Genomic DNA, 56027 nt, shown 5'->3' on the forward strand with positions numbered 1-56027 from the left:
TGCGGGACACCGTCCGCTTCGAGCTTCACGGCCTCCTTGAAGGCGGTGAGGTCGCAGCGGAGTTCTTCGAGGCCGTACATCCAGAACGGCTGGCGCTGCTTGATCATGAACGGGTCGAAGGGCAGGTCGCCGTGGCTGTGGGTGCGGTCGTGCACCATGTCCCACAGGACGAACGCCTCCTCGCAGCGCTTCTGGTCGTGGACCATCGCGGCGATGTCCTCGGGCAGGTCGAGGCCGAGGACGGAGACGGCGGACTCGGTGACCCGGCGGAAGCGGGCGGCCTCGCGGTCGCAGAAGATCCCGCCCCAGGAGAATCGTTCCGGCGCCTCGCGGACGGCGATGGTCTCCGGGAAGAGGACAGCCGAGTTGGTGTCGTAGCCGGGGGTGAAGTCCTCGAAGGTGATGCCGCAGAACAGCGGGTTGTCGTACCGGGTGCGCTCCAGCTCGGCCAGCCAGTCGGGCCAGACCATGCGCAGGACGACGGCCTCCAGGTTGCGGTCCGGGTTGCCGTTCTGCGTGTACATCGGGAAGACGACGAGGTGCTGGAGGCCGTCACGGCGGTCGGCGGCCGGCTGGAAGGCGAGCAGCGAGTCCAGGAAGTCGGGGACCGGGAAGCCACCCTCGGACCAGGCGGTGAGGTCCGCGACGAGGGCGCGGTGGTAGGCGGCGTCGTGCGGCAGCAGCGGGCACAGCTCCTCGATCGCCGCGACCACCTCGCCGACGGCCCGCTCCGCCTCGGCGTGCGTCGGGGCGCCCTCGGCGTCGAAGTCGATCGAGCCGTTGGCGGCCTGCCAGGGGCGGATGCGCTCCACTGCGGCTTTCAGAACCGGCCACGCGGCCTGTTCGATCACCCGGACTCCGGAAGGAAGCCCCTCTCCCGCCGTCGCCCGCACAAGAATTTCCGTCATGTCCCATCCTCCACGGGAGAACCTCGCGTAAGGACACCGTAGGCATATGACGTTTCCGCTAGCAAGAAGGACCTCGGGAAATTATCCTGCCCACCCTCATGGTCACCGCATTTTTTCCTGCCGTACATGCCAAGCGCGCGGAGTTCGGCACAACGCCTTGATCGCCCCGGCATTCTTCCGGGGATCCCGGGGAAGGCGCGGGCAGGCCGTCGCAGGCCCTAGGCTGCGGAGCGCACTGGCGTCGACGGAGAGCGAGAGTGGCCTTGGAGTTTGTGACCATCGGGCATCGCGGGGTGATGGGAGTCGAGCCCGAGAACACGTTGCGGTCGTTCGCGGCGGCGCAGGAGGCGGGGCTGGACGCGATCGAGCTCGACCTGCACCTGACGTCGGACGGCACGCTGGTGGTGATGCACGACGCCGACGTGGACCGCACGACGGACGGCTGCGGGCCGGTCGCCGAGCACACGCTGGAGGAGCTGCGGACGCTGGACGCGGGGCGCGGGGAGCGGGTCCCGACGTTCGAGGAGGTCCTGGACGCGGTGTCGGTGCCGTTGCAGGCCGAGATCAAGGACACTCACGCCGCGCAGGCGCTCGCCGAGGTCATGCTGAAGCGCGACCTCGTCGAGCGCGTCGAGGTGTCCTCGTTCCACGAGCACGCGCTCGCCGAGATCAGCCGGCTCGTGCCGGGCGTGCGGACCGCGCTGATCGGCGGCCGCTACGGCGTCGACATCGCGGACCGCGCCGTCGACGTGGGAGCGCGCACACTGTGTCTCAACATCCGGCGTCTGACGCTGGAGACGGTCGAGCACGCCCGCAAGCACGACCTGCGCGTGATCGGCTGGGTGGTGAACACACAGGACCAGCTGCGCCTCGCGCGGGCCTTCGAGCTGACCGGGGTGACGACCGACTACCCGGAGATCAAACGCAGTTGAGGGACCGGCTGATCAGTTCGTTCAGGGTATTGATCAGCCGAGTTCCTTGACCAGCAGCTCGAATTCGAGGCCGGCCCGGCGCGGGATGCCGAAGCGCTCGTCCCCGTACGGGAACGGCGTCGTCCGGCCGGTACGGCGGTAGCCGCGGCGCTCGTACCAGGCGATCAGGTCGTCGCGCAGCGAGATCACGGTCATGTGCATCTCGGCGACGCCCCACGTCTCGCGGGCCTGCCGTTCGGCCTCCGCGATGATCCGCTTGCCCAGCCCCTCGCCCTGCAACGCCGGGCTGACGGCGAACATCCCGAAGTAGGCGTGGTCGCCGCGGTGTTCGAGCTGGCAGCAGGCGACGACGACACCGGCCCGCTCGACGGCGAGCAGCCGGCCGTCCGGTTTCGCGATGACCTCCCGTACGCCCTCGGGGTCCGTGCGCTGACCGTCCAGGAGGTCCGCCTCGGTGGTCCAGCCCACGCGGCTCGTGTCGCCCCGGTAGGCCGATTCGATCAGCGTCACCAGGGCCTCGACATCGGCGTCGGTGGCGTCGCGGTAGGTCAGCGCGGTCTCGGCGGTCTCCATGTGCGGTTCTTCCGTCCTCGGGGTGCGGTGGGGCACGGCCGGGCTCGTGGGCCTGGCGTGATCCATGAGGCCCGGACTTCGCAGAGCCTAACTCTCCCGTAGGCTCCGGCTGCATGGTGCATGTACTGAGCAGTCGCGTCCTCCTCCACCCCGCCGACCCCGACCGCGCCCGCCGGTTCTACGGCGAACAGCTCGGCCTCGGCGTCTACCGCGAGTTCGGCACCGGTCCCGAGCGGGGCACGGTGTACTTCCTCGGCGGCGGGTTCCTGGAGATCGCCGGGCGCACGGACGCGCCCCGGGACCCGGAGACCCGGCTGTGGCTCCAGGTTCCCGACCTGTCGGCGGCCCATGACGAGCTGGTCGCGCAAGGGGTGCCGATCGTGCGGGAGCCCGTGAAGGAGCCCTGGGGGCTCGTCGAGATGTGGATCGCCGATCCCGACGGGACGCCGATCGTGCTGGTGGAGGTCCCGGCCGACCATCCGATCCGCTACCGGCCCGGTATCTGAGCCCTCCCGGATGGCCGGGGCGCGGGCACGGGCTTAGCGTGCTGGAAGGGGTCCTTCGACGGTGAGGGCTCACGTCTCGGGTACGCGCGCGCCGGGGCGTACGTCTGCGGGGCTTACGTCTCGGGGCTTACGGAGGATCGTCATGAAGCTCGACGCGACCGTGCCCGGCGGGCCCTGCTGGACGGAGCTGGGCACCGGTGACCTGGAGGCGGCGAAACGGTTCTACGGCGGCCTGTTCGGCTGGCGGACCGAGACGGACCCCCGGCCCGAGGCGGGCGGCTACACGATGGCGTACCTCGGCGAGGACGCGGCGGCCGCGCTGACGCCGCTGTACCGGACGGGGCAGCCGGTCGCCTGGACCGTCTCGTTCGCCGTGTCGGACGCGGACGTCAGCGCGCGCCTCGCCGGCGAGGCGGGCGGGACGGTGCTGCTCGGGCCCATGGACGTGTTCGACGCGGGCCGCTTCGCCGTGGCCGCCGATCCGGGCGGCGCCGTCTTCCAGCTCTGGCAGGGCCGCGGCTTCCCCGGCGCCGGGGTCTTCAACTCCCCCGGCGCGCTCGGCTGGGCCGAACTCCTGACCCGCGACGCCGCGCGCGCCGAGTCCTTCTACACGGCCGTCTTCGGCTGGACCGTCCGCCCCTCCGCCCGCTACCCCCGACTCGGCGTCGGCGGCGAGGACTTCGGCGGCATGCTCACCATGGACGACCGCTTCCCGCCCGAGGTGCCCCCGCACTGGCTGCCGTACTTCGCGACCGACGACGTCGACAACGCCGCCTCCACCGCCGGGAGTTCGGGCGGTACGACGCTGATGGCGCCGATGACGATGCCCGACGGACCCCGGATCGCCGTGCTCCGGGACCCGCAGGGCGCGGTGTTCGGCGTCTACCGGGCCTGACGGTCCGTCACGCCAGGGGCGTCACCGTCACGTTGTCCAACACCGGGGCGAACGCGGACCGTTGCCCGTACGCGTTGTACGACGTCCCGTCGAAGTCGGGGAGTTCGTCGGCGGTGAAGGTGAGGGTGTTGACGCCCTGACGGAGTGTCACCGGGAGGGACAGGTCGTCGAAGTTGTTGAAGTGGAAGGTGGTCGGGAACAACACGCGCCAGGGCTCGCCCCCGTTGACCGACAGGTCGGCGTGCCGGCACAGCGGGTCGGGGTTGTAGTGGGTCGAGGGCGCCTGCTCGCCGTTGGAGTACCGCAGGGTGAGGGCGTGCCGTCCGGCCCGCTCGGCGGTGACCGTGAGGGTGAGCGCGTTCCCTGCTCCCCCGCCGACCCCGTCGACGGCCTTGCCCCCAGTGGCGTACGGGTAGACGCCGGTGACCTGGGCGGTGCCGGTGAGGACGCCCTCCTCGGCCGGGTACGTCGCCGTCGGCAGCAGCCCGCGCGAGGGTCCCAGCAGCAGGCGGTCCACGACGAGCCGGTCCGAGGTCGCCGTGACGGTGACGCGGCTGATGCCGCCGGCCAGGAACAGCGGCACGGCGCCGTCGCGCAGCTCCCCCACGTCCTCCCCGTCCACCGCGAGCCGGCCCTCGCCCGCGCCGATCCGCTCGACGGTCGCGCTGACCTCGCCCGCGTCCCGCGCGTGCACCCAGAAGGTGACGGCGGCGCCCCGGCCGAGGACGACGACTCCGGGGCCCGAGGCGCCGGGGCGTGTGAAGTCGGTGCGGGCACCCTCGCCGAGGGAAGCGAACTCGGCGTCGTACACGGCGACTTCACCGGCGTCCGTGCCGCGCGGGATCAGGTCGAGGCGGTCGATCACCGCGTCGCCCCTGGTGGTCCCGAGGTCGGGGTCGTGGGCGGCGAGGGTGAGGGTGTGGCGGCCGGCGGTGAGGGTGACGCGGGTGTCGGTGTGCCCCCACACGGCCCACTGGTATCCCACGGGCAGGAGCACTTCCCGGGGTTGACCGCCGTCCACCCTCAAGAACGCGTTGGTGGGCCCGAGTTCACGTACGAGGTCGGCCTTGTTGTACGCGTTGGCGTAGATCCGTACGTCGTACTCGCCATCCTGCGGGGCCTCGACGTCGAAGCTCAGCACCAGGTCGGAGCCGGTGCGCAGGCCGCCCACGTGATAGCCCCCGGAGGTGGCGAACTTCCCCACGTCAAACGGGGATCCCTCGGGCCCGTTCCTCGTCCAGCTCTCACCGGTGTGCGCCGCGTCCTCGGCCTCGTACGACCTCCGCCGGCCGGCCGACGCGGACGACAGGGCGGCCCCGTTGCCGCCGGGCGAGAGGGTGAGCCGGTAGGCGGACATCGCGTCGAGACGGGCCAACGGGAGGCTCACCCGGTCGTCCGTGACGGGGAGTTCGGCCTCCTCGATGAGCAACGGGCGTTCGCTCGCGCCGAGTTGGCCCGTCCAGGGGATCTCCTCCAGGCGGGCGTGGACGACGGTGCCGAAGACGGCGGGGTCGACGTGCGCGACGGCGACCTCGGCGGCGCCGTCCGCACCGCCGAACAGGACACGGGCCTGGCGGCGTTCGCGGTCGAGGACGGCGACGCCCTGGAGCGTGTACTGGATGTCGGGGTGGGGCGCGGTGACCTGGACGGTGTCGCCGGTCAGGGTGCCGTAGGCGTGCAGCAGCCACCACTGGCCGTTGGCCCGGTTCGCGCCCACCGCCGAGTCGTTGAGGTTGCCCGCGATGTTCCAGTACGCCATGTCGGCGTCGACCTTGGACTCCTCGATCGCCGCGATCCACTGGATCATCTGGCCGGGCACCGAGAGGTGGTAGTTGTGCGCGTACTCGTTGATGTTGACCGGGAGCGGGCCGATGCCCAACTCCCGTTCGAGGGCCCGGTACTTGGCGACGGCGCCGCGCACCTCGCCGGGCGAGGACAGCTCGTGCCAGGTAATCACGTCGGGCAGGACGTCCGCGTCCCGCGCGAACTCCAGGAAGCCCCGCACCTCGTCGTACAGGAGGCAGGTGTTGGGACCGGCGACGCGGGCGTCCGGGTCCAACTCCTTGATCAGCGCGTGGACTTCGCGCCAGGCGGCGAAGAAGGCCGCCGGGTCGGTACGCCAGGAGACGCCGTCGTGACTGAACTCGCCGTCGCCGAACATGTTGCCCTCGGGCTCGTTGAACGGCACATAGACGAGGTGGGAACGCAACGCGCCCATACCGAGGGCGAGTTCGACCTGGCGGCGGACGCGGGCCTTGAGGTCGGCGAGGCGTTCGGGGCCGGTCGCGCCGGGCCACTCGTAGGGGAAGCCGCGGTAGGTGTCCGGGATGTAGACGTAGATCTCCCTGCCGCCCGCCTCGACGAACGACGGCAGGATCTCCAGGGCGTCGGCGCCGGGGTGCTGGACGCCGTCCTGGGCCTTCGTCGACACCGTGCGCAGCCTGATGCCCTCGATGAGGCTGCGGCTGGGCACGCCGTCGCCGTACACGCCGTACAGCGTGCCGCTGGCGCCGCCGTGGAACGGGCCGGTGCCGGCGCCGAGGTCGACGAGGAGGGTGTCGGGGGCGGGTCCGTCGGGGGCGGGTTCGGGTGACACGGGGTGCCTCCAGGGCGGGGCGGTGCGGTGGACTGTCATGCATCACACCTCGGTGCGGCGAACCGTTTCGGCAAGCCGTCCGGAGTGTCGAACATCGGTCGGTTCCTCGAATCGGCCTGGTCGAACGTAAGGAGGGGCGACGGCTCGCGTCAACGGGTGGACGCACGGTTCGCTCCGGCGCGTTCTCGATCCCCTTCACGCCCCCTCGTGCACTTCTGCGCTCGCGTGCGCGCCGCCCGGCGTGGGCATCGCTCCCTTCGTACGGCTCCGTACGGCCCGCACGGCTCGTATGACTCGTACGGCTCGGGACCGGCATACACGGCACGGGGAGGTGCACGTGCACGGACCGGCTTCACTCGGCTGGCTGCTGGTGGCGTTGTGCGCGGCGACGGGGGCCTACTGCCTGCTGCGGATGCGCAGCGCGGACGAGGGGCAGCGGCGGGCCGCGGGCGGTGAGGCGGTGATGGGGTTCGGGATGGCCGCGATGGCGGTGCCGGCGGGGGTGTTCACGCCGCCGGGGTGGGCGTGGCCGGTGTATCTGACGGTGTTCGGGGCGGCGGCGGTGCACGCGCTGTGGGCGGCCCGGGGCAGCGCGCACCATCTGCATCACCTCGTGGGGGCGCTGGCGATGGTCTACATGGCCGCCGTGATGGCGCTCTCACCGTCGCACGTGCATGCGCACGGCAGTTCGGGCGTGCCGCTGCTCACGGGGGTGCTGTTGCTGTACTTCGCGGCGTACGTGCTGGCGTCGGGGGCGCGGCTCGTGCCGGTGACGTCGGGCGGGGCGAGCGGCGGAGGAAGCGGTACCGGGGGCGGGGGCAGCAGCGGTTCCGGTGACGGCGGCAGTGCCGGTCGTCCGGGGTGGGCCGACCGGCCGGAGCTGGCGCGGGCGTGCCGGTTGTCGATGGGCATCGGGATGCTGGCGATGCTGATCACGATGTGAGGCGCGCTCCTCGCGGCCGGCCCGGAACGTCCGGCCCCTCGCGCCCGACCCGAGACACCCGGCACCTCGTGCCCGACTCGAAGCGCCCGACCCCTCGTACTCGGCCCGGAACGCCCGGCGCCTCGTACCCGGCCCGGTGGAGCGCCCAGCGCCTCTTGCCCGACCCCCCTCGCCTCAATCGTGATCTACGCCACTTTGCCGTGCACGACCGCCCACGCCCCCGCGCCCCGCCTCATAGGCTGCTGCCCATGACGGTCCCCGCGGTCCTCCTCCTGCTCGGCTTCCTGACCGCCGTCGCGGCCCCTCGGCTGCTGGCCCGCGCGGACTGGCCGGAGCGAGAACCGGTGGTCGCGCTGTGGGTGTGGCAGTGCGTGGTCGCGGCGGTCCTGCTGTGCTGCGCGCTGTCGATGACACTGAGCGCGGCGGCGGCCTGGCAGGCGGTGCGCGGGCACGTGTTCGCCCCGGCGCCGCGCGCGGTGGTGGAGGCGTACGCCCTGACGACGGCCGGTCCCTGGGCCGCGGCGACGGCGGTGTCGCTGGCGTGCGCGGGGCTGTGGAGCGGGGCGATGCTGGTGCGGGAGATCGTCCGCGCGCGGCGCCGGCGCCGGGCCCGGCGTGCGGAACTGCGGCTGCGGGTACCGCTGTTGCCGGGTGAGCGGCCGGGCGGGGAGCGGCTGGTGGTGCTGGAGGGCGAGCGGGCCGACGCCTGGTTCATGCCCGGCGCGACACCCCAACTCGTCGTCACCACCGCCGCGTTGCGTCGCCTGAAGGGCCGTCAGCTGGAAGCCGTGCGCGCGCACGAGCAGGGGCACGCGCAGGCGCGGCACGACTGGCTGCTGCACGCCTCGGGCGCGCTCGCGAACGGGTTTCCGCAGGTCCCGGTGTTCGCGGCGTTCCGCGACGAGATGCACCGGCTGGTCGAACTGGCCGCCGACGACATGGCGTCCCGCCGCTTCGGCCGGCTCACCACGGCCCTCGCGCTGGTCGAACTCAACGAGGACAGAGGGGTGTTCGGCCCCAGAGGCGACGCCGACGGGCACCTCCCCCAGCGCGTCGACCGCCTCCTCACTCCCCCGAACCGCCTGCGCCCCTCCCACCGCCTGCGCCTGACGGCCGTCGCGACGCTGGTCCCCGTGGTGCCGGTACTCGTCACGCTGGTACCGGCGTTGCGCACACTGGGCTGACGAGCGCTGGGCTGACGAGCGCTGGGCTGACGAGCGCGCGTCCCCGTTCGCCTCCCCCGCCCCTCATCGGCGAGGATCGACCCATGCACCCCCCACCCCTCGCTTCCCCGCCCCGCCCCCCGGCCCACCCCGTCGTCACCCGCGCGGCGCTCGCCCTGGGCGTGTCCTTCGCCGTGCTGCTCACCCTGGTGTGGGCGGAGTGGCCGCCGGTCCTGGACGCCGACGGTGAGGTGTCACGCACCACACACCGCTGGGCCGTCGACTCCCCCGCCCTCTCGCAGGCGGCCCGGATCCTCACGGACTGGGTGTGGGACCCGCTGACGATGCGCCTGCTGCTGGGCGCGGTGGCCGTCGGGCTGGTGATCCGCCGGCAGGCGTGGGGCACGGTGGTGTGGCTGGGGGTGACGTCGACCGTCGGGACGCTGGTCCAGCAGGGCCTGAAGAGCGCGGTGGGCCGGGAGCGCCCGGTGTGGCCCGACCCCCTCGACTCGGCGCACTACGCGGCCTTCCCCTCGGGCCACGCCCTCACCGCGACGGTCGCGTTCGGTCTTCTGCTCTGGCTCCTGCACGTGCACGGCTGCTCCCGCGTCGTGTGGCGCACGGCGGTCACGGTCTCCGTCGTCTCCGTGACCGGCGTCGGCCTGACCCGGATCTGGCTGGGCGTCCACTGGCCCACGGACGTCCTCGGCGGCTGGCTGCTCGGCGCGCTGGTCGTCGTCGCGGCGATCGAGGCCCACCGCCGGCTGCTGCCCGACGGCGGACTGCGGCGCTGACCCTCACAAGCGAAACAGGCTAACGCGCGGATTCGGCGGCGCCGGTCGAGCCACCGCCGCCCTCAACTCACGCCCAGCTCAGGCGCCCTGCGCCGGACACACCCCCGGGTAGAGTCCAGCGCATGAGCGCCGTGCTGTTCGACTTCTCCGGAACCCTCTTCCGCATCGAATCCACCGACTCCTGGCTCCGCGCCGTCCTCAAGGACGCCGGACTCGCCCTGCCAGAGCCCGAGTTGACCGCGTACGCGCGCGCCCTGGAGGACGTGGGCGCGCTGCCGGGCGGCGCCGGGAACGTACGCGTGCCCGAGGAGCTGGCGGAGGTGTGGCGGGTGCGGGACGAGACCGCCGAGGCGCACCGCGCCGCGTACACCGGCCTGTCCCGGCTGGTCCCGCTGCCCGATCCCGCGCTGCACGACGCCCTGTACGAGCGGCACATGGCGCCGGACGCCTGGGCGCCGTACCCGGACGCGGTCGAGGTGCTGACCGCGCTACGCGAGCGGGACGTCCGGGTGGGGGTGGTGAGCAACATCGGGTGGGATCTGCGTCCGGTGTTCCGCGCGCACGGGCTGGACCGGCTGGTCGACGCGTACATCCTGTCGTTCGAACACGGCGTCCAGAAGCCCGAGTCGAAGCTGTTCGCGATCGCCTGCGGGGCGCTCGGGGTGGAGCCGCGCGAGGCGCTGATGGTCGGGGACGACCGGCGCGCGGACGGCGGCGCGGCGGCGCTGGGCTGCCGGGTGCACTTCGTCGACCACCTGCCGGTGTCCGAACGCCCGGACGGGCTGCGGCCGTTGCTCAACTTCGTGGGCTGAGACCCGCGCCCCCGGCGGCGAACACAGCCGGGCGGTACCGATTCAGGCGATCCCCCGCATCGCCCGAACCAGGACCGCCCGGCCGGTCGTACCGCGTCGACTATAGTTGGCTGCCGACCAGTCAACGCAGGAGTTACAGGATGTCCCCGCGCAGCGCATCGGTCAATGAGGAATTGCGGCGGCGTTCGCGTGAGCGGCTGCTGCGGGCGGCGCTGGAACTGGTCGGGGAGCGCGGGTACGAGGCGACGACGCTCGGGGACATCGCGGACCGGGCCGGGTCTGCGCGCGGGCTGGTGTCGTACTACTTCCCGGGCAAGCGTCAGCTCGTGCAGTCGGCCGTGCACCGGCTCATGCACCGGACGTTGCAGGAGGCGCTGGAGTACGAGCCGCGCGCCGAGGAGGGCCCGGAGCGGATGGCGCGGGCCATCGACGCGGTGCTCTGGCTGGCCCGGGACCGTACCGTGCTGATGCGCCAGCACATGGCCGGGCTGCTGGACGTGGACGGGTTCGTGCAGTGTCCCGAGCAGCGGCGGCTGGCGGAGCTGCTGCGGGACACGGTCGTCCGGCACGGTTCGCACGACGTCGACGCCGACTACCCGATGCTGCGGGCGCAGCTCATGGGCGCCGTCTACGGGATGGTCCTGCCGAACGTGCCGCTGTCCCTGGAGACGCTGCGGGCCGAGCTGTTCACCCGCTACGGGCTCGACTGGGGGCTGGGGTTCCCGCCGGACGCCGAGGCGCCCGGCGGGCTGCGTGACCTGGACCTGTCACGCTTCTTCGAGACGGCTCACCAAGAGACGGATCACCAGGGTCCGGCTCACCAGCCGAAATAGTCCGGCTGCGTCTGGACGTTCAGCTCGCTCAGCCGCACCCACTTCGCCGGATCCGTGCGCCGGTCGTCGATCTTCAGGACGTCGAAGCCGTTGCTGATGTCGTTCGAGTAGATGTAGCCGTTGTAGTAGTACGCCGACCACGAGCCACCGCTGGTGAGGTCGGTCGCGCTGTCCGGGCCGCGCTCGAAGAACGCGATCTCCCGGGGCCGGCTGGAGTCGGTGAACTCCCAGACGGAGACGCCACCCTGGTACCACGCCTGGACCATGAGGTCGCGGCCCTTGACCGGGATCAGCGAGCCGTTGTGGGCGACGCAGTTCTCGGTGCTCGCCTGATGGCGGGGGATCTTGAAGTAGCTGCGGAAGACGAGCTTGCGGTGGTCGCCCTTGCCGACGATGTCGTAGATGCCGTCGGCGCCGCGGTTCGGTCCGATCTCCGCGTTGCAGGTGGCCGCGCCGCCGCCGCCCAACTCGTCCGTGAAGACGACCTTGTCGGCCTTCTGGTTGAACGTCGCCGAGTGCCAGAACGCGAAGTTCACGTTGTCCTGGACCTGGTCGATGATCTTCGGGTGCTCCGGGTCCTTGATGGACATCAGGATGCCGTCGCCCATGCACGCGCCGGCCGCGAGGTCCAGCTCGGGCAGGACGGTGATGTCGTGGCAGCCGGTGGTCTTGGAGACGCCCGGGTTGGTCGGGCCGCCCGGGTTGCCGCCGCCGTCGGGGCCCTCACCGGGGAACAGCACCGGGAAGCCGACGACGGCCGCCTTCTCGGGCGCGTGGCGCGGCACCTTGATGATCGAGATGCCGTCGTGCGGGGGCTGGCAGTCGGGGTAGTTGGCGTTCGGGGAGTACGAGGAGACGTACAGGTAGACGTTCCTGCGCTCCGGCACCAGCGTGTGCGTGTGCGAGCCGCAGGCGGTCTCCACGGCGGCCACGTACTTCGGGTTGCGCTTGTCGCTGATGTCGAAGATCTTCATGCCCTCCCAGGACGACTTCTCGCTCGCCGGCTGGGTGGTGCTGTTGCAACTGCTGTCGCTGCGCGAGGAGTCGGTGGACAGGAACAGCAGGTTCCCGTCGACGGTGACGTCGTTCTGCGAGCCGGGGCAGAGCACCTGGACGACGGTCTTCGGGGCCCTCGGGTTGCTGATGTCGTAGATGCGGAAGCCGTCGTAGTTGCCGGCGAACGCGTACCTGCCCTGGAACGCCAGGTCGGAGTTCTTGTCGCGCAGGACGTCCTTGGGGACGTTCGCCAGGTGCTTGATGTTGGCCGAGTGCACGACCTCGCCCACGCCGGGTATCTCCCCGGCGGCGATGGCCTCGGCGACGTCGGCCCGGTCGCTCCGCGAGAGTTGGCGTTCCACGGCGGGCGTGTCCCCGGGGTCGGGGATGGCCAGCGCCGGGGTCGCGGTGAGCAGCGCGGCGAGCAGTCCCGTCACGCCGGCCACGACTCCGAGACGTCTGCGCCGCGTTCGGGGGTCCTTCAACAGGGTCACTGTGTCCTCCCTCGTCGCCGTTCCTCGCGGAACGGGTCACGGTCTCCCGAAGTATCGTCTTAGTCATGGTCATATCAACAGACGGCAACAAGCTCGTCACATAACTTTTCGATCGACAGGGCACAGATCCGTGCTAGGACGGTCACAGCAGTGCCGAACTCATACGCAACAGGAGGTCGTTGTGCGCTCTCGCCGCACCTGGGTGGTCACCGCCGCGCTGTTCGCGCTCGCCCTGACCGGCTGCGACTCGGGGGCGGACGACGCCTCGAAGGGCGCGTCGAAGAGTGCGGGCAGCGGCGGGCCGACGGTAGTGGTGCCGGGGAAGCCGGGCGAGGAGAACCGCACGATGTCCGCCGAGGAGGCGGCCGGGCACCGGGCGCAGGACGACTCGCCGAACTCGGCGGACGTCGAGTACGCGCAGATGATGATCGTCCACCACGAGCAGGCGCTGAAGATGACCGAACTCGTCCCGCAGCGCGCGCAGTCGACGGCCGTGAAGGGGCTCGCCGACCGGATATCGGCCGCGCAGGCACCCGAGATCGAGGTCATGCGGGACTGGCTGAAGGTGAACAAGAAGCCCGTGGAGGCGCGGGGTCACGCGGCGCACGGCGCGATGCCGGGGATGGCGACGGACGCCCAACTCGCCGAACTGCGCGGGGCGAAGGGCAAGGCGTTCGACACACTCTTCCTCACCCTGATGATCACCCACCACGAGGGGGCGATCACCATGGCGACGGACGTCAAGTCGCAGGGGAACAACATCCAGGTCGAGGAGATGGCGGACGACGTGGTCGCCCAGCAGACCAGCGAGATCTCCAGGATGCGCGCGATGCTGCGGTGAACGCCGTCAACAGCCGTGCACAGCACGCGACTTGACGACCCCTCAATCCCCTTGCTCAGCCCCGGGAGTGACGCGCCGTCAGCAAACCGGCGTCCCTCGCCTGCGCGATGAGCATCAGCGACCGGCGCCTGCTGTGCCCGGTCGCCGCCATCACCGCGAGGACCGGGTCGCCGCCCGCCTCCTGCGCGGCCCGGTACTCCTGGGCGACGAGCCGGGCCCCCTCGGTCCCGCCCGGCCACGACGGACGGGATCGGCGCGAGCCCTCCTCGCCCTGACGCCCGCCGCACACCTCGAACAGCGGCCCCTCGATCCAGTCGGCGAGCACCGTGAGGTCGATCAGGGACAGCGGGGGTTCGGCCTTGACGTCCTCGATGCAGACGCCACCGGCCCCGACGACCGCCAGGACCTCGACGCGGGCGCGGTCGGGGAAGGCCAGGCGGACGGTGTACCAGGCGGTCGCGGCGCCGCTCTCCCGCACTTCCCACGCGGGCCGCACCGCGACCTCGGCGTCCTCGGCGCGACGATCGGAAAGATTAAGAAACGATGTTTCTAGCACACACGCAACGTAACCGCATCATCACATTCCATACGAACTGACACGCACACCGGTACCGCCCCGCACCCTGACAGCGCAGCCCGCCCGGTGTCATCCTGGAACCCCTCCGAGTGAGGAGTCCGCCGTGCCGCGTGTCGCCGTCGTCGGGTCAGGACCGAGCGGGGTCTACACCGCCCAGTGCCTGGTGGAACGCGATCCGGACGTGCTCGTGGACGTCCTGGACCGGCTGCCGTGCCCCTACGGACTCGTCCGCTACGGCGTCGCCCCGGACCACGAGAAGATCAAGTCCCTCCAGAACAACCTGCGGACGGTCCTGGAGCACGACCGGGTCCGCTTCCTCGGCGGCGTCGAGGTCGGCCCGTCCTGTGTGACGGTCGTACGACTGCGCCAGTTGTACGACGCCGTCGTGTACTGCGTCGGCGCGGCCGGTGACCGCAGGCTCGGGATCGACGGCGAGCGGCTGCCGGGCAGCTGGTCGGCGACGGAGTTCGTGTCCTGGTACAGCGCACACCCCGACGCCGGCGCGGACGGCTTCCTGACCGGCGTCCGCTCGGCCGTCGTGATCGGCGTCGGCAACGTCGCGGTGGACGTGGCGCGGATCCTGGCCCGCGCCGAGGCCGAGCTGAGCCCCACCGACATCCCGCAGGCGGCGCTGCTCGCGCTGGCGGCGAGCGGGGTGCGCGAGGTGCACATGGTGGGCCGGCGGGGTCCCTCGCAGGCCCGGTTCACGACGAAGGAGCTGCGCGAGCTGGGCGGTCTGCCGGGCGTCGATGTCACCACGGACGCACGGGAGTTGGCGCTCGATCCGGGGTACGCCGACCCGTCGGGGCTCCCTGCGGCGCAGCGGCGCAACGTGGAGGTGCTGCGGGGCTGGGCGCGTCCAGAGACCGACAGCGCGGGCCGCCGTATCCACGTGCGTTTCTTCCTCCGGCCCGTCGCGCTGCTGCCCGGCGAGCGGGGGCGGGTGGGTGCCGTCCGGTTCGAGCGAACCGTGCCCGACGGCGTCGGCGGCGTCGTGGGGACGGGTGAATTCGAGGAGATCCGGGCGGAGTTGGTGCTGCGGTCGGTCGGTTATCGCGGGGTGCCGCTGGAGGGGCTGCCGTTCGACGCGGCGCTCGGCACGGTGCCGCACACGGCCGGGCGGGTGCTGCGGAACGGTGTGGTGGCGCCCGGCGAGTACGTGGCCGGGTGGATCAAGCGCGGGCCGACGGGCGTCATCGGGACGAACCGGCCGTGCGCGAAGGAGACGGCGGCCTCACTGCTGGCTGACCTGACCGACCGTCAACTCACGGATCCTCTGCCACTGTTGCGGTCGTCCGGGGTGGAGCCGGTCGGCTGGGAGGGGTGGCGGGCGATCGAGCGGGCCGAGGCGGTGTGGGGCGCGTCGCTCGGGCGGGGTGTGGTGAAGCTGCCGGACTGGGCGGCGCTGCGGGCGGCGGTCGGTCCGGGCGCCTGAGGAGCAAGGCGGCGACCGTCCGGCGGGATCGAGAGGGATACAGAGCGGCAACACCCCGGAAATCAACAATCTGTTCAACCGTTTTACGGTCACGTGCTGTCGTTTCCCGTCCCCTTCCGCTCAGGAGCGCACATGACCGTCCATCCCGTCGACGAGGTGCCGCCGATACGCCACCTCGCCGCCTTCGGCCTCCAGCACGTGCTCGCGATGTACGCGGGCGCGGTGGCCGTCCCGCTGATCGTGGGCGGGGCGATGAAGCTGTCGGCGGCCGACCTGGCGTACCTGATCACGGCGGATCTGCTGGTGTGCGGGATCGCCACGCTGATCCAGTGCGTGGGGTTCTGGCGGTTCGGGGTGCGGCTGCCGATCATGCAGGGCTGCACGTTCGCGGCGGTGTCGCCGATGGTGCTGATCGGCACGACGGGCGGTGGACTCCCCGCGATCTACGGGTCGGTGATCGTGGCGGGGCTCGCGATCGTGCTGCTGGCACCGGTGTTCGGGAAGCTGCTGCGGTTCTTCCCGCCGCTGGTGACCGGGACGGTGATCCTGGTGATCGGTCTGTCGCTGCTGCCGGTCGCCGGCAACTGGGCTGCGGGCGGGGTCGGTTCGGCGGACTTCGGGGCGCCGAAGAACGTCGGGCTCGCCGCGTTCGTCCTCGCCGTCGTCCTGGCCGTGCAGCGGTTCGGGCCGCCGTTCCTGTCGCGGGTCGCGGTGCTCGCGGGGATTCTCGTGGGGCTCGCGGTGGCGATCCCTCTCGGGTTCACGGACTTCGGCGGGGTCGGGGACGCGGACTGGGTGGGGGTCAGCACGCCGTTCCACTTCGGGGCGCCGGTGTTCGAGGCGTCGGCGATCATCTCGATGCTGGTCGTCGCGCTGGTGACGATGACCGAGACGACGGGTGACCTGATCGCGGTCGGCGAGCTCACCGGCCGCGAGGTGAAGGAGGGCCCGCTCGCGGACGGGCTGCGCGCGGACGGGCTGTCGACCGTGCTGGGCGGGGTGTTCAACACGTTCCCGTACACGGCGTACGCGCAGAACGTGGGGCTCGTCGGGATGACGCGGGTGAAGAGCCGGTGGGTCGTCGCGGCGGCGGGCGGCATCCTCGTCGTCCTCGGGCTGCTGCCGAAGCTCGGCGCGGTGGTCGCGGCCGTGCCGGCGCCCGTGCTGGGCGGGGCGGGGCTCGCGATGTTCGGGACGGTCGCGGCGAGCGGCCTGCGCACGCTCGCCGGGGTCGACTTCCGGGACAACCACAATCTGACGGTCGTCGCCGTGTCGGTCGCGGTCGGGCTGCTGCCGGTCGGGGTGCCGACCGTGTACGAGAAGTTCCCCGACTGGTTCCAGACGGTGATGAACAGCGGGATCAGCGCGGGCTGCCTCACCGCGATCGTCCTCAATCTGCTCTTCAACCACCTTCCGGCCGGGGCGGGTTCACCGGTGGCCGCGCGAACGGACGGCTGACGCGCCGTGGTCGGGGTGCCGTCCGGCACCCCGACCACTTGATGACCCGTCAGTTCTACGCGCAGGCCGTGCCGTTGAGGGAGAAGGCGCTCGGCGCGGCCGCGTTGCCGGTGTGGCTCGCCTGGTAGCCGACGGTCACGGACGCGCCGGGTGCGAGGGCCGCGTTGTAGGCCGCGTTCGTGGCCGTCACCGCGCCGGACGCGGGCGCGTAGGTGGCGCCCCAGCCGTTGGTGATGGTCTGGCCGGCGGGGAGGGTGAAGGTGAGGCGCCAGCCGCTGAGCGCGGCGGTGCCGGTGTTGGTGAGGGTGACGGAGTTGGTCAGGCCGGTGTTCCAGGCGCTGACGCTGGACGTCACCTTGCAGGGGCCCGTGGGGTTGGGGTTGCCGGGGCCGGGGTCGGGGGTGAGGCCGAAGAAGGTGAGGACGCGGGCGCCCATGCCGCTCGCGTACACGTTGTGCCCGGTCTGGATGCTGATCGCCTCGACGGGGGCCTGGTCACCCGTGCCGCCGTAGCGCGTGCGCGTCCAGCCGTTGGGTGAGTCGGTGGCGGACGGCGTCTGCGTCAGGCCGTGGACGTCGGTCCACTGCTTGATCTCCTCGCCGAAGTTGGGGTAGCGCAGGACGTCGTCCTGGGTGCCGTGCCAGACCTGCATGCGCGGCCGGGGGCCGGTGTAGCCGGGGTAGGCGCCCCGGACGAGGTCGCCCCACGCCTGCGGGGTGCGGATGATCGTGCCGTTCGCGCAGTCGCTGTTCCACTCGGAGCCGTTCGTGGTGGCGAAGCAGGCGAAGGGCACGCCCGCGAAGGCGGCGCCGGCGGCGAAGACGTCGGGGTAGTCGCCGAGCAGGACGTTCGTCATCATCGCGCCGGACGACATGCCGGTGACGAAGATCTTGCCGGTGTCCGCCGCGTAGTTGGTGACGGCCCAGTCGACCATCGACTTGATGCCGACCGGGTCGCTGCCGCCGCCGCGCTTGAGGGCCTGCGGGGAGGCGACGTCCCAGCACTTGCTGGCGCGGGTCACCGACGGGTACACGACGACGAAGCCGTACCGGTCGGCGAGGGACTTGTACTCGCTGCCGTTGTACATGTCGGTCGCGGAGCCGCCACACCAGTGGACGGCGACGAGGACGGCCGGGCGGGCACTGACGTTGGCCGGCGCGTACGCCCACATGCGCAGGTTGCTGGGGTTGGCGCCGAAGCCGGTGACCTCGGTGAAGGTCGCGGGCGGCACGGGGGCGGCGGAGGCCGGCGGCGGGGCGAGGAACAGCGCCGCGAGCAGCACGGCGAGCGCGGTGAGCGCCGAACGCAGCGCCGTGCGCGGGGGGTTGGGGGTGGACACGGGTCGGTCCCTTCTGTCACGGCTCACGGCTCGGGGACGCGTGCGGGGAGCCTGGGGGCACCCGGTCCGCATGGTGACATGGGCACGGCATCCCATGGAAGCGCTCCCACACCTCTTTCCGGAGTTTCACAGGTGGCTGGATCCGTTCTGCGCGAACCGTTGACCAGAAAGCGCTTACCCCCTACGTTCCGTTCAGCGATGTGATCGAGCCGCTCCCCAGTTGCCCATAAAGGTCGCCTCGCGCATGCACCAGCGTTCAACATCACGTTTTCTGTTCACGGATATGTGCTACATGTCCTCGTGAAGGGACGCCCCCACATGCGTACACATCCCCTCGCCCGCAGAGCCGCGCCGGCCTCGCCGGTCGGGTTCGGCGCCGGGACGACCGGTGGCGGCGGCGCCTCGGCGGTGACCGTCTCGACCTTGGCCGCGTTCACGTCGGCGGTGACGGACGCCGGTTCGAAGGTCGTGCGGGTCAACGGCCTGATCACGCTGGACGGTCAGGTCGACGTCGGGTCCAACACGACGGTCCTGGGCGTCGGTTCGTCGTCCGGGTTCAAGGGTGGCGGGCTGCGGCTGAAGAACGTCACGAACGTCGTGATCCGCAACCTCGACATCAGCAAGCCGCCGGCGCCCGCCGACGGCGTCGAGGTGCAGCGCTCGACGAAGGTGTGGATCGACCACAACTCCTTCTCCGCCGACCGCAGTCACGACCAGGACCACTTCAAGGGGTCGCTCGTCGGGCACAGCGACAAGAACTCCGCCGAGGACACCGGGCACTTGAGGGTGACGTACCACCACAACCTGTTCAGCGACGTGTACTCGCGCATCCCCAGCCTGCGGTTCGGGACCGGGCACTTCTACGACAACCACGTGACCGGCGCGGAGACCGCCGTGCACTCGCGGATGGGCGCGCAGATGCTCGTCGAGAACAACGTCTTCCGGAACACGAAGGTCGCGGTGACGACGAGTCGGAGCAGTGACGTCGACGGGTTCGCGAACCTGCGCGGGAGCGATCTCGGGGGAGCCGCCACCGAGATCTCGCGGACCGGGTCGTTCACGTCGCCGCCGTACGGGTACACGGCCGAGCCGGCGTCGACGGTCGTCGCGTCGGTGGCGGCGGGGGCGGGGGCCGGGAAGCTCTGAGTTTCCCTCAGCCCCGGCATCTCTCCAACAGGCGTTTCTCCAGCGGGTGTTCCTCCCGCAGGTGTTTCACTCCCCAACTGAAAGAAGGCGTACGGGACATGACTTCTTTAGCGCGCGCGGCCGGCGGTGGGCTCGCCGCACTCTCGCTCTCGATTGGCATGATCATGACTAGCGGGGCGGCGTCTCCCGCGCAGGCGGCGACCTGGCCGTCCGCCAACGGGAGCCAGGGCGTCTCCTCGACCATCCCGGTCTCCGGCACCAAGGACTACGGGATGAAGCGGCTCTACGGCACCGGGGCGCTCGGCACCGACAACCAGGGCGAGGACCAGGGGCCGATCCTCGAACTCGCCGCCGGGGCCGTCCTCAAGAACGTCATCCTCGGCGCGCCCGCCGCCGACGGGATCCACTGCAAGGGCAGTTGCACGCTCCAGAACGTCTGGTGGGAGGACGTCGGCGAGGACGCCGCGACCTTCCGGGGCTCGTCCTCCTCGAACGTCTACACCGTCTCAGGCGGGGGCGCCCGCGCCGCCAGCGACAAGGTGTTCCAGTTCAACGGCGCCGGGACGCTCAACGTGTCCAACTTCGCCGTCCAGAACTTCGGGACGTTCGTGCGGTCCTGCGGGAACTGCTCCACGCAGTACAAGCGGACCATCAACCTCAACACGATCGAGGCGACGTACTCCGGCGGGAAGCTCGTCGGCATCAACACCAACTACGGCGACAGCGCGACCCTGCGGCGCGTCACCATCGTCGGCGACAGCGGGCGCAAGATCGTGCCCTGCCAGAAGTACATCGGCAACAACTCCGGCAAGGAGCCGTCCACCAACGGGTCCGGGCCCGACGGGACGTACTGCAAGTACGCGACGTCGGACGTCACCTACCGGTAGCTCCCCCCACGGGGCCCCGGCCGCACGCAGCGCACCCGCACGGTGTTGCGCGCGGCCGGGTGTTGGGGGTTGGGGGTTGGGGGTTGGGGGGAGCCGGGCCGGTCGGGAATCGGACGTCGGTGCCGGGCGGGCCGTCACCCTCGCCCTCCCGGCGCGGGCCGTCGCAACTCACCTTCCCCGCGCGGGCTCTCACTCTCGCCTTCCCTGCGCGGGCCGGCGCCCTCGCCCTGCCTGCGCGGGCCGGCGCCCTCGCTCTCGCCCTCCCCGCGCGGACCGCCGCCCTCGCCCTGCCTGCGCGGGCCGTCGCCCTCGCTCTCATCCTCCCCGCGCAGGCCGTCGCAACTCGCTGGCGCGCAGCCCTGTTCGACCCGCCGCCCTCACCGGCCGCCGCCCTCCCGGGCTTTGTCACCGCCCCGACGGGCACCCCGCCCACCCCTCAACCCCGGCGGGCCCCCCGCCCACCCCCTCGGCTCCGGCGAGCATCCCGTCCCCCTCGGCCCAACCACGGATCTCACCCCGTCCGCCCCTCGCCCCCGGCGGCACCCCATCCACCTCCTCGGCCCCGGCGCGGATCTCAGCCCGGCCGCCCCTCGCCCCCAGCGGGCACCCCGCCCGCCCCCGGCAGGCATCCCGTCCCCCTCGGCCCAACCACGGATCTCAGCCCATCCACCCCCTCGCCTCCGGCGGGCATCCCGCCCACCCCTCGGCCCCGGCGCGGATCTCACCCCGTCCACCCCCTCGCCCCCCCGGCGCGGACCTCAGCCCGGCCGGTCCCCGGCCCCCTCGCGCGGTCGGCTCGTGAACTCCTCGCGGTAGGCGGCGTAGGCCGTGCGCAGGGAGTCGGCGGGCCAGGTGGGGGGCAGGAGGGCGGTGGGGAGGGCGGGGTCGGTGCGGAGGTGGCGGACGATGGCGGTGTAGGTGGTGAAGCGGGCGGCGGGGGTGGTGGCGTGGGTGGCGTGGTGGAGGAGGGTTTCGGCGGTGGCCTGCCATGTCGTCAACGGCCAGAGGGTGGCCGCGAGTTCCAGGGGCGGGGTGGCCGGCCGGGAGGTGAAGCGGGTGACGTCGTGGAGGTGGGGCGGCCACGGGCGGCACAGGTTCGCCGGGCGGAGCCAGACGCCCTCGCGGAGTTCCGCGAGCCGCAGGGACGTCAACTCGGCTCGGAGGTCGGCGCGTTGGGCAGCGGGGCGGCCCGTCGTGGTGATGACGGCCATCTCCCAGTCGCCGGTCCAGGGGCGGGTCTCGGGGTGCAGCGCGGCGTCCTGGCGCCGGCGGCGTTCCAGGAGGCGGTCGCTGAGGCCGTAGACGGCGCCGGTGCGGCGGAGGTCGCCGGCGGTGGTCATCCGGCTGAGGGCGGCCCGCAGGGTGGACCCGCCGATGCCGAACGGCTCGACGAGGCGGACGAGTTCGCGCACCGGCAGCTCCGGCGGTTGCGCCCCGAGCAGCAGGCTCAGGACGACCGACCGCGCGGACAGCGGTCGCAGCCCCGTCTCCTCCGTCACATCCCTGCGCATGGGGACGTACTCTACGACCACTCCTTGTTGCGCTATTGCTACAGCCGCAGCACGAGCGCAACATGAAGGCCATGACACCGACTCCGGCGCCGCAGACGACCCACGACGTCACGAACCAGCCACCGCCCCTCGCCCCCTACGACGCCTCCGCCGATCCCGCCCTCCTGGAGGGCCTGCGCCGCGAGGGCGCCGGGTGGGCCGAGGCGGACGTCCGCGCGCTGGGCCGGCGCGCCGGGAGCGTGGCGGCGCAGGAGTGGGGCGACCTGGCCAACCGCCACGAACCCGAACTGCGCACGCACGACCGCTACGGCCACCGCGTGGACGAGGTCGACTTCCACCCGAGCTGGCACTCCCTGATGGACGTCGCCGTCACCGAGGGCCTGGCGGGCGCCGCGTGGGCGGACGACCGTCCCGGCGCGCACGTCGCGCGTACGGCGGGCGGTCTGGTGTGGAACCACACGGAGGCGGGCCACGGCTGCCCGGTGTCGATGACGTACGCCGCCGTCCCGGCCCTGCGCCACCAGCCGGACCTCGCGAAGGTGTACGAGCCGCTGCTCACCGCGCGCGTGTACGACCCCGGCCTGCGCGCGCCCGCCGAGAAGCGCGGGATCCTCGCCGGGATGGGCATGACGGAGAAGCAGGGCGGTTCGGACGTCCGGACGAACACGACGTCCGCCGTGCCGTCCGCCGAGCCCGGCGTGTACGTCCTGCGGGGCCACAAGTGGTTCACGTCGGCTCCGATGTGCGACGTGTTCCTGGTGCTCGCGCAGGCCCCCGGCGGGCTGTCCTGCTTCCTCGTGCCGCGCGTGCTGCCCGACGGCACCCGCAACCCGTTCCGGATCCAGCGCCTCAAGGACAAGCTCGGCAACCGCTCCAACGCGTCGTCCGAGCCGGAGTTCGACGGCACGCACGCGTGGCTGGTCGGGGCGGAGGGGCAGGGCGTCAAGACGATCATCGACATGGTCAACTGCACGCGTCTGGACTGCGTGATGGCGACGGCGACCCTGATGCGCAGGACCCTCGTCGAGGCGGGCCACCACGTCCGGCACCGCACCGCCTTCCGCGCGCGCCTGATCGACCAGCCCCTCATGCGCAACGTCCTGGCCGACCTGGCGCTGGAGTCCGAGGCCGCGACGACGCTCACCCTGCGGCTCGCGGGCGCGGCCGACCGCGCCGCGCGCGGGGACGCCGGGGAGCGGGCCTTCCGGCGCATCGCCACGGCCGTCGGCAAGTACTGGGTGACCAAGCGGGGCCCGGCCTTCACCGCCGAGGCCCTGGAGTGCCTGGGCGGCAACGGGTACGTCGAGGACTCCGGGATGCCCCGGCACTACCGGGAGGCGCCCCTGCTGTCGATCTGGGAGGGCTCGGGCAACGTCAACGCGCTCGACGTCCTGCGCGCGCTGGCCCGGGACGCGGACACCCGGGACGCGTACGTCGCGGAACTCGCGCTCGCGCGCGGGGCGGACGCCCGTCTCGACGCGGCCCACGCGCGCGTGGAGCGTCTGCTGGCCGGGGCGTCCGAGACGCAGGCGCGTCGTGTCGTCGAGTCGATGGCGCTCACCCTCCAGGCGTCCCTGCTGGTGCGGCACGCGCCCGCTGCCGTCGCCGACGCGTTCTGCGCGACCCGGCTCGACGGCGACTGGGGGCACTCCTTCGGCACGCTGCCCGACTCTGCGGACCTCGGCACGATCCTCGACCGGGCGCTGCCCGAGACGGTCTGACGTCCCGTTTCCGATAAGTCACCCTCCGCCGCTGCCACCCCGGCCCGCTACCCGCCCCGTCTGCCCCTCACCCCGTCTGCCGCCGCCCCCACAGCGGGTCGAAGCGGGCCCACTCCACCCCCCACTGCTCCACCCGGCGCCGCTCCAGCCGGCCCCGGAGCAGGCGGCCGGTGACGAAGGGGATCGCGGCGGAGGTCGCGCCGGCGAGGGTGCCGACGAGGGTGGAGCGCAGGCGGGCCTGCGCGGGGGTGGTCGGCTCGGTGACGAGGCGCCCCCGCGCGTCGGTCCAGACGTCGACGTGGGTCCCGGCGGGGCTGCCCGCGGCGACGCGGACCTGCCCGGTGCGGGGCGTGCCGTCGGGGCCGGGCCAGGTGACCCTGGTCCAGAGGTGTTCCGTCCGGGCGGGGCTCTCCGGCTCGGCGGCGGGCGGCGGTGCCGACTCCGTGAGGGTCCCCTCGACCGTGTGCCACTCGGCGCGCTCGCGCGCGAGCCCCCGTTCCATGCTGCTCGCGGCGGCCCACCCGGCGAGGACGCCGGCGCATACGGCGAACGTCCAGGCGCCCAGCAGCACCCACGCCTCGACGACGTCGGAGCGCCGCTTGAGCGGATTGCGCCGCCAGCGCCAGAGCAGCACCGGCGGACGCCCGCCGCGCCCCAGCCACATCCCCGGACCACGGAACGCCATCGAAGCCTTCCTCCTCATGAGCACGCGAACATCCCCCGACCGCACTCCCATACGAAGCGGGCCGCCCGGATGCTCAGGGCGAGACCTGTGACCCGACGTTCCCACGCACCCCGCCACCCGCGCAGGCGACCGTGGAAATGTGGTCCACGACGCATGCTCGAAACTCTGTCCGACGCCGCTGACCTGCGGCGACGCGGGCTCCGGAGGTCAGTGTCAGTGGTGGGGTGCAGACTGGCCGAGCTGGGACAAGGACGTCGCGGAGGTGACCGGAAATGACCGAGGTGCTGCTCGCCGTGGGGACCCGCAAGGGGCTGTTCATCGGGCGCGGGAGAAACGGCGCGGACTGGGAGTTCGACGAGAGTCCGTACTTCAACGCGCAGGCGATCTACTCGGTCGCCATCGACACGAGGGGCCCGTCCCCGCGTCTGCTGGCGGGCGGCGACAGCGCGCACTGGGGCCCGTCGGTCTTCCACTCGGACGACCTGGGGCGGACGTGGACGGAGCCGGCCAGGCCCGCGGTGAAGTTCCCGCAGGACACGGAGGCGTCGCTGGAGCGGGTGTGGCAGCTGCACCCGGCGGCGGCCGAGCCGGGCGTGGTGTACGCGGGTACGGAACCGGCGGCGCTGTACCGCTCGGAGGACCGCGGCGAGAGCTTCGAACTGGTCCGGCCCCTGTGGGAGCACCCGACGCGTTCGAAGTGGGTGCCGGGCGGCGGCGGGGAGGGCCTGCACACGGTGCTGACGGACGCCAGGGACCCGCGCGTGGTGACGGTCGCGGTCTCGGCGGCGGGCGTGTTCCGCACGACGGACGGCGGCGCGAGCTGGGCGCCGTCCAACTCGGGCGTCTCGGCGGTGTTCCTGCCGGACCCGGACCCGGAGTTCGGCCAGTGCGTGCACAAGGTGTCGCGGGACGCGGCGGACCCGGACCGGCTGTACCTCCAGAACCACTGGGGCGTGTACCGCAGTGACGATGGGGGCGCGCACTGGAAGGACATCGGCGCGGGCCTTCCGTCGACGTTCGGCTTCGCGGTCGCCGCGCACCCGCACCGGGGCGGCACGGCGTACGTCTTCCCGATCACCGCCGACGCCGACCGCGTCCCCGCCGACCGCCGCTGCCGGGTGTTCCGTACGACGGACGCGGGCGAGACGTGGGAGCCGCTGTCCGCCGGCCTGCCCCAGGACGCGCACTACGGCACGGTGCTGCGGGACGCGCTGTGCACGGACGACGCGGACCCGGCGGGCGTCTACTTCGGCAACCGCAACGGCGAGGTGTTCGCCTCCGCCGACGACGGGGACACCTGGCGGCAGCTCGCCTCACACCTGCCGGACGTCCTGTGCGTACGCGCGGCGGTCGTCGGCTGACGCACACCGGGCAACGCCACCACATGTGACGTGCGTCACAATTAACACCCCTGGTGGTGACTCTCGGTGAGCGGATGAGGATCAGCCGCTTTCGGTGCCCGCCAGGGGCCTTTGCCGCTCATTGACTCTTTGTGGAGCGGGGTGATCCGTCGATTCACAGGTTCCGACGCCCCGTCGGCCCGGGGTCGGTGCATTGACCACCCCCAGGTGAGGGCATTACTGTTCGAGAGATGGTAGCCACGGGGGAAGTCGCTTCCATATGCAGTCTTTCATGTGCGGTCATCTCCTTCACTTCGATCCGCCATTCCCCCGTGTCTCCTCGCGTTTTCGCGCAGCACACTCGGATGTTGGAGTGAGAATGGAGATTCGCCTGCTGGGCTCGTTGGAGATGAGCGACGAGCATATTTCGCTGAACATTCCCGGGGAGAAGTTACGCGCCATCGTCGCGACTCTGGCCCTGACTCCCCGTCACCCCGTCTCCCGCAATTCCCTCGTCGACGAGCTCTGGGGAGAGAACCCACCCCGGCACGCCGAGAACTCGCTCCACGGGCACATCGCGCGGCTGCGCCGCATCATCGCGGCCCGCACCGGCACGGGCAGCCTCCGGGACCTGATCACGACCTCGACCTTCGGCTACGCGCTCGCGGTGCCGGACCGCGCCGTCGACGCGCTGCACTTCTGCGACCTGGTCCGCAGGGCGGCGCTCCTCCAGGACTCGGCCCCCGAGGACGCCGTCCGGTTGCTCACCGAGGGGCTGGCGCTGTGGCGCGGCCCCGCGCTGCTCGACACCGGCCACGGCATGCTGTGCCGGATGGCCTCCACCCGCTTCACGGAGACCCGGCTGACGGCCTACGAGCAGCTTTTCGACGCCCAGTTCGCGCTGGGCAGGTACCGCGGCGCGGTCACCGAACTGGAGCAACTGCACGCCCAGTACCCGTTGCGGGAACGCTTCTGCGAGCAGTTGATCACCGCGCTGTACCGTTCCGGCCGGCAGGCCGAAGCGCTCGACGCGTACCACCGCACCAGGCAGCGCCTCTCCCAGGGCCTCGGCCTGGAACCGGGCCACGCCCTGCGCACCCGCTTCCAGCAGATCCTCCGCCAGGAACCCCTGACCGGAGCGGCCGGCTTCTGACACACCCCGGGCACACGACGGGCGCACACCGGGCACGCACCAGGCACCCGCCGAACACCCGCGACCCGGCGCCCCCGACCCACCACCGGGCCAGGGGCGCCGGCCGACACCCCCACCCCGAGCACCGCCCCACAAGCACCACCCCGCAAGCCCCCACACACAAGCCCCCCCCTCAGATCGACCTGGTCACCCGCAGAATCTGCCAGATCGCCCCGAACCGAGCCCGCCCGTGAAACGCCAGATACTCGGGCAGCACCAGCTGGGGCCCCCACTTCTCCTTGTACGCGAGCTGACTGGCCGCCGGATAGACCTTCTCCCCGTGCCCGGCGAGAAACCGCATGAACCGCGCCGTCACCGCACTCGCACCCCCCACCTCGACCGCCGGATCGAGCCCCGTGAACGGCGTGAATCCAAAGTGCAGCCACTCGACCCCCTCCGCCCGGAACACCCCGATGGCGTGCGCGTTGACCGCCTCCATCACCCCCGGCGGCACCGCGCTGTCGCGTCGGCTGAGGTCGTGCAGCCACCCGGGCCGGGCCCCGTACGCGGGCGAATAGGAGATGTACGCGACGACGGCCCCCTCGACGCGGCCGACGAACAGCCGCCGCTCCCCCTGCGCGGGCCCGCCGCACTGCCCGACAAGGAACTCGATCTCCTTGACGTGCCGGCCCTTGCCGCGCAGCCAGCGCCGGTCGAGCGCCGCGATCTCACCGGCGACGTCGGCGTAGGCGACCTCCTCGACCCGCAGCCCGCTGCGCCCCGCCCGGGAGATCTTGTTGCGCAGCTTCATGAACCGCGTGCCCTTCAGCGTGAACTCGGGCAGCCGCAGCGAGAACGACGACCCCACCTGGTTCACGGTGAATCCGCAGCGGGCGTAGAGCTCGGCGTCGGTGCGCTGGAGCTGGATCGCGCAGACCCTTTTCCGCGCCCCCCGCGCGAATTCCAGAAAGGCGCGCAGCACGTCCTCCTGTTCCTCCTCGGGACCGAAAGCCCCGCCGAACTGCACCAGATAACGGCCCGCTGTCCGATAGGCGACGAACCCTTCCGTGCCCGGCCGGGAGAAATACTCGGTCCCGGTGTTCAGCGCGAGGAAAGCGCTCGGATTGTCGGCGTGTTTCCGCAGCGACCGCGCGACGGAGTCGAAGGCCACCGAATCCTCAGTCGTGGACATCTCGTCCCCCTGTCGTCCGGCAGGGCACGGATTCACCCGCGCGCCCGTTTTCCGCAGATTCTCGGACGCCCGGCTTCGATATCCCTGAAACGGCCGTCTCAGTCCCGTCTCAGGGCCTTCTCAGCCCTCGCTGGAAGATTACGCAGCGCAGCCGGAGCCGACATGCCGACTGCCCGGAATGCCGACTGCTCGGCACGCTGACGAAAGCGGGGGACGTGTGAACGGCACGCGCAGGACGGGAGGTGCGCCGCCCGCCCAGGAGGAGGTCCGCCTCGCGCCGGGGACCCCGACGTATCTCTCCTACGTCGACGGCAAGAACATCCCGAGCACGGAGTGGATCTACGTCCTGGACGCGGCGGCGCTGCTCGACGACGCGTTCGCGAGTCTGACCCTGAAACGGAAGCTGGAGCGCGGCCGGTGGCCGGCGGACCGGGCGGCCGGGAGCACCCTGCCGGCCACGATCGTCGGCCGGGTCGCGAAGGCGGGCCGCGACACGGTCGTCCAGGCGCTGGAGGCCGCCGCGCGGGCCGGCCGGGTCTGGTCCGCGGTGCCGCTGGACGTCCGTCTCGACCAGCTCGGCACACTGCTGCGGGAGCGGCTGGCGGAGCGGGCCGGGGAGATCACGGACATCCTGGTGAAGGAGGGCCACCCGCTGGCGCTGGCCCGCTGGCAGGTCTCCGGCATGCTGGAGTGCTTCGGGCCGGAGTCGCTCGGCTTCTACCGCGCACAACTGCTCCAGGAGTTCCGGCACGGGGTCCGGGAGATCTCCGTGCGCCGGCAGCCCGACGGCGTCGTCTGTCTCAGCCCGCCGCAGAACGCTCCGCTGTCGAGCGCGCTCCTCGGGGTGACCTCGCTGTTCGCGGGCAACACCCTGGTCGTGCGGGCCCCGCGCAGTGCGCCGCTCGGGGTGATGTACGTGCTGCACGAGGTGGTCGTGCCGACGCTGGAGGAGGTCGGGGCGCCGCCCGGCACCCTCGGTGTGGTGTGCGGGGATCCGGCGCCGATGCTGAACGCCTGGCTGGACAGCCCGTACGTCGACGACGTCATGTACTTCGGCAGCAGCGAGAACGGCCTCAGGTTCCAGGAGCGCTGTGTCGCCGCCGGGAAGAAGCCGGTCCTCGAACTCGCCGGCAACGACGTGGTGGTGGTCTGGAAGGACGCCGACGTCGAGCTGGCCGCCGAAGCGCTCACCGAGAGCTTCTACGGCTCGGGCCAGCTGTGCATGATCCCCAACCAGGTGCTCGTCCACCCGGACGTCGCCGAGCCGCTGACCGCCGAACTCGCCCGCCAGAGCGCCCTGGTGAGGCCGGGGTACGCCGGTGAGGAGGGCGTGCTGCTCACCCCGGTGCTGCGCAACGAGAAGTTCTTCTCGTGTCTCGCGGACGCGCTCGACCGGGGCGCGGAGCTGGTGTGCGGCGGCCACGCCATGCAGCTCGACGGGGTGCGGGACACCGGCGGCATCTTCCTCGAACCGACCGTCGTCGTGGTGCGCGGCCTCGACGGGGCGCGCGAGGTGCGGGCGGTGGCGCACGAGACGTTCTTCCCGCTGCTCCCGCTGATCGTCGCGGAGCGCTGCGACGGCGACGACGACGAGCTGCTGGAGCGGTTCATCGACTGGGTCAACAGCAACGACTACGGGCTGCGCAACTCCCTGTGGACGGGCGACCGCGCGGTGATCGACCGGTTCACCGCCCGGGTCACCAAGGGCGGCCTGCTGAAGGTGAACGACTCGCACATCGGTTTCCTGCCCTACCTGCCCACGCACGGCGGCACGGGCCTGACCGGCGGCGTGTTCGGCGAGGCCAACTACCCGGCCCTGCGCACCTCCCACGTCCAGGGAGTCAGCGTCAGCGGCCGTCCGCTGCGCCCCCGCGAGGCCGTCTTCGGCACCGACCGCGCCCGCTGACCCCGCCACCCCGTCCGAACGTCCCGTATCCACCACCGACCCTGAGGAAGCCCATGCGTGCCCTGGACGCGGCCCGGGAGACCTGCGAGAGCTGTCTGCCCGGCCTGCTGAAGAAACTCGACGACATCCCGCTCGCCGACCTGGAGCGCCCCGAGAGCCCGGGGCTCGGCCACTTCCGGGCCGCCGGGGGCCCGGCGCTGGTGATCCCGAAGGAGTACCGGGGCATCGGCGCGACCCCGTTGCAGGCGCTCGCCGTCGTGCGGGCGATCGGCGCCGTGTCGCCGTCGCTCGCCGTCGCGACGACGATGCACCACTTCTCCGTGGCCACCCTGTTCACCCTGGCCGACTCGATCAAGAGCAGCGGCATGGAGTGGGCGCTCCTCGAAGGGATCGCCGAGCAGAACCTGCTGGTCGCCTCCGGGTTCGCGGAGGGCAGGCCGGCGCAGGGCATCCTCGCGCCGACCATGCGGGCGACGGCCGTCGAGGGCGGCTACGTCGTCAACGGCGCGAAGAAGCCGTGCAGCCTCTCGCGGTCCATGGACCTGCTGACGGCGAGCGTCGCGCTGCCCGCGCCCGACGGGGGCGGGGACATGGCGGTGCTGCTGGTGCCGCGCGCCACCGAGGGCATCACCAGCCACCCGTTCTGGCGGAGTTGGGCGCTGGCGGGCGCGGAGAGCGACGAGGTGCGGCTGACGGACGTGTTCGTCGACGAACAGCTGATCATGCGGACCGAGTTCGGGGCGGCCGGTGAGCTGGACCAGTTGCAGACCGTCGGGTTCATCTGGTTCGAACTGCTCATCTCCGCCTCCTACCTGGGGATGGTCTCGGCCCTGGTGGAGCGCGTGTACCGGGCGGGGCGCGGCGGCGACGCGGACCGGGCGGACCTGATCGCGCGGCTGGAGGGGGCGAACCTGCTCCTCGAAGGCGTCGCCCGGATGCTGGCGGACGGCGAGCGCGACGACGAGGCGCTGGCGAAGACCCTGGTGGCGCGGTACGCGGTGCAGGACGCGCTCGGCGAGAGCGTGAACCGGGCCGTGGAGACGCTGGGCGGCATGGCGTTCATCGGCGCGTCCGACGTGGCGTATCTGGCGGCCGTCTCGCACGGCCTGACCTTCCATCCGCCGTCCCGGGCGAGTTTCCGGGCCCCGTTCCTCGCGCACGTGGCGGGCGAGCCGCTGCGGCTGGCCTGAGGAGGCGCCGTGACCGTGCCGGACGTCCTGCCCGACCGCCATGAGCTGGGCCGCCTCTACCGGGGCCGGCTCAGCAAGGGCCGCGCCACCCTCGGTGAGCTGTTCGGCGGCCATGTCGAGGTCGCCTCCGAGGGCGCCCACGTCTTCACCGCCGACGGCCGCAGGTTCCTCAACTGCGGCGGCTACGGCGTCTTCCTCACCGGGGCGCGCCACCCCGCCGTCGTGCGCCGGGTGGCGGCGCAGTTGCACGCCCACCCCGTCGCCACCCGTATCTTCCTGGAGCCGCAGGCCGCGCTGGCCGCCGACGCCCTGGTGTCCGTCGCGCCCGAGGGGCTGAGCCGGGTGCACTTCGCGGGGTCGGGCGCCGAGGCGGTGGAGACGGCCATCAAGCTGGCCCGTACCCGGGGCCGCACGCGGCTGGTCGCCACCGACGGCGGCTATCACGGCAAGACGATGGGCGCCCTGTCCCTCACCGGCAAGAGCCTCTTCCAGGACCCGTTCCGCCCCCTGCTGCCCGGCACGGCGCACGTCCCCTACGGCGACGCCGGCGCCCTGCGGGACGTCCTCGCGCGGATCCCGGGCGAGGGCTGCGTGTTCGTGGAGCCGGTGCAGGGCGAGGCCGGCGTGGTGATCCCGCCGCCCGGCTACCTGACTCAAGTGGCGGCGCTGTGCCGGGAGTTCGGCGCCCTCCTGGTCCTGGACGAGATCCAGACGGGGCTCGGCCGGCTGGGCACCTGGTGGGGCGCGGACGCGGAGGGCGTCGTCCCGGACATGCTGCTCGTCGGCAAGGGGCTCAGCGGCGGGGTCGTCCCCGTGTCCGCGGTCGTCGCCACCCCGGAGACCTTCGCGGCCTTCGACCGGGACCCCTATCTGCACACCTCGACCTTCTCCGGCGCGCCCCTGGCCATGGCCGCCGCGCGCGGGGCGATCGAGGCGATCCGGGACGACGACCTCGTCGCCCGCGCGCGGACGCTCGGGGCGCGGCTGCTGGCCGACCTGCGGGCGATCGTCACCGGCCACTTCGGCGGGGCGGTGCGCGAGGTGCGCGGGCGCGGGCTGATGCTCGGTGTGGAGTTCGCCGAGCCCGGCCCCGCCGGGGACCTGCTGATCGAGCTGATCCAGCACGGCGTCATCGCCAACCACTCCCTCAACTCCCATCTCGTCCTGCGGCTGACGCCGCCCGCCGTGCTCGACGACGCGGACGTGGACGTCCTCCGCACGGCGATGGACCGCGCCTGCCGGATCCAGGCCGCCCGCTACACACCGACCCCTGGAGGTGTCTGACCATGCGCAGCGCACAGGTCACGATCCGCGCGGTCGCCGTCGCCCCCGCCGACGCGTTCGACCGGGTGAAGGACTTCGCCGCCTATCCCGCGCTCTCCCCCGTCGTCCGGTCCGTACGGGTGACCCGGGCGGACGCGGGCACGGAGCACAGCGAGTGGGAGGTGTACTTCCGCAACGGCGTCCTGCGCTGGAGCGAGACCGACACCTTCGACCGCGCCGGCCTGACCATCGCCTTCGCGCAGGACGACGGCGACTTCGCCGAGTTCTCGGGCGTCTGGCGGATCCGCGGCGACGGCGAGGACAGCCTGATCGACTTCTTCACCGAGTTCGACTTCGGCATCCCGAGCCTGGCCGGGATCCTCGACCCGGTCGCCGAGCGCGTGTTCCGCGAGACGATCGGCCTGGTCGTCACGGGCCTGTTCGCGAAGGCCGAGATCGTGGGCGACGAAGCGCTCGTGCGGGCCGTGGAGCTGGCCCGCGAGCGGACGGCGGGGGCGCGCTGATGGACGCCAGGAACACCTTCGACACGCCCGTCACCCACCGGCTGATCCGCGCCGAGTACGCGGTGGGCCTCGCGGTCGCGGCCGGCTTCTTCCTCGCGCACCTCTCCGAGGTGCGGTGGCTGCCCGCCGTGGCCCTGTTCCTCTACATCGACCTGATCGGCTACATCCCGGGCGCGATCGCCTATCACCGCAGCCGGGACAAGAAGATCTCCAAGGTCTACTACGTCCTCTACAACACGATGCACAGTCTGGCCACGCAGACGGTCGTCGCGCTCGTCTGGATCTGGCTGGCGGGCGCGGAGTGGGCGCTGCTGGCCCTGCCCCTCCACCTCTTCGGCGACCGGGCCCTGTTCGGCAACTTCCTCAAGCCGTTCGCCCTGGACTTCGAGCCGGTGGCGCACCCCGCGTTCCAGCGTTTCCGGTCCGAGTACGCCGGCCGGCTCGACGCGAGGCCGGCGCCGTGACCGCCCCGATCGCCTCGTCCCCGGTCGCCCGCTGGCCGGAAGGCAGCCGCACCGCCTCCGCCCGTGCCACCGCGCACCGGCTCGCGACCGGCGTGACCGTCCTGACGTGCGGCCGCGACGAGGGCACCCACGGGGTCACCGTCAGCACCCTGAGCCTCGCCTCGACGAGGCCGCCGATGGTGTCGGTGGCCCTGCGCCGGGGCAGCCGGGGCCTCGGCGCGCTGCTTGCGGCCGGCGCCTTCGCCGTCAACGTCCTGGGCAGCCGGCAGGACCCGCTGGCCCGGCACTTCGCCCGCGCCGACCGGGGTGACGGGCTCGCCCGGCCCGGCCGCGAGGTGTGGGCGGGGCACACCGCCGACGGGGTGCCGCTGCTGGGCGGCGCCGTCGGCTGGCTCCAGTGCCGGGTGACGCGCACCGTGCCGGCCGGCGACCACGAACTGGTCCTCGGCCTGGTGACCGGCGCCCGGCTCGGCACCGCCGAGAGCCCGCTGCTCACCTTCGCGAAAACCCTCCACCGGCTGCCCGACGACACGAACCGGAGCTGACCATGACCGACTCCACCGTCCCGCCCGAGGCCGACTGGGACCGCGCGCCGTCCCTGGTCGACGGCGCGGGCTCGCTCGAACTGACCGCCGCCGGCTGCGACCTGCGGTACTGGCTGCGCGCCGTCCCCCAGGGCACCCTGCGCGGCAAGGTCCTCGGCCACGACGAGGACGTCCGCCCCCACGAGGTGACCCGGCGTCCCGGGCCGCTGAACGACGCGCTCACCCAGGAACTCGCGTTCCGCTCCGTCGCCGAGGACAAGGCGACCCGCGCGCTCGGGTACCTGGTGGCGCTCGCGCCCGACACCGCGACGCTGGAGTTCTACACGACCCAGCTGATGGACGAGGCCCGGCACGCGATGGTGTTCCGCCGCCACCTGCTGAGCCTGGGCGTCGCCGAGCACGACCTCTGCACAGCCGTCGACCGGCTCGCCGGCGCCGACCGGGACGCCGTCCTCGTCCCGCTGGAGAACCTGGGCCTGGACGTGCTGCGCGAGCGGCGGGACTTCATCGGCGGGGTGGTCGTGCTGACGATCCTCGTCGAGGGGGTCCTCGCGCCGGCCGCGCAGCTGTCCGAGCTGAAGTGGCGGGTGTTCGACCCGGCCGCCGCCGACGTCGAGCGGGGCGCCGGCATCGACGAGATCCGCCATCTCACCGTGGGCAGCTCCATCGCCCGCGAGCACCTGCTCGCCCGCCCCGAGGACCGGGAACGCCTCCTCGAACTGATCACCCACGGCCGGGCGCTGTGGGAGAAGCTGCCCGTCACGGACATGGTGCTGCGCCGCGAGACCCTGTTCCAGCAGGGCCTGGACGCGCACCGCGACCTCGTGGGCGACCACGAGATCTGGCCCGGCCGCCGCCTCGCCGACACCACGGTCGAGGAACGGCTGGAGACCGCCCACGCCTGGGCCGAGTCGATGCAGCGCAAGCGGCTCGCGTACATGGGTCTGGAGGAGGCGATATGACCACCGCCGACACCACGGACGTCCGGGGCGCGGGCGGCTCCGGCACTCTGGAGGAGATCACCCGGATCGTGCGGGACGCCGGGCTGATGGACGTCAGGCCCCGCTGGTACGTCTACAAGATCGCGGCCAACTTCCTGCTCCTGACGGCCGGCTGGACGGCGTTCGCGCTGCTCGGCGACACCTGGTGGCAACTGGCCGTGGCCGGGTACCTGGGGCTGATGTTCGGGCAGACCGACCTGATCGGCCACGACGCGGGCCACCGGCAGATCGTCCGCACCCGCAGGGCGGGCAACGCCATCGGCTACGTGCACGGCAACCTGCTGACCGGCGTCAGCTTCGGCTGGTGGGTCAGGCACCACACGGCCCACCACAACTACCCCAACCACCTCTCGATGGACCCGGACATCCTGCGCCGGCAGGTCATCTTCGAGGCGGGCGACCGGGTCAAGCGCACGACGCGGTTCCAGCGGTTCGTGGTGCGCCACCAGTCGTGGATGTTCTTCGTGCTGATCACCCTGGAGGGCGTGCGCCTGCACCTGTCGGGCTACGTGGCCGCGCGCCGGGGCGCGCTCACCAGGTACCGCACGGCCGAGCTCACCGTCATCACCCTGCACCTGGTGGCGTACACCGCCGCGCTGTTCGCCGTCCTGCCGCCCGGCAAGGCGGTCGCGTTCCTCGTCCTGCACCAGGCCGTGTTCGGGTTCTACATGGGGCTGATGTTCGCGCCCAACCACAAGGGCATGCCGGTGCGCGACGGCGCGCAGGAGGAGCTGGACTGGCTGACCCGGCAGGTCGTCACCTCCCGCAACCTCAGGCCGAGCCGGCTGGGCGACTTCTTCTACGGCGGCCTCAACTACCAGATCGAGCACCACCTGTTCCCGTCGATGCCGCGCACCAACCTGCGCCGGGCGCAGCCCCTGGTGAAGGCGTTCTGCCTGCGCAGCGGACTGCCCTACGAGGAGGTGTCGGTCCTCGCGTCCTACCGTGCGGTGGCCGGTCACCTCGACGAGGTCAGCGGCCAGGTGGCCCGGCTGGAGAGCGGGGTCTCGTGAGCGGCCCGGCGGCCGTCGTGTGCGGGCTCGGCACCTGGGTGCCCCCGTACGCGCTGACCAACGAGGAGCTGTCGGCGCTCGTCGACACGTCCGACGCGTGGATCCGCAGCCGCACCGGCATCGGCCGGCGGCACATCGCGGACGCGGCGACGGCGACCAGCGACCTCGCCGTCGAGGCGGGTGGCCGGGCCCTGAAGTCGGCCCGCGCGCACGCCGGTCCGGGGGTGGACGCGGTCGTCGTGGCGACGACCACCCCCGACCGGCCCTGTCCGGCGACCGCCCCGCTGGTCGCGGCCCGGCTGGGGCTCGGCACGGTGGCTGCGTTCGACGTGGCGGCCGTGTGCACCGGCTTCCTGTACGGGCTCGCCGCCGGCGCGGGACTCATCGCCGCGGGCACCGCAGGGCGCGTCCTGGTGATCGGCGCCGAGACGTTCTCCCGCATCCTCGACCCCGCCGACCGGGCCGGGCGGGCGATCTTCGGCGACGGCGCCGGGGCGGTGGTGCTGCGCGCCGGTGAGGCGGCCGAGCCCGGCGCGCTGGGCTCCTTCGACCTGGGCAGCGACGGCACCGGCAGCGATCTGATCGCCGTGCGCACCGGCGGCTCGCGGCAGCCGTACCCGGCGGCCGGGCAGGCGGCGGACCCGTACTTCCGGATGAACGGCAAGGCCGTCTTCCGGGGCGCCGTCGAGCGGATGACCGCGTCCTCGCGCCGGGTGCTGGCCCGCACCGGCTGGGCCGGGCAGCGGCCCGACCTGGTCGTCGCGCACCAGGCCAACCTGCGGATCCTGCACGCCGTCGCCGACCGGCTGGGGGTCGCGCGCGCGGACTGCTACGTCAACCTCGACCGGGTCGGCAACACCGCCGCCGCGTCCCTCCCGCTCGCCCTGGGCGACGCCGGGCGCGACGGCGTCCTGAACGCGGGCCACCGGGTGCTGCTGACCGCCTTCGGCGGCGGCCTCACCTGGGGCGCCTGCACCGTGACCTGGCCGGACATCGAACCGGCCTGAACCCGAACCCACGCATCACCACGACCGACAGGAGTTCCCGTCATGAGCGACGTCTACCACCGCATGGTCCGCCTGCTGCAGACCGGCTTCGGCCTGGAGCCCGACGAGATCAGCCCCGACCAGACCTTCGACGACCTGGAGCTGGACTCGCTGGCCATGGTCGAACTCTCCCTGGCCGCGCAGGAGGAGTTCGGGGTGCCGGTCGACGACGAGGACATCAGCCCGCAGGACACCGTCTCGCGCGCGGCGGAGGTCATCGAGGCGAAGGGCGTGACCGTCTGATGGCGGCTGCCGCCCGCTTCGACGCGGCCGTCACCGGCGTCGGGATGGTGAGCTGCGCCGGGATCGGCGTCCCGGCGTCCTGGGCCCGGATCCGGGAGGGCCGGGGCACGGCGGCGGGGCCGGTCCCCGCCCTCGACGGCACCCCCGCCGACTTCGGCTGCGCCGTGCCCGGCTTCGACCCGGCCGCCGCGGTCGGCCGGCGCCGGGCCTGGCGCCTGGACCGGTGCGGTCAGCTCGCGCTCGCCGCCGCGGCGGAGGCGGTCGCGGACGCCGGTCTCGACCCGGCCGGCTGGGACGGCGCCCGGGTCGGCGTCGTCCTCGGCAACGGCATCGGGGGCGCCGCCACCTGGGAGAAGCAGCACGACGTCCTGCGCGACGCCGGGCCGCTCAAGGTGTCGCCGCTGCTCATCCCGATGCTGTCGGTCAACATGTCGGCCGGGTACCTGGCCATGGAGTACGGGGCGCGCGGCCCCAACTTCGTGACCGCCACCGCCTGCGCCTCCGGGACCACGGCCATCGGCATGGCCCGCGAGCTGCTGCGGACCGGACGGTGCGACGTCGTGCTGACCGGCGGCACCGAGGCGCCCCTCGTGCCGTCGATCGTCTCCGGCTTCAGCCAGATGGGCGCGCTCTCCAAACGCCGCGCCGACCCGGCCGCGGCCTCCCGGCCCTTCGACGCGGACCGCGACGGCTTCGTCCCTGCGGAGGGCGCCGCCGTCCTCGTCCTCGAACGCGCCGAGCACGCGCGGGCCCGGGGTGCCCGGATCAGGGCCCTGGTCAGCGGGTACGGGGCGTCCGCCGACGCGCACCACGCGACGGCGCCCGATCCGCGGGGCGCGGGCGCCGAACTCGCCGTGCGCGCGGCCCTGTCGGACGCGGGCGTCACCGGCGCGGACGTCGGCCACGTCAACGCGCACGGCACCGCCACACCGCTCAACGACGTGTCCGAGGCGCGGCTGATCCGCCGGGCCGTCGGGCCGCATCCGGCGGTAACCTCCACCAAGGGCGTGGTCGGTCACGCGCTCGGCGCCGCGGGGGCGATCGAGGCCGTGGCCACGGTCCTCACCGTCGAGGAGGGCCACGTCCCGCCCACCGCGAACCTGGACAGCCTGGATCCGGAGGTCGAGCTGGACGTGGTGGCCAAGACGGGCCGTGACCTGGCGGTCGAGGTCGCGGTGAGCAATTCCTTCGGGTTCGGCGGCCAGAACGCCGTCCTCGTGTTCAGCAGGGCCTGACGACGGAGGGGAGCCGGGGCGTGGGCGGGGAACGCAGGTGGCGGGTCGAGGAGAGCGTGCTGGTGCGGGCCACGCCCGAGCGGGCCTACCGGGCGATCAGCGACGTACGGAGGATGGGCGCGTTCTCGCCCGAGTGCGTCGGGGTCTGGGTGCGCCGGCGCGGGCCCGTCACCCTCGGCACCCGGTTCACCGGCTTCAACCGCAAGGGGCCCTGGCTCTGGTTCACCGACTGCCGCGTCGTGCGCGCCGACCCCGCCCGCGACTTCGCCTTCCGCGTCACCAGCTTCGGCCTGCCGATCGCCCTGTGGGGCTACCGCTTCACGCCCGAGCAGGACGGCACCCTGGTCACCGAGTACTGGGAAGACCTCCGCACCGGCCGCAAGGGCCGGCCCGCCGAACTCCTCGGCTTCTTCACGGGCACCAGGCCGGAGGTACGGCACCGGGTGAACGCGGAGGGGATGCGGGCGACGCTGGGGAGGCTGAAGGCGGAGCTGGAGGGGTGAGGGCCGCTTCGGGGGCGGTTTCGCAGGAGTGCGGGGCGCTGTGCAGGCAGGTCAGGTGGACGGGCCGGTCGTTCCTGGTGGACGGCCGGCCCGCCCTCTGCTCAGCTCCCCGGTGAGCCGCCCAGTGTCCGGACGACGGCCGCCGCCGTCAGCGCGTGGCCCCGGCTGTTCAGCCGCCAGGGGTGCGCGCTCCACGGGTCGGTGCCGGACGCGTCCGGGTACGTGCGCGCGTACGCGTCCGCGTAGGCGGCCAGGTCGACCTGGACGCAGCCGTGCCGCAGGGTCACCGCCTCGACCCGTTCGGCCAGCAGGCGCCGGCGGGCGCGCAGGACGGCGTGCCGCTGCGCCGGGACCCGGGCGGAGCGCGTCAGGTCGAACGGCGTGATCACGACGACCGTCCGGCAGCCCGCGCCGCGCAGCGCGGCCAGGATCCTGCTCAACTCCAGCTCCAGGGCGTCCGGTTCGAAGGACCGCGCCCTCGACTCCGGCCCGCCGCAGGCCAGGAGCGCCAGGTCGGCGCCGAACCCGAGGGCGTCCGCGAGCTGGCAGGACCGCACCTCGGACAGCGACAGCTCCCGCCTCGCCCGCAGTTGAAGGCACGCGGCTCCCGCGTCCCCCTCCCGCAGCGCCCCGGCCACCCGGTCGCTCCACGCGGTCCGCGCGTACCCCGGCACGACGGCCATCCCGGCGGAGTCGGCCACGCTGTCCCCCAGCACGACGGCCCGCCGCCATCCGGCACCGGCCAGCAGCACGCCGGCTTCTCCGGGGGCCAGGCAGCGGGGGTCGGTGTGTTCGTCCGGCATCGGGCGCACCCCCCTTGTCGGTCGGAGCCCCTGTGTCGTCATGACTCCCGGGGCAGCCGGCGGATACGTGCCGTGTGGCCGGGGAGGTGTTCCTCGGCGCGCATCCGGACGATCTCTCCCCACGGCACGGACCCGCTGAACACCTCCTCGCCCTTCTCGCCGACGAGGCGTACGGCGACCGGGGTGGAGTGCCGCTCCTGGGGCGTGCGGGCGAGCAGGCCGACGAACTCGGCGGCGTTGCGGCGGACCAGGTCGACGAGGACGTCGTGGTCGGCGCGGGACGTCAGCTCCTCGATCGCCTTCGGGTCCATCGCGGGGCCGTTGTCCAGCCGGGGCGCGGTACCGGCGAGGATCTGCCGTGCCGTGGTGGCCAACAGGCGGTCGCTGAGGGCGATGTGGGCGAGGGCCCGGTCGATGCCGGGTTCGGCCGGCGAGGGCTCGCCCGGTGCGGTCTCGGCCGATGCGGGCTCGGCCGGCGAGGACTTGGACGGTTCGGCCTCGGCCAGTGCGGGCTCGACCAACGAGGGCTCGCCCAGTGCGGTCTCGGCCGATGCGGGCTCGGCCGGCGAGGACTTGGACGGTTCGGCCTCGGCCGGTGCGGGTTCGGCCGGCCGGCTGTCGCGCGCGGCGGCGATGAGGGCCGCGTAGGCGTCCTCCAGGGGGGCGGTGTCCATGACGGGGCCTTTCCGGGCGGCTCGGGTGTCTCGCGCGGCTGCGGTGTCTCGGGCAGCCGGTGCGACCGCGGTGGCTGGGGTGACTGCGGTGCCTGGGATGCCTGGGGTGTCGTCCCCGGCGCCATGAGCGGCACGGGCGTCGGGCGCGGCGAGGGCGAGTTCCAGCAGGTGCCGGACCTCCCCGGGACCCAGCTGTTCGAGCCGGTCCACCAGATCGGCGGCGTACGGATCACCGCCGCACGCGAGGAACTTGGCGCGCGCGAGCGCCAGATGACCGGCCCCGTCCACGCCCCCCGCACCCCCCGCCGCCCCCACCGCGCCCCGCCTCTCCGCGCACACCTCACGCCCGTCCCGCAGCCGTACGGTCACCCGGGCGCCGAGTTCCTTGGTGGCCCACCGGAAATCGGCCTCCGGCTCCAGCCGGTCCGGCGGCAGACTGTCGGCGGCCCGCGCGTCGACAGCCCGTACCCACGCCTCGGCCCGCTCCCCCGCGCGCCGCAGCGCCTGCCCGAGCGGGGCGGTGGCGAGCAGAGCCCGGCGGCTGAACTCCGGGGCGTGCTCGGTGCGCACGCGTGCGGCCAGGGCCCAGCGGTCGGGCCGGTCGACCGCCGGAGGCGCGAGGTCGGCGGGGAGCAGGGAGCCGGTGAGGAGGGCGGTGGCGACGTTGTAGGGGAGGGAGAAGTTGAGGGCGGCCACGCTGGAGCCGGGACCGATGCGGTGCCGGCGCGCGATGCGGTCGAGTCCGGCGGTGAAGATCGACCCCTCGACGACGACCTCGTCGATGTCCTCCACCCCGGCCCCCGCGAGCGCGTGGTGCAGTTCGGCCGCGCAGTCGACGGCGGCGCTGGTGTAGGCGCTGCCCGGGTGGACCTTGTAGGAGAAGGTCTCCGTGTGCCAGAGGGTGCCGAACCCGGCCAGCGCCTCTTCGGGCAGGGGGAGGTCGGCGAACCGGCTGAGGAACCCCTCCGGGTGTTCGAGGACGTCCTCGGGTCCGGTGAGTCCGCACCGGGCCCCGTCGCAGGCGCTCAGTCCGATCAGCACCGGCGCCGCCGCGACCAGCAGTTTCGCGTCCGTGCTGAAGAACCCGCGCGAGAGGGTCCAGGTCGGTACGGAGAACGCCATGGCGAGCGCGTGCGTCCAGGTGCCGGCGTCCGCGTCCTCGGCGCGCAGCCGGCCGGCGACGGCGCCCGCGAGGTGGGTGTGGCCCGCCGTCTGGCCCCGGAAGGGGCCCAGTGTCGCGGCGGCGGTGATCCGGGCGGCGGTCTCGTTGGCGGCGAGGACGGACGTCAGCAGGCGCCGTCCGTCGAGGCCGAGGGGCCCGGCGTGGGCGAGCGGGACGTTGACCGTGGAGTGCGACAGGTGTCCGGCGTACGCGGTGTCGTCGAAGTCCAGGCAGACGGTCGCCGTGCACAGGGACCGCGCGGCGTGCTGCGGGTCGTCCTGGAGCGGGCCGCCGTAGGCCCGGACGATGCGGGCGCCGAGGGGGTGCGCGTATCCGGCGCGGGCGGCGCCGAGCTGGCTGAGGAGCTGGCTCTTGAGGTGGCCGACGACCCGCTCGGGGGCGTCGTCGAGGTCGAGCCGGGCGGCCCAGCGGGCGAGGCGACGCAGGATGCCGGGGTCGGCGGGCTGCGGCTCGGGCGCGCCAGGGTCGGTGGGCCGAGGCTCGGGCGCGCCGGGTCCGGTGGGCTGCGGCTCGGGTGTGCCGGGCATCAGGAGCGCTGTCCCGCGGTGTCCGCCGGGACGCTGTCCGGGCCGGCGGCGGGTTCGGCGGCGGGCCCCGTGCCCTTGAGGAAGACCAGCGCGCACAGGCCGCCGAGGAGGGCGCCCGCGCCGGCGATCTGGAAGGCGAGGTCCATGCCCTGGACGTAGACCGGGCCGACCGCGTCCAGCACCGTGCCCCGGACGTCCGGCGGGAGGGCGGCGGCGCGGGACAGGTCGCCGTCGCCGAGGAGTTCGACGGCCTTGGCCTGTGCCTGGGCGGGGAGGCCGGTGCGGGCGAGCGCGTCGGGCATGCCGTCGCGCAGGTGCCGCAGGAGCAGGGCGCCGGCGAGGGCGACGCCGAAGACGGTGCCGACCTGGCGGAAGGTGTTGGAGACGCCGGAGGCGGTGCCGGCCTGCTCGTTCGGCACGGAGCCGAGGAGGGCGACGGTGGCGGGCGCGCCGGTGAAGGAGACGCCGACGCCGAGGAGGATCAGCGACCACCAGTAGCCGCCGAAGCCGGAGCCGGCCTCCAGCGCCGTGAGCCCGACGAGGCCGCCCGCGCTGAACAGGGAGCCGATGAAGATCGGCAGCCGTGGCCCGGCCTTCGCCGCGACCACGCTCGCGGCGAACGAGGCGATCATGATCGGCACGGTGAGCGCGAGGAACCGGACGCCGGTCTCGACGGAGCTGAGCCCGTTGACGCTCTGGAGGTACAGCGTGAACAGGAAGATCACCGCGAACAGGCCGAACAGGCTGAGGAAGTTGACGATCCCGGCGACGACCACGATCGGGCTGCGGAAGAAGCCCATCGGCAGCATCGGGTCGGGCCGGCGCAGCTCCCACAGCACGAACAGCAGCAGCGTCACGGCCGACGCGGCGAACGCCCCGAGGATCACGCCGGACGTCCAGCCCTCGCCGTTGCCCTCGATCAGGCCGTACGCCAGGGCCGCGATCGCCGTGATGAACAGCAGTTGCCCGAGCGGGTCGAGCCGGCGCCCGCGCGCGGAGCGGTTCTCGGTGAGGAGCCGGGCGAGGACGAGGGTGGCGACGACGCCGACGGGGGCGTTGACCCAGAAGATGCTCTGCCAGCCGTAGTGGTCGACGAGGAACCCGCCGAGGACGGGGCCGGTGGACAGCGCGATGCCGCCGACGCCGGCCCAGACACCGATCGCCTTGGCGCGGGCGGCGGGGTCGGCGTAGGCGGCGGAGACCAGGGCGAGCGAGACCGGGATCATGACGGAGCCGCAGATGCCCTGGAGGGTGCGGCCGACGAGCAGCACCCCGATCGAGCCGGACAGCGCGCACAGCACGGAGGTGAGGGTGAAGCCGACCAGGCCCGCGAGGAAGATCTTCTTGCGGCCGAGGATGTCGCCCAGGGTGCCGGCGGTCAGCAGCAGGCAGGCGAAGGTCAGCGTGTAGGCGTCGATGATCCACTGGAGCTGTGTGATGTCCGTGGAGAGGTCTTCCTGGATGTCGGGCAGCGCCACGTTCACGATCGTGGCGTCGAGGTAGACCATGAACACGCCGAAGCACAGGAAGGCGAGCAGGAGCCCCTTCCGCTGGTTCGGTGCGGTGGTGTCGCTCATCGGGATTCCCTCGTGTCAGAGGTCGCGGGCAGGTCCCGGGGACGCCGGGGCGGAGCGGAGCCGGTGCGCCTCAACGCTAATGACCGACGGTCAGTCAGTCAACTGACCGACGGTCGGTCAGGTAGATTGGGAGGGATCCCCGGCACCTCGCGGCGGGTCCACGGACAGGAGACGCGCCCATGGCAACGGCAGCACAGGCAGACCCCGGCAGGCCCGCGCGCCGCAAGCGCCGCACCATGAGCCCGGACGACCGCCGCGCGGCACTGCTCAAGGGCGCCACCGAGGTCTTCCGCCGCAAGGGCATCGCGGCGGCCACGGTCGCCGAACTGGCCGAGGCGGGCGAGGTCGCCAAGGGCACCTTCTACCTCTACTTCGACTCCAAGGACCACCTGCTCGGCGCGCTGTGGGAGGAGTACGTCGACGGGTTCCTGCGCGACACCCGCGCCATGCTCGACGAGGGCGGCGCCTGGTGGCCGAGCCTGGACCGGCTGATCCGCAGCATGATCGAGCACGCCGTGCGCAACGCCGACCTGCACCGCCTCGTCTACCGCTCCGCCAACGCCAAGGCGCTGGAGCTGTGCCACGCCTCCAACCAGCGCGTCGTGGACCTGATGAGCGACTTCGTCGCGCGCGGCACGCTGGTCGGGGCCTTCCACGCGCGCGACACGCGCCTCGCCTGCCGCATGATCTTCCACGCCGCCGACGGCCTCCTCGACGACCTGATCAGCCTGGACGAGCCGATCGACCTCGAAGAGGTCACCGCGGCCGTACTGGAACTGGCCCACCGCGGCCTAGGCGCCCCTCACCTCGACTGAGACAGCCGTCTCAGCGCCGTCTCAGCGGGATGTCAGGGGCGTGCGGAAGAGTCCGGGGTGCACCGGGAGGCGGGCACGGGTCCGCCGGCCGGGGCGAGGAGAGGTACCCGAAGCGGCCCAACGGGGTACCGAGGCGACTCGGTTCGGGTCTCGGCCCGCGCAGGTTCGAATCCTGCCCTCTCCGCACCTGCACTTTCCGTAGTCGCCGACCCGGCTTGGAGCGTCCGCCGCCATGAGCGACCCGTTCACCTCGGCCCTGGTGATAGCCAACCCCGCCTCGGGCACCTACCCGCCCGGGGCGGCCGAGACGGTACGCCGCCGGCTCGCGGACGCGGGACTCGCCGCCGCCCTCGCCCTCACCGAGCACCCCGGCCACGCCCGCGCACTGGCCGCCGGCGCGCTGACCCCCGGCGGGCCCGACCTGGTGGTCGCGGTCGGGGGCGACGGAACGGCCCACGAGGTGGCCTGCGGCCTGCTGACGGACGCCGACACCGGCACGACGGCCGGCAGCGGCCCCGGCCCCCTCCCTCACTCCGGCCGGTCCCCCGCCCTGCTGACCCTCCCCACCGGTACCGGCAACTCCTTCCACCGCGAGATCTGGGCGGACCTCCCCTGGCGCGCCTCCCTCGAACGCGCCGCGACGGCACCGCACGTGCGCGCGATCGACCTGGCGCGGGTCGCGGAGAACGGCGTGCCGGCCGTGCTGGGCGCCTCCACCGGCGTCGTCGCCCAGTCCCTCGTCACCGCCCGGGGCATCGCCGAGGCCGGCCGCGACCGGTACGAGAAGGCCGTCGCCGCGGCCCTGCACGCGTTCACGCCGTACCCGGGCCGGGTGCTGGTCGACGGCGAGGTCGTGCAGCAGGGCCCGACCGTCTTCGTCGACGTCGGCGGCGGCCGGTACCGGGGCGGCCGGTTCCGGCTGCTGCCGCACTCCGTCATGGACGACGGCCTGCTCGACGTCTGCGTCGTCGGCACCGCCCTGCCCCTGCGCGACCTGCCGGCGCTGGCCCGCGACGGCTCCCACGTCGGCCGGGAGGGCGTCGTCTACGCGCGCGGGCGCAGCGTGGTCGTGGAGCGCACCGACGGCCGGCCGCTCGTCTTCGAGTGCGACGGCGACGTCCTGGCGCCCGCGCGCGAGCGGTTCACGCTGGACGTGCTGCCGGGGGCGCTGCGGGTCGTGGGCCCGCCGCCGGGCGGACACTGACCGGCTCACGCCGCCGGCTACTGCCCGCACCGCTGGCTCCGGCCCGCACCGCCGGCTACGGCAGGCGCCAGTCCACCGGCTCGGCGCCCTGGCCGGCGAGGAGTTCGTTGGCGCGGCTGAACGGGCGGGAGCCGAAGAAGCCGCGGTCGGCGGACATCGGCGAGGGGTGCGCGGACTCGATCGCCGGCAGTTGGCCGAGCAGCGGGCGCAGGTTGCGGGCGTCCCGTCCCCACAGGATGGACACGAGCGGCTTGCCACGGGCGGCGAGCGCCCGGATCGCCTGCTCGGTGACCTCTTCCCACCCCTGGCCCCGGTGCGCGGCGGGCTTGCGCGGCGCGGTCGTGAGCGCCCTGTTCAGCAGCAGCACCCCCTGCCGCGTCCACGGTGTCAGATCGCCGTTGGACGGCCTGGGCAGCCCCAGGTCGGTGTGCAGCTCCCGGAAGATGTTCTCCAGGCTCCCGGGCAGCGAGCGCACCTCCGGCGAGACCGCGAAGCTCAGCCCGATCGCCATCCCCGGCGTCGGATAGGGGTCCTGGCCGACGATCAGGACGCGCACGTCGTCGAAGGGCTGCTGGAAGGCCCGCAGGACGTTCGCCCCGGACGGCAGGTACGTCCGCCCGGCCGCTATCTCGGCGCGCAGGAAGTCCCCCATCGCGGCGATGCGTCCGGCCGCGGGTTCCAGGGCCTTCGCCCAGCCCGCTTCGACAAGTTCATGCAGAGGTCGTGGTGCCACAGCCCGTCACCCTACTGCCACACGCCGGCACCCCGCACAGCTACGGAAACCCATGCCCCCAGGAACGCCCCGATCGGGACAACTCACCCGCAACGCACGCCGATCACGTCTGATCCGCACGTAACTCAGCAGACAAAACCGGACGGATACCGTTCACCCGCACCCTCCCCGAACGGGGGAACCCGGGAAACCAGTAACATGCGGCGCCATGAGCTCCCCCACCGGTCCCGCGTCCGGCCTGCCAGTACGAATGCCGCGCCCCCGTCAGCCCGGGAGGCACCGCCGACCCGAGCCCCTGGCGGCTCCCGAGGGCGCGCCCGCGCTCGTCCTCGCGGTGCCGGGCACGCCCAGCGATGCCACCCGGGGTCTCGCCGAGGAGATCGTGAGCATCGCCCGCTCCGAACTGCCCGGCCTCGACGCGCGCATCGGCTACCTGGACGGGGACGACACCGAGTTCCCGACCCTCCAGGCGATCCTCGCCCACGCCGCCGACGAGCGCACCGCCCGCTACGAGCAGGCGCTCGCCGCGGGGCTGGACGTCAAGCAGCCCGACGGCCCCGTCGCCGTCGTCGTGCCGCTGCTGGCCGGTCCGGACAGCGCGCTGCTGCGGCAGGTGCGGCAGGCCGTGATGGAGAGCAAGGTCGCGGCCGACCTGACCGACGTCCTCGGCCCGCACCCGCTGCTCGCGGAGGCGCTGCACGTGCGCCTGTCCGAGGCGGGGCTCGCGCGCGCCGACCGGGCCCGGCTGTTCACCGTCGCCACCGCGGCGGACGGGATCATCCTCGCGTCCGTCGGCGGGGACGAGGCCGTACAGGCCGCCGGGATCACCGGGATGCTGCTCGCCGCGCGGCTCGCCGTGCCGGTGATGGCCGCGGCGCTCGACCAGGAGGGGTCCATCGCCTCCGTCGCCGAGCAGCTGCGGAACTCCGGGTCCCAGCAGCTCGCGCTCGCGCCGTACCTCATCGGGCCCGAGATCGACTCCGTCGTGGTCGAGGAGGCCGCGAAGGAGGTCGACTGCGCCGCCGCCGAGGCGCTGGGTCCCTACCCGGCGATCGGGAAGCTGGCGCTGGCCAAGTACACGACGGCGCTGGGGATCGCGCCCCAGCAGACACCTGCGGTGCGGTAGCCGTTTCGCCTACTGGGGTGCCGGGGGCTGTGCTGTGGCGAGTGCGGGCTCGTCGTGGTTGGTCGCGCCCACGCGGCGGTAGCCGCACATCGATTACAGCCCCGCGCCCCTGACTTGCGCTACGCGCTCGTCCAGGGTCGCCAGCACCTCGTGTGCTCGCTGCTTTCGGTCCCTCATCGGGTTCAGCGGGTGCAGCAACGGGGCCACTGCCAGGCGGACCCGGGGCAGCAGTGTCTCCAGTTCCGCCGCCCTCGCCGCCGGGTTCGCCTTCGGGTCGCGTTCCCAGGCTTCGAGGACCTGGACGGTGTGGCCGATCCAGGCGTCCGTGACCTTGTCGGTGGTGATGGGGAGGACGAGGAGGACGGCGAGGGTCGCGGCGAGGGCGCCCAGGCCCGTCTCCGCGAGGCGCAGGGCGAGGAGCTGGGGGCTGAGGACGCCCAGGACGCCGTAGAGGAGTTCCACCAGCAGCGTCACCCACAGCATCATCCACGTGTAGGAGACGGCGGCCGTGTAGAAGATGCCGAAGACGGCGGCCGCGAGCCCGAGCGCCGTCGGGACGGGCGCGCCGTTCACGGGGACGGCGATCAGCAGGCCGAGGGCGATGCCGACGACCGTGCCGGCGACCCGGCGGAAGCCCCGCACCAGGGTCTCGCCGCGCGACGTCGTGTTGACGAAGATCCACCAGGTCGCCCCGACCGCCCAGTACCACCGCTCGGCGGAGAGCGCCTGGCCCGCGACGAGGGCGAGCGCGGCGGCGGTCGTCGCCTGGACGGCCTGCCGCGAGGTCACGCGGGCCAGCCCGGGGACGGTCACGGCGGGCGGCGCCGGCCGTCCGCGCTCGTAGCACCAGACGCCGAAGCGGACGGCGGACGCGACCGCGAGGGCGAGCAGGACGGCCGCGTACAGCTCCGGCAGGTGCGCCGGGGTCGTCCCGAGGACCAGGGTCACGAAGAACGCCATGAACGCGAAGACGCCGAGCGCGTGCCCGCGCGGACCCCACCGGCGCGCGTACACGCCCGCGCCGATGATCGCCAGGAAGGCGAGTGCGCGGGCGAGCGGACGGTCGTGGACCTCCGCCGCGAGCGCGAAGACGGGAAGGCCGACGACGGGCAGGAGCGCGGTCGTGACGGCCTGCCCGCGCACGGTCGTGTCCGTCACGGTGAACAGGGCGAGCAGCGCCGCGAGGCCCCCGGTGACGGCGGCCACGAGCGAGTGCCCGGCGACGGCGCAGGCCACGACCGCGAGCCCGATGCCGAGCACGGCCCGGGACGCGGCGCGCAGCCGCATCCGCCCCGGATCCGGAGCCGTGAACACCTTCCTCAGCACGTGACGCCCACCCCTTCGGACCTGAGACCCTGATCATGCGATTCGGACATGAGAAAGGCGCCGCGGGTCTCCGCAGCGCCATCGACCCGACCATGAGACCACCACCGGCCCCACTGGCTCAAGTGACGTCGTTCCGAGTGGGCCATTGGCCCACCTGGACGGCGCTCGGCTGGTCCAGTGCCGGGCCAACGGACCACGCGGCTCGTGGGGCATACGGGGGCGCCGGGTCGGGTAGGCCGATCCCGACCCGACAGAAAGGGACCCCATGAACCACGCGCTGCCGCCCTCGTTCACGGCCACCGGTTCGTCGTCCTTCCTGGACTTCCTCGCCGCGCAGGCCCCGGAGATGCTGCCCTCCCGCCGCACGCTGCCGCAGGTCGAAGGCGGTTTCGAGGCGCCGCACGGGACGACGATCGTCGCGGCGACGTACGCGGACGGCGTGCTGGTGGCGGGTGACCGGCGGGCCACGATGGGCAACGTGATCGCGAACCGCGAGGTCGACAAGGTGTTCCCGGCCGACGAGTACTCGGCGGTCGCCATCGCCGGCACGCTCGGCTTCGCGGTGGAGCTGGTGCGGCTGTTCCAGCTGGAGCTGGAGCACTACGAGAAGATCGAGGGCACCGCGCTCTCCCTCGACGGCAAGGCGAACCGGCTGACGACGATGGTGCGCGGCAACCTCGGCATGGCCATGCAGGGCCTCGCGGTCGTCCCGGTCTTCGCGGGGTACGACGTCGACCTGGGCGTGGGCCGCATCTTCACCTACGACGTGACCGGCGGCCGGTCCGAGGAGTCCGCCGGGTTCACCGCGACCGGCTCCGGCTCGGTGTACGCGCGCGGCTCGCTGAAGAAGTTGTACCGGCCCGGGATGAGCGAGTCGGACATCGTCACGGCGGTCGTGCAGGCGCTGTACGACGCGGCCGACGACGACTCCGCGACCGGCGGTCCCGACCTCTCCCGTCGGCTGTTCCCGCTGGTCAGCCTGGTGACGGCGGACGGGTTCCGGCTGCTGGGGGCGGAGGAGGTCGCGGAGGTGTCGCGGACGGTCGTCGACGGGCGCAGGAACGCGCCGGACGGGCCCCGGGCGCCGGTGCTGTGAGGTAGCGCGGCCCGCGGGCCGTCCGACTGGGCCATTGGTACAGTCGGCGGTGATCATCAGGGAGGCCGGTCGTATGGCGGTGGACGAGCTCGACACCCGCATCCTGCGCCTGCTCCTGGAGCAGCCCCGGACCAGTGTGCGCGAGTACGCGCGGATCCTGGGCGTCGCCCGGGGCACCCTCCAGGCGCGCCTCGACCGGCTTGAGCGCGACGGCGTCATCACCGGCACCGGCCCGTCCCTCTCCCCCGCCGCCCTCGGCCACCCGGTCCTCGCGTTCGTGCACATCGAGGTCACCCAGGGCCACCTCGACGACGTCGGCGAGGCGCTGGCCGCCGTGCCGGAGATCGTGGAGGCGTTCTCGATCACGGGCGGCGGCGATCTGCTCACCCGGGTCGTGGCCCGCGACAACCTCCACCTGGAGGACGTCATCCAGAAGCTGATCAGCATGCCGGGCGTGGTCCGCACGCGCACGGAGGTCGCACTGCGCGAGCGGGTGCCGCACCGGCTGCTGCCGCTGGTGGAGTCGGTGGGGCGGGCGGCGGCGAAGTAGGCGTCCGGAGCCGGCCACCTGGGGTTCCGATGTCGAAACTTCCGCACCCGTCACACCCGTTGACGCGTCACGGTGCCGTGCCTATCTTCTGGACGATCTTCCGAACAGTTACCGATATATCGAACGCTCCACCCGCCTCGCACACCCCCCACACGCAGGACCCTTCAGAATCGAGGAGCACATGGCCCCGCCCCTCTCCCGACGCACCCTCCTGAGGAGCGCGATGATCGCCGCCGCAGCATCCGGGCTCACCGGCACGGGCACGGCCGGCGCCTCGGCCGCGCCCGCCGCCTGGTCGCTGCTCCCCCTCCCGCTGGACAAGGTGTCCCTGGGACCCGGACTCTTCGCGGACAAGCGGCAGTTGATGCTCGACCACGCGCGCGGGTACGACGTGAACCGGCTGGTGCAGGTGTTCCGCGCCAACGCCGGTCTCTCGACGCGCGGCGCGGTCGCCCCCGGCGGCTGGGAGGGCCTGGACGGCGAGGCCAACGGCAACCTGCGCGGCCACTACACCGGCCACTTCCTCACGATGCTGGCGCAGGCGTACGCGAGCACCGGCGACGCGGTGTACGCGGAGAAGATCCGCACGATCGTCGCGGCCCTGCACGACTCCCGCGAGGCACTGCGGCGAGCGCCCCAAGTCCTCAGCGTTCCGGGCAAGTTCGGGACGGCCGCCGAGAACGTGCGGGGTTCGTACCAGTACGTCGAGCTGCCCGCCCAACTCCTGGGCGGCGCACCGGCGATCACCCTCGCGGCGTGGATCAGACCCACGCACGACGGGAGTTGGGCCCGCGTCTTCGACTTCGGCGACGACACGACCCGCTACCTCTACCTGACGGCCCGCAACGCGAGTGGTGTGCCCCGGTTCGCGATCACCACGAGCGGGGCCGGCGGCGAGCAGGGCATCAACGGGACGGCCGCGCTGCCGCTGGACCAGTGGAGCCACCTCGCGGTGACGATCGGCGGCGGGGTCGGCACGCTGTACGTCAACGGGCAGGCGGTGGGCCGCAATCCGGGCATGACACTGACCCCGGCCGCGCTCGGGACGCTCACCCACCACTGGCTGGGGCGGTCGAACTACTCCGGCGACCCGGTGTTCGCGGGGGCGTACGACGGGTTCGACGTCTGGTCGCGGGCGCTGACCGCCGCCGAGATCACGGGACTCCAGAGCCGCAAGGGCTCAGGAGACCTCGCCTCGTACGGTTTTGACGAGACGTCAGGCGGTACCTTCGCCGACTCCTCCGGGCGCGGGCTCACCGCGACGCTGCGCCGGACCTGGGGCGCCCCGAGCCACGCCGGGTTCCTCGCGGCCTATCCGGAGACGCAGTTCATCCAGCTGGAGTCGATGACCGCGAGCGACTACTCGAAGGTGTGGGCGCCCTACTACACGGCGCACAAAATCCTGCGCGGGCTGCTGGACGCGTACCTCGCGACCGGCGACGCACGCGCCCTCGACCTCGCGTCGGGCATGGCCGACTGGATGCACGCCCGCCTCTCGAAGCTGCCCGCGGCGACGCTCCAGCGGATGTGGGGGCTGTTCTCCAGCGGCGAGTTCGGCGGGATCGTCGAGGCGCTGTGCGATCTGCACGACCTCACGGGAAAGGCCGAACACCTCGCGCTGGCGCGGCTGTTCGACCTCGACCGGCTCATCGACGCGTGCGCCGCGAACACGGACGTCCTCGACGGGCTGCACGCCAACCAGCACATCCCGATCTTCACGGGGTACCTGCGGCTGTACGACGCGACCGGCGAGCGGCGCTACCTCGACGCCGCGCGCAACTTCTGGGACATGGTCGTCCCGCACCGCATGTACGCGGTCGGCGGGACCAGCAACGCGGAGTTCTGGCGGGCGCGGGACGTCGTCGCCGGGGTCATCAGCGGCGCGTCGGCGGAGACGTGCTGCGCGTACAACATGCTGAAGCTGAGCCGGGCGCTGTTCCTGCACGCGCAGGAGCCGAAGTACATGGACTACTACGAGCGGGCGCTGTTCAACCAGGTGCTCGGGTCCAAGCGGGACGCCCCCGACGCGGAGAAGCCGCTCGTCACGTACTTCCTCGGGCTGGACCCCGGTCATGTGCGGGACTACACGCCCAAACAGGGGACGACCTGCTGCGAGGGGACGGGGCTGGAGAGCGCCACGAAGTACCAGGACACCGTGTACTTCGTCGCCGCCGACGGGGGCGCGCTGTACGTCAACCTCTTCAGCCCGTCGACGCTGGAGTGGTCCGGCAAGGGTGTCACCGTCACGCAGTCCACCGGGTTCCCCTTCGAGCAGGGGACCACGCTCACCGTGCGCGGCGACGCGCGGTTCGAGTTGCGGGTGCGGGTGCCCGCGTGGGCGACCGCCGGGTTCCGGGTGCGGGTCAACGGGCAGGCGGTGAGCGGGAGTCCGGTGCCGGGGAGCTACTTCGCCGTGGCGCGCGACTGGCGGGACGGGGACGTGGTGCGGGTGGACACGCCGTTCCGGATGCGGGCGGAGCGGACGCCGGACGAGCCCTCGGTCCAGGCAGTGTTCTACGGTCCGCTGAACCTCGCCGCCCGCAGCGCGTCCACCTCCTATCTGCCGGTCTCGCTCTACCGCAACGCCGCGCTCTCCGGCGATCTGGTCTCCTCCTTCACGGCGGTTGACGGGAAGCCGCTGCATTTCTCCCTGGGCGGCGTGGAGTTCGCGCCGTTCTTCGAGGGGACCGAGGATCCGACGCACGTCTACGTGCGCCGGGCGGAGCCTTGGGTGGTGTTCGGGGGCGTGGACTCCGGGGTGGCCAACCCCGTGAAGACGAACGGGAGTTCACTGCTCGACGAGGTGTGGGCGGGGGCGCCGTTCGCCGACAGGGCGGCGCTCGTGGCGCGGGTGCGGACGGTCGTCGCGTCGTGGGTCGCCGGCGGGCTGCTGGGCGCCTCGGACGGGGACGCCGTCGTCGCCACGGCCCAGCGGGCGGTGTACGTGTCCTGAGGCCGGTCTACTTGTGGCGGCGGGGTTTGGGGCTCGCGGTCTTGCGGGCGGGCTTCTTCCCCGTCGCCTTCCCTGCCGTCGCCGCCTTCCCCGTCGTCGCCTTGCGCACAGGTGCCTTCTTCGCCGGGGACTTCTTCGCGGCGGGCTTCGGCTGCTCCTGCTTCGTCCTGCCCCGCGTGCTGTTCGCCGTCCGGCCGCGCACCACGCCGATGAAGTCGTCGACCAGGTCCGTCGTCGCGTCCGTCGGCCAGGAGAGGGCGACGGCGGACTGGGGGGCGTCGGTGACCGGGCGGTAGGTGAGGTCGCGGCGGTGGTGGAGGCGGGCCAGCGACTGGGGGGTGAGGAGGACGCCGATGCCGGCGGCCACGAGGTCGATCGCGTCGGCCGTCGTCTCCGGGCGCTCGAAGGCCGGTTCCCCGGGCGGCTGCTCCCACGCGAAGACGTCGTCCAGCGGGTGCAGGACCGTCTCCTCGGCGAGGTCGGCCAGGGTGATCTCCTCGGCCGCCGTGATCAGGTGGTCCTTGGGGACCACCGCGACGGTCGTCTCCGTGTAGAGGGGGATCGCGCTGAACGTCTCGCGGTCGACGGGCAGCCGGACCAGACCGGCGTCGGCGCCGCCGGAACGCAAGACGTCGGATGCCTCGGCGGCGCCCGCCTGGAGCAGTTCCAGCCGCACCCGCGGGTAGCGCTCGGTCCAGATCCGCGCCCACTTGGCGGGGGTCGCGCCGGGTACGTAGGCGAGCCGGAACGTGGGGGAATCCGCCGAGTCAGTCACGTCGCCAGGTTACCCGCTGTGGTCGGAGGTCTGTCCGGTGGCGGATAGTCTGGGGCCATGAAGTCGCACCAGACCGCCCAGACGATGAAGCCCGCCACCGCGGCGAAGAAGCTGGGCGTGTACCTCCCCGCCACCCCTGCCGAGTTCCAGGAGGGTGTCGTCTCCCGTGCCGAGCTGACCGAGCTCCAGGAGAACCCTCCGCAGTGGCTTCAGGACCTGCGACTGAGCGGTCCGCACCCGCGTCCGGTGGTCGCGGCGCGGCTCGGTGTGTCCATCGCGGGTCTCGCCCGCGGGGGTGTGACCGACGCGCTGACCACCGCCGAGATCGAGGCCCTGCGCGACGAGATGCCGGAGTGGCTGGAGAAGGAGCGGGCCACCCAGGCGGAGGTCCGCAAGGAGGCCGCGCGGCTCAAGAAGCGCGACGCGGAGCGCGCGGCGCGAGCGGGCCGGGGGCCGGAGCGCGACTGAGACCGGCGGCCCTCTGCTGAGGGGGCCATCGGTATGTCGTAGGCCGTCGGTGTGTCGTGGGCCGTCGGTGCTGTCCCGGTGGCGTCCGGGGCGATAGATGTGCCGTCGTGCGAAATCTTCCTTTTCTCCCCGGGTTGTCCTCTGCGCTCCGCCCTCGCCGCCGGGCGCTCGCGCGCTGGTGTGCGGCGGCTGTCGTCGCGGTGGGGGCCGCGGGGTGCGCGGGCGGCGGTGACGAGGGGGCCCGGGGGGCCGGGAGCGGGGGGAGCGCGGCGGTCGTGCGGGTGCCGCAGGACACGCCGTCGGTGCGGCGGGCGGTGGAGCTGGTGCGGGCCGGAGGGCTGGTGCTGGTGTCGCCGGGGGTGTACCGGGAGTCGGTGACCGTGGCGAAGCCGCGGGTGGTGCTGCGGGGGACGGACCGCAACCGGGTCGTGTTCGACGGGGAGTTCGAGCGGCCCAACGGGATCACCGTGACCGGCGCGGGCTCGGTCGTCGAGAACCTGACCGTGCGCAACCACCTGGCGAACGGCGTCCTGTTCACCGGCGTGACCGACGAACGGCTCCAGGCGGGCCGCGCGGGCGGCTCGGCCTACGACCCGCTGGACACGGTCAAGTTCCCGCCCCTGCACGGGTTTCGGGCGTCGTACGTGACCGCGTACAACAACGCCCTGTACGGGATCTACGCGTTCGACGCGCGCGCGGGCGTCATCGAGCGGTCGTACGCGTCGGGGCAGGCGGACTCGGGGATCTACGTCGGCCAGTGCCGGCCGTGCGACACGGTCGTGCGGGACAACACCGTCGAGCACAACGCGGTCGGCCTGGAGGTCACCAACGCCTCGGAGCGGCTGTACCTGCTGGGCAACCGGGCCTCGCGCAACCGGGTCGGGCTGACGCTCAACTCCAACGACCTGGAGGCGCTGGGCCCGCAGCACGGCGCGGTGGTCGCCGGGAACGCGTTCACCGACAACAACGACGCCCGCAGCCCCGAGCAGGCGGACGGCGGCTTCGGGATCGGCATCGGGTCGGGGGGCGGCCGGGAGAACGTCCTGGAGCGCAATCTGGTCACCGGGAACCGGGCGGCGGGGATCGTCCTGGCCGACGTCCAGGGGTACCCGGCGCGCGACAACACGGTCCGCGACAACCGGGTGTCGGGCAACGGCGCCGACCTGGTGCTGGCGACGGGAAGCACGGGCGGCAACTGCTTCGTACGCAACGGGGAGTCGCGCCGCAGCCCGGACGGCCTGCCGGGCCGGGACCTGTGCGGCGCCCCGGCACCGGCCGCCTCCGGCCCCGCGTCCCGCACGCTGGGCACGGTCCCGGCCGTCACGGCGCCCGCGGGCGTCTCCTTCATGGACGCCCCCGTGCCGCCCGCCCAGCCGAACCGGCCCGGCGCCCCGGACGCGCCCGCGCGGGCGGCGGTGGGGCTGCCGGGGCGGGTGGACGTGCGGGCGTACCGGGTGCCCGCGTAGCCGTACGCGCCCGCGCGGGGGCGTCGATACGGTCATTTTCGATCAGCCGTCCCCAGGGACCCCCGGAACGGTCACTTTCCGTCCCACGGTCCCTTCGGGACGCTGCCGC

52 protein-coding genes and 1 tRNA gene (2 of these 53 running past the window's edge) are annotated in these 56027 nt (G+C 72.9%); 37 read left to right on the forward strand and 16 right to left on the reverse strand.

The features are described 5' to 3' along the window. Positions 1-908, reverse strand: the 5' portion of a protein-coding gene (locus IAG44_RS05330; protein WP_187745965.1) for a DUF6421 family protein. 490 nt of this gene lie to the left of the window's left edge; 908 of the gene's 1398 nt are visible here — the first part of the coding sequence; the start codon lies at positions 906-908; the stop codon falls past the left edge of the window. Positions 909-1171: 263 nt separating this feature from the next. Between IAG44_RS05330 and IAG44_RS05335 the strand changes: the two genes are divergently transcribed. Then, positions 1172-1840, forward strand: a complete 669-nt coding sequence (locus IAG44_RS05335) for a glycerophosphodiester phosphodiesterase (protein WP_187752518.1) — start codon at positions 1172-1174, stop codon at positions 1838-1840. Positions 1841-1873: 33 nt separating this feature from the next. Here IAG44_RS05335 and IAG44_RS05340 read toward each other — a convergent pair whose 3' ends face one another. Next, a complete protein-coding gene (locus tag IAG44_RS05340; RefSeq protein WP_187745966.1) occupies positions 1874-2413 on the reverse strand; it encodes a GNAT family N-acetyltransferase in 540 nt (179 codons plus the stop codon). Positions 2414-2526: 113 nt separating this feature from the next. Here IAG44_RS05340 and IAG44_RS05345 point away from each other — a divergent pair, with 113 nt between their 5' ends. Beyond that, complete coding sequence (locus tag IAG44_RS05345; protein ID WP_187745967.1) at positions 2527-2919, forward strand: VOC family protein; 393 nt, start codon at positions 2527-2529, stop codon at positions 2917-2919. 142 nt (positions 2920-3061) lie between these two features. After that, positions 3062-3814, forward strand: coding sequence for a VOC family protein (locus IAG44_RS05350; protein ID WP_187745968.1), 753 nt, complete (start codon positions 3062-3064; stop codon positions 3812-3814). A gap of 7 nt (positions 3815-3821) precedes the next feature. On the opposite strand, the gene IAG44_RS05355 is transcribed toward IAG44_RS05350, so the two are convergent. Further along, entirely contained in the window at positions 3822-6410 is a 2589-nt protein-coding gene (locus IAG44_RS05355; protein WP_187745969.1) for a carbohydrate-binding protein, read from the reverse strand. Between the two features lie 337 nt (positions 6411-6747). On the opposite strand from IAG44_RS05355, the gene IAG44_RS05360 reads away from it, so the two are divergent. The 5 genes from IAG44_RS05360 (at position 6748) to IAG44_RS05380 (ending at position 10955) form a co-directional block, all read left to right on the forward strand. Beyond that, entirely contained in the window at positions 6748-7353 is a 606-nt protein-coding gene (locus IAG44_RS05360) for a DUF5134 domain-containing protein (RefSeq protein ID WP_187745970.1), read from the forward strand. A gap of 248 nt (positions 7354-7601) precedes the next feature. After that, positions 7602-8537: a M56 family metallopeptidase gene (locus IAG44_RS05365; protein ID WP_187745971.1), complete on the forward strand. Its 936-nt coding sequence runs from the start codon at positions 7602-7604 to the stop codon at positions 8535-8537. Positions 8538-8620: 83 nt separating this feature from the next. Beyond that, on the forward strand, positions 8621-9310 hold the full coding sequence (locus IAG44_RS05370) for a phosphatase PAP2 family protein (RefSeq protein ID WP_187745972.1): 690 nt from the start codon (positions 8621-8623) through the stop codon (positions 9308-9310). Between the two features lie 122 nt (positions 9311-9432). After that, positions 9433-10122, forward strand: coding sequence for an HAD family hydrolase (locus tag IAG44_RS05375; protein WP_187745973.1), 690 nt, complete (start codon positions 9433-9435; stop codon positions 10120-10122). 140 nt (positions 10123-10262) lie between these two features. Further along, positions 10263-10955, forward strand: coding sequence for a TetR/AcrR family transcriptional regulator (locus tag IAG44_RS05380; protein ID WP_187745974.1), 693 nt, complete (start codon positions 10263-10265; stop codon positions 10953-10955). Here the strand turns inward: IAG44_RS05380 and IAG44_RS05385 are convergent. Next, complete coding sequence (locus IAG44_RS05385) at positions 10940-12445, reverse strand: LVIVD repeat-containing protein (protein ID WP_187745975.1); 1506 nt, start codon at positions 12443-12445, stop codon at positions 10940-10942. The genes IAG44_RS05380 and IAG44_RS05385 overlap by 16 nt on opposite strands. Before the next feature lie 181 nt (positions 12446-12626). Here IAG44_RS05385 and IAG44_RS05390 point away from each other — a divergent pair, with 181 nt between their 5' ends. After that, a complete protein-coding gene (locus IAG44_RS05390) occupies positions 12627-13286 on the forward strand; it encodes a DUF305 domain-containing protein (protein WP_246561507.1) in 660 nt (219 codons plus the stop codon). A 55-nt stretch (positions 13287-13341) separates the two neighbouring features. Here the strand turns inward: IAG44_RS05390 and IAG44_RS05395 are convergent, their stop codons facing one another. Next, positions 13342-13842, reverse strand: coding sequence for a DUF6214 family protein (locus tag IAG44_RS05395; RefSeq protein ID WP_187745977.1), 501 nt, complete (start codon positions 13840-13842; stop codon positions 13342-13344). A 124-nt stretch (positions 13843-13966) separates the two neighbouring features. On the opposite strand from IAG44_RS05395, the gene IAG44_RS05400 reads away from it, so the two are divergent. Next, entirely contained in the window at positions 13967-15298 is a 1332-nt protein-coding gene (locus tag IAG44_RS05400; RefSeq protein ID WP_187745978.1) for an FAD-dependent oxidoreductase, read from the forward strand. Between the two features lie 132 nt (positions 15299-15430). Next, positions 15431-16756, forward strand: coding sequence for a nucleobase:cation symporter-2 family protein (locus tag IAG44_RS05405; protein WP_187745979.1), 1326 nt, complete (start codon positions 15431-15433; stop codon positions 16754-16756). 55 nt (positions 16757-16811) lie between these two features. Here the strand turns inward: IAG44_RS05405 and IAG44_RS05410 are convergent, their stop codons facing one another. Next, positions 16812-18095 carry an extracellular catalytic domain type 1 short-chain-length polyhydroxyalkanoate depolymerase gene (locus tag IAG44_RS05410; RefSeq protein ID WP_187745980.1) on the reverse strand — a complete coding sequence of 428 codons (1284 nt, stop codon included), beginning with the start codon at positions 18093-18095 and terminating at the stop codon, positions 16812-16814. Between the two features lie 318 nt (positions 18096-18413). On the opposite strand from IAG44_RS05410, the gene IAG44_RS05415 reads away from it, so the two are divergent. Beyond that, entirely contained in the window at positions 18414-19241 is an 828-nt protein-coding gene (locus IAG44_RS05415) for a pectate lyase family protein (protein WP_246561509.1), read from the forward strand. A 98-nt stretch (positions 19242-19339) separates the two neighbouring features. Beyond that, positions 19340-20128, forward strand: coding sequence for a pectate lyase (locus IAG44_RS05420; protein ID WP_187745981.1), 789 nt, complete (start codon positions 19340-19342; stop codon positions 20126-20128). Positions 20129-20886: 758 nt separating this feature from the next. Here IAG44_RS05420 and IAG44_RS05425 read toward each other — a convergent pair. After that, complete coding sequence (locus tag IAG44_RS05425; RefSeq protein ID WP_187745982.1) at positions 20887-21639, reverse strand: PaaX family transcriptional regulator C-terminal domain-containing protein; 753 nt, start codon at positions 21637-21639, stop codon at positions 20887-20889. Positions 21640-21710: 71 nt separating this feature from the next. Here IAG44_RS05425 and IAG44_RS05430 point away from each other — a divergent pair, with 71 nt between their 5' ends. Further along, positions 21711-23360, forward strand: coding sequence for an acyl-CoA dehydrogenase family protein (locus IAG44_RS05430; RefSeq protein ID WP_187745983.1), 1650 nt, complete (start codon positions 21711-21713; stop codon positions 23358-23360). A 67-nt stretch (positions 23361-23427) separates the two neighbouring features. Here IAG44_RS05430 and IAG44_RS05435 read toward each other — a convergent pair whose 3' ends face one another. Then, the gene (locus tag IAG44_RS05435; protein WP_187745984.1) at positions 23428-24045 is read right to left on the reverse strand and encodes an Rv1733c family protein; all 618 of its coding nucleotides are present in this window, start codon (positions 24043-24045) and stop codon (positions 23428-23430) included. A 272-nt stretch (positions 24046-24317) separates the two neighbouring features. On the opposite strand from IAG44_RS05435, the gene IAG44_RS05440 reads away from it, so the two are divergent. Continuing rightward, complete coding sequence (locus tag IAG44_RS05440; protein ID WP_187745985.1) at positions 24318-25406, forward strand: WD40/YVTN/BNR-like repeat-containing protein; 1089 nt, start codon at positions 24318-24320, stop codon at positions 25404-25406. A gap of 358 nt (positions 25407-25764) precedes the next feature. Next, positions 25765-26538, forward strand: a complete 774-nt coding sequence (locus IAG44_RS05445) for an AfsR/SARP family transcriptional regulator (RefSeq protein WP_187745986.1) — start codon at positions 25765-25767, stop codon at positions 26536-26538. Between the two features lie 172 nt (positions 26539-26710). On the opposite strand, the gene IAG44_RS05450 is transcribed toward IAG44_RS05445, so the two are convergent. Then, positions 26711-27709: a bifunctional lysylphosphatidylglycerol flippase/synthetase MprF gene (locus IAG44_RS05450; RefSeq protein WP_187745987.1), complete on the reverse strand. Its 999-nt coding sequence runs from the start codon at positions 27707-27709 to the stop codon at positions 26711-26713. Positions 27710-27926: 217 nt separating this feature from the next. On the opposite strand from IAG44_RS05450, the gene IAG44_RS05455 reads away from it, so the two are divergent. Genes IAG44_RS05455 through IAG44_RS05510 form a run of 12 tightly spaced genes read left to right on the forward strand, consistent with a single transcriptional unit; the run spans position 27927 to position 38642 of the window. Continuing rightward, complete coding sequence (locus IAG44_RS05455) at positions 27927-29615, forward strand: aldehyde dehydrogenase family protein (RefSeq protein ID WP_425508422.1); 1689 nt, start codon at positions 27927-27929, stop codon at positions 29613-29615. A 53-nt stretch (positions 29616-29668) separates the two neighbouring features. Beyond that, positions 29669-30805 carry an acyl-CoA dehydrogenase family protein gene (locus IAG44_RS05460; protein ID WP_187745989.1) on the forward strand — a complete coding sequence of 379 codons (1137 nt, stop codon included), beginning with the start codon at positions 29669-29671 and terminating at the stop codon, positions 30803-30805. Positions 30806-30814: 9 nt separating this feature from the next. Then, positions 30815-32089 carry an aspartate aminotransferase family protein gene (locus IAG44_RS05465; RefSeq protein ID WP_187745990.1) on the forward strand — a complete coding sequence of 425 codons (1275 nt, stop codon included), beginning with the start codon at positions 30815-30817 and terminating at the stop codon, positions 32087-32089. 2 nt (positions 32090-32091) lie between these two features. Next, positions 32092-32592, forward strand: coding sequence for a type II toxin-antitoxin system RatA family toxin (locus IAG44_RS05470; RefSeq protein ID WP_187745991.1), 501 nt, complete (start codon positions 32092-32094; stop codon positions 32590-32592). Beyond that, positions 32592-33056: a hypothetical protein gene (locus tag IAG44_RS05475; RefSeq protein ID WP_187745992.1), complete on the forward strand. Its 465-nt coding sequence runs from the start codon at positions 32592-32594 to the stop codon at positions 33054-33056. Before IAG44_RS05470 ends, IAG44_RS05475 begins: the two co-directional genes overlap by 1 nt. Next, complete coding sequence (locus IAG44_RS05480; protein ID WP_187745993.1) at positions 33053-33601, forward strand: flavin reductase family protein; 549 nt, start codon at positions 33053-33055, stop codon at positions 33599-33601. Before IAG44_RS05475 ends, IAG44_RS05480 begins: the two co-directional genes overlap by 4 nt. 2 nt (positions 33602-33603) lie before the next feature. Then, entirely contained in the window at positions 33604-34563 is a 960-nt protein-coding gene (locus tag IAG44_RS05485) for a ferritin family protein (protein WP_187745994.1), read from the forward strand. Beyond that, on the forward strand, positions 34560-35615 hold the full coding sequence (locus IAG44_RS05490; protein WP_187745995.1) for a fatty acid desaturase family protein: 1056 nt from the start codon (positions 34560-34562) through the stop codon (positions 35613-35615). Before IAG44_RS05485 ends, IAG44_RS05490 begins: the two co-directional genes overlap by 4 nt. Next, entirely contained in the window at positions 35612-36622 is a 1011-nt protein-coding gene (locus IAG44_RS05495; protein ID WP_187745996.1) for a beta-ketoacyl-ACP synthase III, read from the forward strand. The genes IAG44_RS05490 and IAG44_RS05495 overlap by 4 nt, the downstream gene beginning before the upstream one ends. Before the next feature lie 42 nt (positions 36623-36664). Beyond that, positions 36665-36904 (forward strand): acyl carrier protein, encoded by a 240-nt coding sequence (locus tag IAG44_RS05500; RefSeq protein WP_187745997.1) that lies wholly within the window; start codon positions 36665-36667, stop codon positions 36902-36904. After that, a complete protein-coding gene (locus IAG44_RS05505) occupies positions 36904-38139 on the forward strand; it encodes a beta-ketoacyl-[acyl-carrier-protein] synthase family protein (RefSeq protein WP_187745998.1) in 1236 nt (411 codons plus the stop codon). Before IAG44_RS05500 ends, IAG44_RS05505 begins: the two co-directional genes overlap by 1 nt. 20 nt (positions 38140-38159) lie before the next feature. Beyond that, complete coding sequence (locus tag IAG44_RS05510) at positions 38160-38642, forward strand: SRPBCC family protein (RefSeq protein ID WP_187745999.1); 483 nt, start codon at positions 38160-38162, stop codon at positions 38640-38642. 101 nt (positions 38643-38743) lie between these two features. On the opposite strand, the gene IAG44_RS05515 is transcribed toward IAG44_RS05510, so the two are convergent. The 3 genes from IAG44_RS05515 to IAG44_RS05525 are packed head-to-tail and all read right to left on the reverse strand — an operon-like array spanning position 38744 to position 43406. Further along, a complete protein-coding gene (locus tag IAG44_RS05515) occupies positions 38744-39445 on the reverse strand; it encodes a GDSL-type esterase/lipase family protein (protein WP_187746000.1) in 702 nt (233 codons plus the stop codon). A gap of 38 nt (positions 39446-39483) precedes the next feature. Further along, positions 39484-41829, reverse strand: coding sequence for an MmgE/PrpD family protein (locus IAG44_RS05520; protein WP_246561513.1), 2346 nt, complete (start codon positions 41827-41829; stop codon positions 39484-39486). Continuing rightward, the gene (locus tag IAG44_RS05525; RefSeq protein WP_187746001.1) at positions 41829-43406 is read right to left on the reverse strand and encodes an MFS transporter; all 1578 of its coding nucleotides are present in this window, start codon (positions 43404-43406) and stop codon (positions 41829-41831) included. The genes IAG44_RS05520 and IAG44_RS05525 overlap by 1 nt, the downstream gene beginning before the upstream one ends. 179 nt (positions 43407-43585) lie before the next feature. On the opposite strand from IAG44_RS05525, the gene IAG44_RS05530 reads away from it, so the two are divergent. From IAG44_RS05530 to IAG44_RS05540, 3 genes are all read left to right on the forward strand, one after another. After that, positions 43586-44221, forward strand: a complete 636-nt coding sequence (locus IAG44_RS05530) for a TetR/AcrR family transcriptional regulator (RefSeq protein ID WP_187746002.1) — start codon at positions 43586-43588, stop codon at positions 44219-44221. 97 nt (positions 44222-44318) lie between these two features. Further along, positions 44319-44405 (forward strand) — tRNA-Arg (locus tag IAG44_RS05535). A gap of 48 nt (positions 44406-44453) precedes the next feature. Next, the gene (locus IAG44_RS05540; protein WP_187746003.1) at positions 44454-45425 is read left to right on the forward strand and encodes a diacylglycerol/lipid kinase family protein; all 972 of its coding nucleotides are present in this window, start codon (positions 44454-44456) and stop codon (positions 45423-45425) included. A 55-nt stretch (positions 45426-45480) separates the two neighbouring features. On the opposite strand, the gene IAG44_RS05545 is transcribed toward IAG44_RS05540, so the two are convergent. Then, on the reverse strand, positions 45481-46158 hold the full coding sequence (locus IAG44_RS05545; protein ID WP_187746004.1) for a uracil-DNA glycosylase: 678 nt from the start codon (positions 46156-46158) through the stop codon (positions 45481-45483). Between the two features lie 208 nt (positions 46159-46366). On the opposite strand from IAG44_RS05545, the gene IAG44_RS05550 reads away from it, so the two are divergent. Further along, positions 46367-47284: a sirohydrochlorin chelatase gene (locus IAG44_RS05550; protein WP_187746005.1), complete on the forward strand. Its 918-nt coding sequence runs from the start codon at positions 46367-46369 to the stop codon at positions 47282-47284. Positions 47285-47377: 93 nt separating this feature from the next. On the opposite strand, the gene IAG44_RS05555 is transcribed toward IAG44_RS05550, so the two are convergent. Then, the gene (locus IAG44_RS05555) at positions 47378-48610 is read right to left on the reverse strand and encodes an FUSC family protein (RefSeq protein WP_187746006.1); all 1233 of its coding nucleotides are present in this window, start codon (positions 48608-48610) and stop codon (positions 47378-47380) included. Between the two features lie 265 nt (positions 48611-48875). On the opposite strand from IAG44_RS05555, the gene prcB reads away from it, so the two are divergent. The 3 genes from prcB (at position 48876) to IAG44_RS05570 (ending at position 53209) form a co-directional block, all read left to right on the forward strand. Beyond that, the gene (gene prcB / locus IAG44_RS05560; RefSeq protein WP_187746007.1) at positions 48876-49706 is read left to right on the forward strand and encodes a proteasome subunit beta; all 831 of its coding nucleotides are present in this window, start codon (positions 48876-48878) and stop codon (positions 49704-49706) included. Positions 49707-49779: 73 nt separating this feature from the next. After that, positions 49780-50256, forward strand: coding sequence for an Lrp/AsnC family transcriptional regulator (locus tag IAG44_RS05565; RefSeq protein WP_187746008.1), 477 nt, complete (start codon positions 49780-49782; stop codon positions 50254-50256). A gap of 181 nt (positions 50257-50437) precedes the next feature. After that, positions 50438-53209, forward strand: a complete 2772-nt coding sequence (locus tag IAG44_RS05570; protein ID WP_187746009.1) for a beta-L-arabinofuranosidase domain-containing protein — start codon at positions 50438-50440, stop codon at positions 53207-53209. A 7-nt stretch (positions 53210-53216) separates the two neighbouring features. On the opposite strand, the gene IAG44_RS05575 is transcribed toward IAG44_RS05570, so the two are convergent. Next, positions 53217-53984, reverse strand: coding sequence for a LysR family substrate-binding domain-containing protein (locus tag IAG44_RS05575; protein WP_187746010.1), 768 nt, complete (start codon positions 53982-53984; stop codon positions 53217-53219). A 57-nt stretch (positions 53985-54041) separates the two neighbouring features. Between IAG44_RS05575 and IAG44_RS05580 the strand changes: the two genes are divergently transcribed. Together IAG44_RS05580 and IAG44_RS05585 are read left to right on the forward strand one after the other, a co-directional pair. Continuing rightward, complete coding sequence (locus IAG44_RS05580; protein ID WP_187746011.1) at positions 54042-54452, forward strand: DUF5997 family protein; 411 nt, start codon at positions 54042-54044, stop codon at positions 54450-54452. A 275-nt stretch (positions 54453-54727) separates the two neighbouring features. Then, positions 54728-55918, forward strand: coding sequence for a right-handed parallel beta-helix repeat-containing protein (locus IAG44_RS05585; RefSeq protein ID WP_246561515.1), 1191 nt, complete (start codon positions 54728-54730; stop codon positions 55916-55918). Between the two features lie 71 nt (positions 55919-55989). Here the strand turns inward: IAG44_RS05585 and IAG44_RS05590 are convergent, their stop codons facing one another. Further along, a protein-coding gene (locus IAG44_RS05590; RefSeq protein ID WP_223006783.1) for a serine/threonine-protein kinase crosses the window boundary here: on the reverse strand, positions 55990-56027 show its end. 784 nt of this gene lie beyond the right edge of the window; only the last 38 of its 822 coding nucleotides appear in the window; its start codon lies off the right edge, out of view; the stop codon is at positions 55990-55992.

The sequence above is a fragment of the Streptomyces roseirectus genome (genome assembly GCF_014489635.1).
GTDB classification, from domain to species: Bacteria; Actinomycetota; Actinomycetes; order Streptomycetales; family Streptomycetaceae; genus Streptomyces; species Streptomyces roseirectus.

What these genes read in the sequence shown, in the direction of transcription:
- IAG44_RS05425 (WP_187745982.1), bottom strand. Translation starts at nt 21,639, where the DNA reads ATGCGCAGGGATGTGACGGAGGAGACGGGGCTGCGACCGCTGTCCGCG.
- IAG44_RS05380 (WP_187745974.1), top strand. Translation starts at nt 10,263, where the DNA reads ATGTCCCCGCGCAGCGCATCGGTCAATGAGGAATTGCGGCGGCGTTCG.
- IAG44_RS05365 (WP_187745971.1), top strand. Translation starts at nt 7,602, where the DNA reads ATGACGGTCCCCGCGGTCCTCCTCCTGCTCGGCTTCCTGACCGCCGTC.
- IAG44_RS05340 (WP_187745966.1), bottom strand. Translation starts at nt 2,413, where the DNA reads ATGGAGACCGCCGAGACCGCGCTGACCTACCGCGACGCCACCGACGCC.
- IAG44_RS05405 (WP_187745979.1), top strand. Translation starts at nt 15,431, where the DNA reads ATGACCGTCCATCCCGTCGACGAGGTGCCGCCGATACGCCACCTCGCC.
- IAG44_RS05415 (WP_246561509.1), top strand. Translation starts at nt 18,414, where the DNA reads ATGCGTACACATCCCCTCGCCCGCAGAGCCGCGCCGGCCTCGCCGGTC.
- IAG44_RS05570 (WP_187746009.1), top strand. Translation starts at nt 50,438, where the DNA reads ATGGCCCCGCCCCTCTCCCGACGCACCCTCCTGAGGAGCGCGATGATC.
- IAG44_RS05440 (WP_187745985.1), top strand. Translation starts at nt 24,318, where the DNA reads ATGACCGAGGTGCTGCTCGCCGTGGGGACCCGCAAGGGGCTGTTCATC.
- IAG44_RS05530 (WP_187746002.1), top strand. Translation starts at nt 43,586, where the DNA reads ATGGCAACGGCAGCACAGGCAGACCCCGGCAGGCCCGCGCGCCGCAAG.
- IAG44_RS05450 (WP_187745987.1), bottom strand. Translation starts at nt 27,709, where the DNA reads ATGTCCACGACTGAGGATTCGGTGGCCTTCGACTCCGTCGCGCGGTCG.
- IAG44_RS05500 (WP_187745997.1), top strand. Translation starts at nt 36,665, where the DNA reads ATGAGCGACGTCTACCACCGCATGGTCCGCCTGCTGCAGACCGGCTTC.
- IAG44_RS05475 (WP_187745992.1), top strand. Translation starts at nt 32,592, where the DNA reads ATGGACGCCAGGAACACCTTCGACACGCCCGTCACCCACCGGCTGATC.
- IAG44_RS05470 (WP_187745991.1), top strand. Translation starts at nt 32,092, where the DNA reads ATGCGCAGCGCACAGGTCACGATCCGCGCGGTCGCCGTCGCCCCCGCC.
- IAG44_RS05540 (WP_187746003.1), top strand. Translation starts at nt 44,454, where the DNA reads ATGAGCGACCCGTTCACCTCGGCCCTGGTGATAGCCAACCCCGCCTCG.
- IAG44_RS05430 (WP_187745983.1), top strand. Translation starts at nt 21,711, where the DNA reads ATGACACCGACTCCGGCGCCGCAGACGACCCACGACGTCACGAACCAG.
- IAG44_RS05485 (WP_187745994.1), top strand. Translation starts at nt 33,604, where the DNA reads ATGACCGACTCCACCGTCCCGCCCGAGGCCGACTGGGACCGCGCGCCG.
- IAG44_RS05525 (WP_187746001.1), bottom strand. Translation starts at nt 43,406, where the DNA reads ATGAGCGACACCACCGCACCGAACCAGCGGAAGGGGCTCCTGCTCGCC.
- IAG44_RS05370 (WP_187745972.1), top strand. Translation starts at nt 8,621, where the DNA reads ATGCACCCCCCACCCCTCGCTTCCCCGCCCCGCCCCCCGGCCCACCCC.
- IAG44_RS05565 (WP_187746008.1), top strand. Translation starts at nt 49,780, where the DNA reads ATGGCGGTGGACGAGCTCGACACCCGCATCCTGCGCCTGCTCCTGGAG.
- IAG44_RS05445 (WP_187745986.1), top strand. Translation starts at nt 25,765, where the DNA reads ATGGAGATTCGCCTGCTGGGCTCGTTGGAGATGAGCGACGAGCATATT.
- IAG44_RS05350 (WP_187745968.1), top strand. Translation starts at nt 3,062, where the DNA reads ATGAAGCTCGACGCGACCGTGCCCGGCGGGCCCTGCTGGACGGAGCTG.
- IAG44_RS05435 (WP_187745984.1), bottom strand. Translation starts at nt 24,045, where the DNA reads ATGGCGTTCCGTGGTCCGGGGATGTGGCTGGGGCGCGGCGGGCGTCCG.
- IAG44_RS05375 (WP_187745973.1), top strand. Translation starts at nt 9,433, where the DNA reads ATGAGCGCCGTGCTGTTCGACTTCTCCGGAACCCTCTTCCGCATCGAA.
- IAG44_RS05490 (WP_187745995.1), top strand. Translation starts at nt 34,560, where the DNA reads ATGACCACCGCCGACACCACGGACGTCCGGGGCGCGGGCGGCTCCGGC.
- IAG44_RS05420 (WP_187745981.1), top strand. Translation starts at nt 19,340, where the DNA reads ATGACTTCTTTAGCGCGCGCGGCCGGCGGTGGGCTCGCCGCACTCTCG.
- IAG44_RS05550 (WP_187746005.1), top strand. Translation starts at nt 46,367, where the DNA reads ATGAGCTCCCCCACCGGTCCCGCGTCCGGCCTGCCAGTACGAATGCCG.
- prcB (WP_187746007.1), top strand. Translation starts at nt 48,876, where the DNA reads ATGAACCACGCGCTGCCGCCCTCGTTCACGGCCACCGGTTCGTCGTCC.
- IAG44_RS05505 (WP_187745998.1), top strand. Translation starts at nt 36,904, where the DNA reads ATGGCGGCTGCCGCCCGCTTCGACGCGGCCGTCACCGGCGTCGGGATG.
- IAG44_RS05345 (WP_187745967.1), top strand. Translation starts at nt 2,527, where the DNA reads ATGGTGCATGTACTGAGCAGTCGCGTCCTCCTCCACCCCGCCGACCCC.
- IAG44_RS05460 (WP_187745989.1), top strand. Translation starts at nt 29,669, where the DNA reads ATGCGTGCCCTGGACGCGGCCCGGGAGACCTGCGAGAGCTGTCTGCCC.
- IAG44_RS05520 (WP_246561513.1), bottom strand. Translation starts at nt 41,829, where the DNA reads ATGCCCGGCACACCCGAGCCGCAGCCCACCGGACCCGGCGCGCCCGAG.
- IAG44_RS05515 (WP_187746000.1), bottom strand. Translation starts at nt 39,445, where the DNA reads ATGCCGGACGAACACACCGACCCCCGCTGCCTGGCCCCCGGAGAAGCC.
- IAG44_RS05580 (WP_187746011.1), top strand. Translation starts at nt 54,042, where the DNA reads ATGAAGTCGCACCAGACCGCCCAGACGATGAAGCCCGCCACCGCGGCG.